This is a genomic window from Mesorhizobium sp. M0904 (assembly GCF_040319475.1).
Lineage (GTDB): Bacteria > Pseudomonadota > Alphaproteobacteria > Rhizobiales > Rhizobiaceae > Mesorhizobium.
Genome location: NZ_JAMYOC010000010.1, coordinates 56,436 through 113,073, shown reverse-complemented (window position 1 = coordinate 113,073; position 56,638 = coordinate 56,436). Strand labels below are relative to the sequence as shown.

Below are 56,638 nucleotides of genomic sequence, written 5' to 3'. Positions count from 1 at the left end.
ATATAGGCCGCCGGCGTCAGGCCAATTGCCTTGTTGAAATCGCGGATGACCTGGAACCGGGTCACGCCAGCCGCGCCGGCAAGCCGCTTGAGGTCGAGCTGCGAGCCAAGCTCGCTTTCGACAAGATCGCGGTAGAGCGAAAATCTTCGCTGCGATCCGGAGCTTTCGATCTCTTCGGCCTGTCCGCTCGAGTCGCCATGCCGAACGATCAGTTGTCTAAGCGCCACGAGCAGGGACGTCTCGGCCGTCATTGTGTCCGGGGATGTCGAGCCGTGGTGCGCTGCCGTCAATGCTGCGGCGAGACTGCTGTCTTCAATCGTCGCGCGCGAAAACACTGGAGCGCCGTCGCGGCCGAGTTCGCGGGTAAGCGCGGTCATCATCGGCACCGACGGATAAAATGTCCGGTAGGCCCAGCCTTCATCCGCCCCGCGTTCGCCGTCATGCCACTCTTCAGGATTGACGACGGCAATGGCGCCTGCCGGAGCGAGAACGCTTTGACGGCCGATGCGAATGCGCTCGCAGCCGGAGGTGATCAGGGCGATCACATAGGTCGGGTGCGTGTGCAGGTCGTAGCGGTGCTGGGTGAAGCGCGCCTCGAACAGGCCAAGGTCGGGGAAGCACGGATGGCGCCAGTATTTCCCGGTCTCTGCCGCTTCGATTGTCTTTGCCATGGTCAATCCGGTTCAAGACGCTTTTCGTCGGGCCTTCTATGGCTGGCGGGATCAAACCGCGCCGCCTTTGCCGGCGTGAAAGGAGGCATCATGCTGCATAATGACCCCATCGCCGCGCTGACACCAGAGGTCATAGGCTGGCGGCACCATATCCATGCCAATCCGGAGCTCGGATTTAATGAATACGAAACGGCGCGTTTCGTTGCAGAGAAGCTACGCTCCTTCGGCGTCGACGAGGTGCATGAAGGGATCGGCGGCACCGGCGTCGTCGGTGTCCTGCGCAGCGGTGGCGGCGCACGCGCCATCGGCCTTCGCGCCGAGCTCGACGCGCTTCCGGTGCTGGAGAAAACCGGCTTGGCCTATGTCTCCGGGAAAGAAGGAGTAATGCACGCCTGCGGCCATGACGGCCACACCGCCATGCTGCTCGGCGCTGCCAAATTGCTTAGCGATCGCCGTGCCTTCGACGGCACCGTCACTTTCATCTTTCAGCCGGCCGAGGAAAACGAGGGCGGCAGCATGCGCATGATCGAGGACCGCCTGTTCAAGCGCTTTCCGGTCGAGGCGGTCTATGCGGTCCACAACTGGCCGGGCGTCAGGCTGGGAACGATCGCCACCCGCGCTGGTGCGCAAATGGCGGCCGTGGATAATTTCGAACTGACCTTCGAGGGTCTTGGCGCGCATGCCGCGATGCCGCAGCTCGGCGATGACCCGATCCTGGCCGCCGGCGCCTTCGTGCAAGCCGTCCAGCGCATCGTCAGCCGCTCGGTCGACCCGCAAAGCGCGCTTGTCGTCAGCCTCACGCAGATCCACGGCGGCAATGTCGGCAACATCGTGCCGGGCAAGGTCTGGCTGCAAGGCACCTGCCGCTTCTTCGAGCCCGGTCTTTCCGACCATTGCGAGAGGCTGATCGGCGAGATCGCACAAGGCATTGCCGCCGCGTATTCGCTCAACGCCAGGCTCGACTACCGGAAGGGCTATCCGCCGCTGATCAACACGGCGGACGCGACGGCCCACGCCGTCGAGGCGGCGGCATCCGTCGTCGGCCGGGAGAATGTGTTGACCGAGTTCAGCCCCAGTCTCGGCTGCGAGGATTTCGCTTTCATGATCCGCGACGCCAGCGGCTGCTATGCGTGGATCGGTGCCGGGGAGGTCGGCCCGGGCGAAGGCCTGCACGGCGACCGCTACGTCTTCAACGACGAGATCGTGCCGACGGTGATGCGCTATTACGTCAAGCTCGTCGAGCAGACGCTTCCGCGGGCCGGTGCTTCTACAGCAGTTTTTCCGGCGTGATCGGCAACTCCCGGATCCGCTTGCCTGTGGCGTCGTAGACGGCATTGGCCACCGCAGCGGCAACGCCTGTGGCGCCGAGCTCGCCGATGCCCTTGCCGCCGATCGGGCTGGCATGCTGGTCCACCTCGTCGACGAAGTGGATTATGATGTCGCCGGGAATGTCGGCATTGACCGGAATGGCGACCCCGGAAAGGTTCTTCGACAGGAACCGCCCAAGCACTGGTTCGTGCCGGCTCTGCTCCATCGCCGCCATGCCCCAGCCCCAGATGATGCCGCCCGTCATCTGGCTGCGTGCGGTGCGGGGATTGACGATGCGGCCGGCGCTGTAGCTGCCGACGGCGCGACGAAGCCTGAGCAGGCCGAGCCCAGGATCGACGCCGACCTCCATGAAAATCGCGCCGAAAGTGCGCATGGCGAGGCCTTTGCCGTGCTGCGCCGGATCGAACGAGCCGGAGCCGATGATCTCGCCGATGTCGGTATGGCTCATAACGTCGGCGATCGTCTGACCGCCGGCAGCGCCTTTGCGGCGAATCTTGCCGTCCTGCATCTCCACCTCGTCCGGCAGCAGATTGGCAAGACGGGCAAGCTGCGAACGCGCATCTTCGGCGGCGGCAAGCACCGCCGCGCCCACCCCCATGGTCGATGACGAGCCATAGGTCGGTCCCGCCTCCGGCAGCTGCGTATCGCCCATTTCCAACTCGATCTTCGCCATCGGCAGGCCCAGCACGTCGGCCGCGATCTGCGGAAAGATGGTGAGTGTTCCGGTCCCTATGTCCTGGGTGCCGGTGCGGATGAGCACCCTGCCGTCCCGGTGCAGCCTGACCTCGGCTGCAGGCGTCGGGTGGCGGAAACAGCCCATGCTGCAGGTTGCCATGCCGTAGCCGATCAGCCAATCGCCATCGCGTTGCGGCTTGCGCGGGCGCTCGCGCCAGCCGAACAGGCGGGCGCCTTCCTCATAAGCCTCGCGCAGCTTCTTCGACGACCAGGGCTGGCCGGTGGCCGGATCCGTGTCCGCATGGTTGATCAGACGCAGGTCGAGCGGATCGATGCCGAGGCGGTGGGCGAGCTCGTCCATCGCACTTTCGAGGGCCCAGGTACCCGGACCCTCGACCGGCGCGCGCAGCGCCGTCGGCATGGCGACGTTCGCGCGCTCGACGCGCTGGCTGAGACGCATGGCCGGCGTGGCGTAGAGACCCTTCGAGGCCTCGGTGGCGAACTCGACGAAATCGTCGCTCACGGTGGTCAGGTTGACCACGTCCTGTTGCACGGCGGTCAGCTTGCCCGACCTGTCCGCCGCCAGCACGATCTTCTGTGCCATGCGCGGCTGGTAGCCGAGGCAGGAATAGGCATTGGCGCGGCTCAGCGCCAGCCTGACCGGGCGCTGCATGATGCGCGCCGCGGCGGCGGCCAGCACCTGATGCGGCCAGATCCAACCCTTGCCGCCGAAGCCGCCGCCGGTATGGCGGGAAATCACGCGGACCTTCCCGGCGGGGACATTCAAACGGGCGGCAAGCACCTGGCGGACACCATAGACGTGCTGCGTGGCGTCGTGCAGCGTCAGCTCTCCGTCGTTCCACTCAGCGAGCGTCGCCGAGGGCTCCATGGCGTTGTGGTGGCGCGACGGCTGCAGGTAGACGGCTTCGACCATGGCGGCTGCGTCGCTAAGCCCGCGGTCGACGTCGCCCTTGGTAAATGTCGGCTCCAGGAACAGGAAGCCGCTCTCCCTCGGCACGACCGCAGCCTTGTCGATGGCGGTCCACTCCGGCGGTGCCGGCAATTCCGGCTCGGCGAACTCGAAACGCAATGCGACGTGGCGGGCACCGGCCTCCGCCGCCTCCAGCGTCTCGCCCAGCACAATGGCAAGCGGCTGACCCTCGTGACGTATCTCGTCGCCCTGCATGGGCATGAAGCTCTGCGCTGCCGGTGGGCCTTCGGCCTGCTGCATCTGCGTATCGGGCTCGGCCCTCGGCGATGCGAACCGGCCGAATTTGGGCATGTCCTCATGCGTGAGCACACGCACGACGCCCTGCTCGGCGAGCGCGTCGTCGACCATGATCGACGTCACGCGGCCGGCCGGAACGGGCGCGGTCACGAGTACCGCATAGAGCAGGTCGGGGGCGAAATAGTCGGCCGCATAGCGGGCGCGGCCGGTGACCTTGACGCCGCCGTCAGGGCGGGCAACAGGCTGGCTGATCATCATGACGGCATCCTCGCTGCTCTTTCGATCGCCCGCAAAGCGGCGGTCTTGGCCAGTTCGATCTTGTAGGCGTTCTGCGACAAGGGACGCGCTTGGGCGAAGGATTGCTCGATAGCGGTGTTCAACGCCTCGCGATCGCCGATTTCGGCACCGGCGAGCTGCTCCTCGGCGGCGCTCAGCCGCCACGGCCGCAGCGCCACGGACCCCAGCGCCAGGGCGGCCCGACGGATAGTTTGGCCGTCCATCTCCAGCACAGCGGCGGCAGAGACGATGGCGTATTCGTAGGATTCGCGCTCGCGCACCTTGAGGTAAGCCGATCGCGGCGCCGGCGCCGGCAGCTCGATTGCCGTGATCAGTTCGCCTTGCTGCAACACATTGTCTGCCTCGGGCCGCGTGTCGGGAAGCAGGTGGAATTCCGCTGCCGGAATGCGCCGGCCGCCGCTGCGGTGCGCGGTGACGATGACCGCATCAAGTGCTGCCAGCGCCACGGCCGGGTCGGATGGCTGGGTGGCGACGCAATCCTCGGTCCAGCCGAATATCGCGTGATTGTCGTTGATGCCATGCAATGCCGAGCAGCCGGAGCCGAGCTGACGCTTGTTGCATGGCAACTGCTCTTCGGCACGGAAATAGGCACAGCGCGTCTTCTGCAGAAGATTGCCGCCTATCGTTGCCAGGTTTCTCAGCTGCGGCGATGCGGCGTTGAGGATCGCCTGGCTCAACACCGGATAGTCGCGCACGACCAACGCATGCTGCGCGACATCGTTGAGATGCGTCAGCGCGCCGATCGTCAAGCCGCCGCCGGGCAGTGTTTCGGCCTGATCCAGCCCGTCGAGGCGGGAGATGTCGATGATCCGGGTCGGCTCGGCAATGCCAAGGCGCAGCCAGTTGAGCAATTCGGTGCCGCCGGCGAGAAAGGCGCTGTCCGGCGCGGCACCGGCTGCGATCGTGTCACCCAGGCTGTCGGCGCGTGCATAGACGAATGGGGTCATTGGCTCGCCCTCCCGGCCGCTGCGCGCACCGCCTCGACGATTTGCGGATAGGCCGAGCAGCGGCACAGATTCCCGCTCATCCATTCGCGGATCTCGGCATCGGAGCCGGTATGTCCCTCCTCGATCAGCGCCGCCGCCGACATCACCTGGCCGGGCGTGCAGAATCCGCACTGAAAACCATCATGATCGATGAACGCCTGCTGCACGGGATGAAGCGCATCGCCGTCTGCCAGCCCTTCGATCGTCGTAACCTCGCGTCCCTCGCAGGACACGGCAAGTATCATGCAGGCATTCACACGCCGTCCGTCGAGATGCACGGTGCAGGCGCCGCACTCGCCGAAATTGCATCCCTTTTTCGTTCCGGTCAGATGAAGCCGCTCGCGCAGCAGGTCGAGCAGCGTGACGCGGGGATCGAGATCGGAAAGGCTGTGATCCTCTCCGTTCACCCGCAACCTCAATAGGTGCCGATCGTGGAAGTTCATGTGGGGTACCTCGAAGCACATGCCGTACTCGCCGCAAGGACTCGTCCAGCAAGCAGCCACCCACCTGTCGAGGCGAAATAGGGCGGTCGATTCCGGGGAAAAGGCGCTGCCGGTCAGGGAAGGCTAAAAAACGCGCATTCGAGATTTGCGGCGGAAAGGCCCTGAATGCCGCCGCAAAAAGTGCACTGTCGCCGTAATTTCGTAATTCGGATGTGAAGTAACGCTGAAAGATTTATGGAGTAACGTATCAGCTTGGTTAGCCAGTTTCCTGGGAGTCATTTGCCGATATAGGCGGCCAGCTCGTCAGGTGTCCCCATGGGAAAGGCGCGTTTCAGATGGTCGAGGAATGCGGAGACGCGCGCGCTCAGCAGCCGCCGAGAGGGATAGAGTGTCCACAGGGCAATGTCGGGTCCCTCGACATCCCCCCAAAGTACCAGCGTTCCGTCCGCCAGATCATGGCTCACTAGCGACACTGGAAGGCGTCCCGCGCCGACGCCCGCTCGCACGGCATCCCGGACCATGATGAGCGACGACAACGCAAGGACGGGCTCGATCGCGATTGTTAACCGGCCAGTGGGCGTCTTCACGTCCCAAGCCCCGCGATCTGTCGAACGCATGACGGCCGGGGTCGCCAGCCCTTCGGCCGGCTGGGCGAGGTCAGGACTTGCCACGACCACCAGCCGATCACGCAGAAAGGCTCGCCCAACGAGGCTCTCATCCGGATCCGGATTGACCCGGATCACCAGGTCAAATCCCTCTTCGATCATGTCGACGACGCGGTCTTCGGTCGTGACCTCGAGCCTGACCCCCGGGTATTTCAGGGCGAAGCCGGCGGCGATCTTCCCCATGGCGGTCTGTGCGAACAGCAATGGGGCGCTGATCCGCAACCGGCCGCGCGGCCTTTCGCCGCCTGAGGCGATCGCCGCCGTCGTCTCTTCGAGCTCGGAAAGCAACCGGCCCGCGCGCTCGAAAAGCGCGCGTCCTTCTTCCGTCAGCTTTAACGCGCGCGCGCCACGCTCAAACAGCCGTAGATCCAGACTCGCCTCCAGCTCCGCCACGCGTCGGGACAAGGTGGCTTTCGGGCGCCCGGCAGCGCGGGCGGCCTTACCGAAGCCCCCGTGGCGGGCGACCAGATTGAAATCAGCAAGGGCAAGTAGATCCATGTGTTCCACCTGTGGGACGGCGTGTTCAGATATAATGCCTACCGACACAAACGTGGATCACTAATTTTGTGGGACGCCATCCGGCTCAACTCAGGAGTAATCCCATGACCATTCTCGTTACCGGCGCGACCGGCAATGTCGGCCGCAACGTAGTCGAACAGCTCGTGAAGCGTGGCGCCGATGTGCGCGCTTTGGTTCGCGATCCCTCGAAGGCCAATTTCCCCACTGGCGTAGATGTCGTGCAGGGCGACCTGCTCGATGTCGATTCCCTGCGCAAGGCGTTCTCCGGCGTCTCCACCCTTTTCCTGCTGAACGCGGTGGTGGCCGACGAATACACCCAGGCGCTGGTAGCGCTGGCCGTTGCTCGCGAGGCCGGCCTCGAGCGGATCGTCTACCTGTCGGTGATCCACAGCGATCTCTACGTCAACGTGCCGCATTTCGCGGGCAAGTTCGGCGTCGAGCGGATGATCGAGCAGATGGAGCTCAACGCCACCATCCTGCGGCCCGCCTACTTCATGGACAACGACATCACGATCAAGGACGTGGTGATCGGCTACGGCATCTATCCGATGCCGATCGGAGCCAAGGGCATCGCCATGATCGACGCGCGGGACATCGGCGAGATCGCCGCGATCGAACTCATCCGCCGCGAGCAGGCCGCGGCGCCGCTGCCGTTCGACCGCATCAACCTGGTCGGCCCCGACACGCTGACTGGCACGGACGTCGCAGCCATCTGGACGGACGTCCTCGGTCGACATATCGCGTATCCCGGCGACGACACCGCCGGCTTCGAGCAGAACCTGCGGCAGTTCATGCCGAGCTGGATGGCGCTCGACATGCGCCTGATGGCCGAGCGCTTCCTCACGGACGGCATGGTCCCCGATGCCGGCGATGTCGATCGGCTGACCGCGCTGCTGGGCCGACCGTTGCGCTCCTATCGCGACTATGCGGCCGCAATTGCCGGCTGAGGCCCATCACCGACGTTCTGTCCAGGAGACATATCACGATTTACTCGACCGCTACCGTTCCGGTGAATCCCCGAGGCGAGACCAAGCTGACCCGTGCGCAGATATGGCAGGGCCTGGAACTCAAGGCGCGCGACGCCCGCCTGTTCCTGCCCGCAGGCCTCTGCACCCGTTGCGACGTCGTGGAGGAGAGCGCGACCCACTTCGTGCGCGAAGCTATGATCGCCGGTACTGATCTGCGCGAAATCATCATGATCGAGCCGGAAAGCAAGGTCACCTTCTTCCAGGCGGCCGGTCCGCGCGAAGGCGCGGAAATCGCCTTCATAGCTAGTGGTCGGGTCATTCACATCAGAAAGTTGCGCCAACGGCAATTGCAACCAGCTGGTGAGCGAGCTGCTTCATAAGCACGGACGAAACGCAAAGCCAGTCCGTCAAAACGCGGGTGTAGATGACGTACTGTTTCACGGCTTTGTCCAGCTCAAGCGTTGTGCCTGACAAGGTGGTGGCCGAAGCATTGTCTAACGTCAACGTTCGTTGTGACTGTCAAGGAGGCGCGGCCAAATCTTCCATGAGGCCGGTCTCCATCGAAGGCCAAATGGGATGGCTAGGAGGCGCGCAGTCCCTCTGGTAGTCTCAACGAAGGGCGTGGGGGATTATCATGGCAAAGACGGCCAAAAACTTCTTTGATGGACTGACTGAGGAGCAGCGTGAGAAATTTGCGTTGAGTTTTGCCGAGCATCTCAAGGCAGGATCGGCAGGGAAGGTTCTTGTGCTGTGTGGCATGTTGGACAAAAAGTTGCTCGACTTGCTGGCAGCGAACATGAGCGGGCTGAACAAAACCAACAAGGACGCATTGTTCAAAGGAACGGGTGGACTTGCGACTTTCAGTTCGCGCATTCATCTTGCGCACGCGCTTGGACTGGTCGAGCCGAGTGCGGCGGCGCAGCTACACAGGCTCAGAAAGATTAGAAACTGTTTTGCGCACAGCGACGTTGTGATCGATTTCGATCACGCTGATGTCGACAAGCTGATGAAGTCCCTAGACAGAAAAGGCGTTCCTTCGAAGGCCAAATCTATGGGCACGATTAATGCGATAGGAAAGATGCTGCTTGGAGCCATCGAAGGTGCGATGCCCGCCAAACCAGCGGCGAAGAGCAAGGCCCAATGACCCAACTCGCCAGCAATTCCGAAACAGCACGTGGCGCCCGGGGGGCACGGGGGGCTTCGCGCGAGCCAGTTATCCAATCCCCCGCTCGGAAATTTCTGCCAAACATTCCCGACCTCTATTAGCTTCCCCTCATGGCTCTTCACTGGTTCAACTCTCCGGTGTACGTCAAGGCGGATCGACCTGGGCTCCGCTATGGGGTTCAGCCACGACGAGGGCGCCGCCGAGCAGCTCCAGTGGACCAAGCTTGGCCCCAAATGGAAACAGGCGGTCGAGACCTGCATGGCCGCCATGGCAGGAGACATGCCCTCTCAGGATGCCCGTAGAGCATTCGAGGCGGCGGCCAGGAGAAGGGGACGTTGCTATCCCCGCTCTAGCCTCGGGGATGCCCCGTAGGTTCAGTTCATGGAGCCAGAATCGGGGATTTGATGTAGATTGTCCTCAATAGAATTTCGCGGGGGACTATGGCGCAATCAAGCGGGTATTTCGGATGCACCGACAAAGACGGAAAGGGCCAAGGGATGTGGCATTTCGATGGAACAGTCGCGACACGGATCGGTATTCCTGAGCCGCTCAATCACGAGTCAGCGCACGTCGTGGTTCCGTCAGGGCGCGACGTCTTCGATGCTGTCGGGACAAAATTGGCGCAACTCATTCCAGAGTCAGCACCCTTCGCCTTTGAGCATACACACCTCAAACCGGGGCAGTACTATCCCCGCATGTCTAGAGTGGTTGATCAGCATGTTGGTAGCCCAAATGCGGTCTACCATTGCCCGGGTTCGAATACCGTAGAGTCCCAGCTTGCGGTCATGCGCGGGCAGCTAGTCTCGCTCACGCACAAGCTAACTGACATTTGCCAAACTGTTCACCCTTCGCCGTCAAACTTCAAAGTGTACGGGCACGAGATAAGAAACCTCCTCATTCTTGCGTGCACTGAAGTGGAAATGCATTGGCGTGGTGTGCTTGAGGCGAATGGGCAGTCAGGTAAATTCACCACGCAGAACTACGTCGCGCTTCAAAATGCGATGCGCCTGGGTGAGTTTGGAATCTTGCTCCCATACTATCCGTGGATGAAGGAGGTGAGACCATTTGAGGGTTGGGACAGCGCCCGTCCAACGGAATCGCTCCCTTGGTATCGGGCGTACAACGCAGTGAAACATGATCGCGAGGGAAGTTTTGAAGAAGGGACGCTATCCCACGCTGTCGATGCTGTCGTTGCCTGCGCCGTCATGCTGATCGCCCAATTTGGACAAATGGAAGCATTTCGTTGGCGTTCAGAGTTTGGCTACTTCTTCCAAGTGGCGTCTAAGCCGAATTGGAAGATCTCGGAATCGTACATCCACCCTTATGATGGTCATTCGGCAGGACTGACGCCGGTGCTGTATCCGTTCTAAGAATAGGAATGGCCGAAATCGGATTTACAACCGAGGCTACGCAAGGGGTAGCAAAATAGGGGGGCGAGAAAGTGGTGATTACACCACCTATTTCAATACTGAAATCATTGTGGTCACGCCGATCAGATGGACGGTGGGGCGTCACTGATCTTAGAGGTCTCGAATTGACGCCTAAGCCGGGTTTCGATTCTGACTATTTCACATTTGAGGGCAACATTGAACTTCTGACCTCCACCCCGAGCCGAAACATACATGAAGCTCTGGCTTCTTTTGGACCCGCAGACTTTCTCATGAAGCAGAGTATCGTTCCTGTCGTTGCCTGGAGGGAGGGCGACGATTTTATTCGGTGTATCGGGACCGGTTCCGTTATTAGTTGCTCTGGCTACGTCATGACCGCAGCCCACATTCTTATGGACCCCTTCGACAGCGGCTACGGTGCGACGCGACAGGGGAACCAAATGGTCTTCGCAGAGGCGCTAAATTTCGGCGTCATCGTCCCCTATAGCCCTGCCTACGGGACGCGTGGATTTAGGTACTTTTCCTTTCAGAAATACTGGCTATGGGGCCGCTGGAAGGAAAGTCCCCTCGTCTATGAGAAGGATAGGTTTGAGTACTCGACGGACATTGCGATCTGCAAAATCGCAGAGATGCCCCACGGCGCTGCGCATCAACCTCTGAGTTTGTCGTTGAACCCATTCATACCGGGCGAAGCAGCGTACTCGCTGGGCTATGCGGAGATGAACGACATTCCCTTAGACTACGGTAAGGGCGGAATGGTCATCAAAGAGTTCGAAATGGACCTTTTCGTCTCTGTAGGTGAAGTGATGCGAGTATTTCCCGAGAACCATTTGCAGAAAGACGTATCCACCCCGGGACCCTGCTTCGATTTCAACGCAAAAATTCCCGGCAAAATGAGCGGAGCGCCTATTTTTGGCGCCCAAGGAGCGGTCATTCGTGGTGCCGTCAGTCGGAGCTTTTCAGGCGAGCGGCATGCGTTTGGCGCGATGCTAGGGCCCGCGATGCATTTACCCCTCGATGAACCTCAAATCACCGGCCGGACACTCCGGACCCTCATGGAGACAGGAAACGAGGGCATGGCTCAAGTGCAGGGGGCGGGTCTGTAGCCTATGGTTCAGATGCCGCGTCTGTTGCGGCCTTGTTCCTACAGCAACGGCACTTCGGCCCCGGCATGGACGGTCCGTGCGGAAAGGTGATCTGCGTGACGGCTTCTAGCGATTCGGCATCGCCCGGGCCCGTGCGCTGCCCGCAGTCCCCGCGGCGGGTTGATAATTGTGGGTTTAGGTCTTTGCCTTTGTGTCTGGCTATCCGTCGATAGGAAGCCCCCAGACCCCGGACTTTCACGGGATTAGTCGCCTTGCTCGGGGTTGTCCCGATGCTGGAGCCGCCCGGTTCCTCCCCGGTCTGGCCTTTGGTTCCGCTGTACGGGGCACAAAGGTCCCCTGCGCCGGGGAGTGTCCCCGGTCCCGTCATGACAACGATGTCGTTTGGTGATGCATAGATGCCAGCGAGATCAGCCTATCGCAAGCAGAAAATACCAGCAAAAACAGCTATTTGGTAGACGCACTGGATCTAACATCCCTTGCGCGCATCAGTGATTTCAGGGACTTGCAGCAATCCATGCCACAGATGTGGGAAAAATCCTGTGACATGTGACACGAAAAAAGTTGCGGGTAGGGCCGATTTGTTGCCACGACGCAACACGTCTGGGTCAGGCAAGTGCCTTCTCAAGCGCCCGTCTGGCGACCTCAAGCCGCGCCTCGTCACCCCCGTAGTCCTCCCCAACGCTGCCCGAGGAGTGACCCAGCACAATGTCTTGGTCCGAGTTGGTGACCCCGGCCAATCTCAATCGGTCCTTCATGAGATGCCGAAGCGAATGGGTTGTGGCCTTCGGATCGGTCACACAAGCCCGAACGTGCTTGCCCAAGGCGGCAGACGCTGAGGACGCGCCTTTGGGACGCCCGTAGGTCGGAAAGAGCATCGTTGCGCTGCCGGCAGCTTTGACGGCTTCCTTTGCAGCGTCCAGCGCGCCACCTATCAGCGGCACATTTCGCCGAGAAACCTTGTTCTTAATGCGTCGGTCGTCGTGCCACTCGACCGTGATGTGCGGAATGGCGTGGTCAAGATGGACGTCCGCAACACGAAGACCTGAGACCTCGGCGAGGCGGCATCCGGTACCATTTAGGATTGCCCAGATGTGTTGAAGGTCTGCCTTCGCATGGTACGCGATGCGGGCGGTTATGGCTGTGACCTCGGCCTGCGTGAAGGGGCGGCGCTTGTCCTTATCGGGCTCGGCCTTGTCCTTCGGCGCAGCTTCCAAATTCATGAATGGGTTGATGACGCCGGCCAGGTCAAACTCCCTGACAGCATGGTTTATCACCGCGCGGACGACGTTCAGATAGCGGTCCACAGAAGACGCCTTGCGACCGTCGAGCATGTGGTCACGGACTTCCTTGGCGTCTTCGCGCTTGAGGCTGGACAGTTTGCGGTCCTTGCCAAGTGCTTCGCCGACCAGCTTGAAGACCCGATCAAGCTCCATTTGCTTCGTTTCGTCGTCCCCGACACGCTCCTTGAGATAAAGGCGCTTGGCGTCTTCGAGAGTTGGATCGGGCCGCTGTTGGCGCTGGCTGAGCAGAAGCGCATGGAGGAGGGCGCGGTCTTCCACTGCAATGCCGACAGGATTGCCATCAGGGTCCACGGGGTACTTCCCTGCAATCTGCTCAGCGATCACCTCACGTGCGAGCGCCTCCGGATCATCCTCATCCTCGGGGCCGCTCCACTCGGGATCTAGATTAAGCGCCCTGAGCTGCGAACGGCTCCGCCTGAATTGCTCAAACGCGGTCGGGGAGGGCACGTTGTCATGGCCACCGCCTTGCGAGACTCGGTGCGGCTGTGACCAAAGGCGCAACTGCTGCTCTGCCCGGGCATGCACCTTGGGGTACGCCTTTAGAGCTTGGTGTTCGGTAGCCCCGAGCGGAACGAGGATTTCCAACTTGCCCGCAGCGGCCTGAAGTTTCTTTGGGATTTTGCGCCGATAGCGCCAGCCGGCAAGGCCACGTTTCTGGATGTGCTTCACGTCGATCTTCATAGCTCAAGGTACCCCGCAGTGTATCTCGCGGTGTATCTCTGGGGAAGCGGAAACCCTTGCAATCCTTGGGTTTCAAGACTTTTCTGGATTAAGTGGCTCCCCGGGCCGGATTCGAACCAGCGACCAACCGGTTAACAGCCGGTTGCTCTACCACTGAGCTACCGGGGAACAGAGGCTCTTGCGTGAGTGGGGCAGCCTATAGCAAACCCGTTTCGGCTTTGCAAAGAAGCATTTCGCATTTTTTCGACGCTTTTTGGCGCGAGGCTTCCTGGCAGTGGCCGGCAAGCGCTCTCATATGAGCTGTCTCTCGCCTGTCACGGAACGGAAAAGGCCGTTGCGGCTTTCTCCGGGTGATGGTGCTACTGAAGCAAACGGATCGATATTTCACATGACGGCAATGAGCGACGACCAGCCACCGGCCCGGAAAATCTCGGTCTTCGGCCGCCAGTTCACCATGCCGCGCTCGCGCGGCCTCCGGATTGCGATCGGCGTCGTGCTGATCATCGGCGGCATTCTCGGCTTCCTGCCGATCCTGGGTTTCTGGATGGTGCCGATCGGATTGCTGGTGCTCTCCTACGAATTCGCGTTGGTGCGCCGTCACCGGCGCCGCTTCGTCGTCTGGTGGGAGCGACGCCGCCGGCCGGATTGAGGTTGCCCTGCTGACAGGCGGGAAACAGGGCAATTGTTTGAGAGCGGCGTGGTCATCACCGAGGCTGGTCGAAACAGCTTTCCAGGCGTTCGCAGAGCTCCTTGAGAACGGCGGTAGCCGATGCCAGCCGCGCCCGGTCGCGCGGCGGCAGGCTGTTTGCGCCTTCTATGCTGAGGCGATCGATGGCATAGCGCACAAGCTCTGCAGACTGCGACAATCCGCGCGGTGTGCCGTCTTTCGTAGCTGCTCGACCCATGGCGGAACCCTCCTTTCTGCCCAACGTGGCCGCCGGTTTCGGGTTCCTGTCGCCGAGGATCATCCTTAACGATAAGCTAATATGTTATTGCTAGCATGGCATTGCATTTATAAGCAGTGCCTCGATGTAGGAAGAACCGTTGGGAATGCATGGTGGCCGCTTGACGGCATTTTCGCCGCAACCTATTGGAGCCGGGTGGAACGCCGGGAGCAATGAGGCCTCGTGGCGGAGTGGTTACGCAGAGGACTGCAAATCCTTGCACCCCGGTTCGATTCCGGGCGAGGCCTCCAATGCCCGAGCTCCCGCGCGTCAGCGCCAGGGGGCTTCAGTTCCGGTCGAAACAGCCGCGGCCTTTGCGCGGCAAGCGGATGGTTGGAACATGAGCGCTGATTTTGCCGAACGCCGGGTGAAGATGGTCGACGGCCAGATCCGCACCACCGACGTGACCAGCGCACCGCTGCTCGAGGCTATGCTTGTCGTGCCGCGCGAGGCCTTTGTTGCCCCCGGCCAGCGTGACCTTGCCTATATCGACGAGGACATCCGCATTGCCTATACGGCCGATGGTCCGCGCTATCTGATGGAACCGTCGCCATTGGCCAAGCTGATGCAGCTGGCCGATATCGGCCCAAGCGATTCGGCACTCGATGTCGGCTGCGGCACCGGCTATGCGGCGGCGATCCTGTCGCGGCTGGCAAGGTCCGTCGTCGCGCTGGAAAGCGATCCGGCGCTGGCCGAGACCGCCACTTCGACGCTTGCTGCGCTGGGTTCCGGCAATGTCACCGTGGTCCAGGGACCGTTGCCGCAAGGCCATGCCGCCAATGGGCCTTACGACGTCATCTTGATCGGTGGCAGCGTCGGCGAGGTGCCGGCGGCGCTGTTCGACCAGCTTGCCGAAGGCGGCCGACTCGTCGCCGTTGAAGGGCAGGGCAATTCGGGCGTAGCCCGGCTTTTTTTTAAGACTGGGGGGGTTGTAACGGGAAGACGCGCATTTAATGCGGCAATTAAGCCACTACCGGGATTCGAACGCATTCCCGCCTTCGAATTCTGAGTGATTTTGCCTTGCAGCGAAGGCGTTGTCATGATCGCTTGCGTTTGAACAATCGTTGCTGATCTGCATAACCGGGCGTTTCTGGGGCTTTCAGCGGGGGAACGATAAAAAACGCGGCGCCGGCTGATCAGAAGGAGAAGCCAGCGTGGCGCAGTTCCCGTGCAAAACGAATGAGGGAATATAACGTGCCGTCTGTACGCAAGTTGCTTTTTACCGCCGTCCTCGTTTCGGCGACCGCGCTTTCTCCATTGGCCGCCTCGGCCGAAACCATTCTCGGGGCGCTGTCAAAAGCCTACCAGAACAATTCCTCGCTTAATTCTTCGCGCGCCGGCGCCCGCGTCACCGACGAGGGCGTTGCTATTGCCAAGTCCGGCTACCGCCCGACCATCACCGGTTCCGGAAGTATTGATTATACCGCCAGCCACAGCAACCGGTTGCACCGAAACATCTCGATAACCACCGGCAACTTCGGCGTCGAGATCGATCAGACGCTGTTTGACGGTTTTCAGACCAGGAACAATGTGGCGGCCGCCGAATCGCGGGTCCGCGCTTCGTTCGAAAGCCTGCGCAACGCCGAAGAAAACACTCTCTTCAACGCGGCAAGTGCCTATATGGACGTTATCCGCGACCGTCAGGTCGCCGTGCTGACCGAACAGAACCTGCAATTCCTGACCGAGCAGGCGCGTGCGGCGCGTTCGCGCTTCGAGGTCGGCGAAGGTACGCGCACCGACGTCGCGCAAGCCGACGCCCAGCGCGCCTCCGCGGTGGCGCAGTTGAGTGCCGCCCGCGCCACGGCGCTGGCAAGTGCTGCGACCTATCGCCAGGTCGTCGGCGACGAGCCGGGCAAGCTCAGGCCGGCTGCGCCGGTGTCGAAGCTGTTGCCGTCGAGCCTCGATGCGGCGATCGCGATCGCATCGGCCGAGCATCCGGCCATCCTCGCCACCGCGCATCTGGTCGACGCGGCGGCGTTTTCGGTGAAGTCTGCCGAAGGCGCGCTGCTGCCGCAGCTCTCGGCGTCGGCGGGTGTTTCGAGTGCCATTCGCGGCACCGCGCCGGGCTCGCTCTCCTCGACACAGGATGGCGTAACCAATTCGGCGAACATCGGCGCGACACTGACGATACCGATATATTCCGGCGGCCGCACTTCGGCACTGGTTCGCCAATCAAAGGAATCACTTAGCCAGGCCCGTATCGAGGTCGATGTCAGCCGCGACACCGTGCGCCAGGCTGTGACCTCCGCATGGTCGCAATACACCGCCGCGCAGCAAAGCGTCACGGCCAATCGGCAGGTGGTCGCAGCCGCACAGCTTGCCCTGAACGGCGTCATCGAGGAGCGCAATGTCGGCCAGCGCACCACGCTCGACGTGCTCAACGCGCAGGCGACCCTCATCACCGCCAAGATCAATCTTGTCAGCGCCGAACGCGATGTGGTGGTGGCAAGCTATGCCATCCTCTCGGCGGTTGGCCATTTGTCGGCAGACCGCCTTGCTCTCAACGTGACGAAGTACAGGCCGGAAGAGCATTACGACGCCGTCAAGGACAAGTGGATCGGCCTGCGCACGCCGGACGGCCGCTGATCGCCAGGCCGTGCTTTCAGCCCGCGCTCGAACGACGCGCGGGCTCCAACTCCCGACCCTAATCTGTTGAAATCCGAGATGTCGCCAGATTGGGGATTCTCGCAAGGCGTTCCGTCGGTTACGCTGTTGCCATGATTCGAATCCGGCATTGCCGGACAGGAAATCTGAGAACGAGTCACAAGGGCGGCGGATGTGACGATGGCGACGGCGAGCAGCGTACAGCGCGAACCTTCCATGGAAGAGATACTGGCTTCCATCAGAAGGATCATCGAGGACAGCGATACCGGCCGCAAGCAGCCGGGCGAAGCGGACGAGCTGCGCCAGGATCTGCAACCGGCACCGGCAGCCGGACGCACAGCAGAGGCGGATGCGTTCCGCTCCGAACTGCGCGGCGGACTGGAGATCGCCAAGCCGGCCACGCGGGCCGAGGTGCAGCCAACGGCCGCACCGGTTATTGAGCGCCTGGAAACGCCGCTCCGCCCCGGCCCGGTAAAAGCACCGGTGACGCTGGCTGAGGTGAACGCCGCTCCCGTACCGCCCGCAAAGCCGGAACGGCCTGCAATGGCCAAGGCTGCCGAGACGACCGACACCATCATTGCCGATTGGCGGCGCGAGATCGCCGCGGTCGGCGACGCGATGGCCAAGCCGGTGCGCGCCGAGCCACCCACGCCGGACGCCGAGCCGAAAGCCGAGGTTTTCGAGAACGAGGCGACTGCTGGACCTGCGCCGGAGCCTTCGGAAATTGGGCCGGAGCTTTCGGAAAGCGGCCCGGAACCTTCGAAACTTGGCCCGGAATCTTCGACAATCGGATTGGCGCGTCGGGCGGCCAGCGAGCCGCCGCCCGCACGTCCGGCGATCCTTTCGGAGCATACGGGCCGGCAGGTTGCCGCCGCCTTCGGCGAGCTTTCCGACGCGTTTGCCAGCCGCAGCAAGAAGACCTTCGACGAGATGGCTGAAGAGATGCTGCGGCCCATGTTGCAGGACTGGCTGGACAACAACCTGCCGACGCTGGTCGAGCGGCTGGTGCGCGAGGAAATCGAGCGCGTCGCGCGCGGCGCACAATAGCAGTTCGGAGGAAACGCCGCCGATAGGCGGCTCGACCGGCGAATTGTCGAAGTCGGCGCCGCCTCTCATCCGCCTGCCAGCACCTTCTCCCCGTATAGTGACGGGGAGAAGGGGTTGACCGCAATTTAGCCGCCTTTTCCGCAACGTTCGTGACTGGCGAAAGCTTCAGTACAGGCGTTTTTCTCCCCGTCACTATACGGGGAGAAATGCCCGGCAGGGCAATGAGGGGCAGCGCAAACCTGAAGCGATTGCCTTGCAACATTCAGTCCCGCGAGTTGCACCGAACCATCCCGGCGCTATCTATTGGCCATGCCGCCCTTGCGGTTGACTTGGCAACAACCTTCCGATTTACACCGCACCACAAATTCCGGACAGCGCGGACCGTTTTCCCATGCTCGAAAAGACCTACGACGCCAAAGCCGTCGAGCCGAAGATTGCCAGGATCTGGGAAGAGGCCGACGCGTTTCGGGCCGGTGCCGGGGCCGAGGAGGGGGCTGAAGCCTTCACCATCGTCATCCCGCCGCCGAATGTCACCGGCTCGCTGCATATGGGTCATGCGCTCAACAACACGCTGCAGGACATTCTGGTGCGCTTCGAGCGCATGCGCGGCAAGAACGTTCTTTGGCAACCTGGCATGGACCATGCCGGCATCGCCACGCAGATGGTGGTCGAGCGCCAGCTTATGGAAAAGCAGATCCACCGCCGCGACCTGACGCGCGATGAGTTCATCGACAAGGTGTGGGAGTGGAAGGCCGAGTCCGGAGGCGCCATCCTCAACCAGTTGAAGCGGCTCGGGGCCTCGGCCGACTGGAGCCGGGAGCGCTTCACCATGGACGAGGGCCTGTCGAAGGCCGTGCTCGAAGTGTTCGTGACGCTCTACAAGGAAGGGCTGATCTACAAGGACAAGCGCCTTGTGAACTGGGACCCGAAGCTGTTGACCGCCATCTCGGATCTCGAGGTCGAGCAGCAGGAAGTCAACGGCAACCTCTGGCACTTCCGCTATCCGGTTGAAGGCATGACCTTCGATCCGGAAAATCCGAAGACCTTCATCACCGTTGCGACGACCCGGCCGGAGACGATGCTGGGCGATACGGCTGTCGCAGTCCACCCCGACGACGAGCGTTTCCGGCATCTTGTCGGCAAGAAACTCATCCTGCCGATCGTCGGCCGCAGGATCCCGGTGGTCGCGGACGAGTATTCCGATCCCGAAAAAGGCAGCGGTGCGGTCAAGATCACGCCGGCGCATGACTTCAACGATTTCGAGGTCGGCAAGCGCCACCGGCTGCCGGCGGTCAACGTCCTCACCGTCAATGCGGCGGTGAGCCTCAAGGACAATGAGGACTTTCTCGCCGGGCTGGAAGTAACGCCGGAGCGCCAGGCCGTATGGGACAGCCTCGACGGCCTGGACCGTTTCGACGCGCGCAAGAAGATCGTCGAGTTGATGGAGGCGGGCGGCTTTCTCGAGAAGGTCGAGCCGCATCGCCACACGGTGCCGCACGGCGACCGCGGCGGCGTGCCGATCGAGCCGTTTCTGACCGACCAATGGTATGTCAATGCGGCGGAACTGGCCAAGCCGGCGATCGCCTCGGTGCGCGAGAGCCGTACCAATTTCGTGCCCAAAAACTGGGAAAAGACCTATTTCGACTGGATGGAAAACATCCAGCCCTGGTGCATTTCGCGCCAGCTCTGGTGGGGCCACCAGATCCCGGCCTGGTACGGGCCGGACGGGCATGTCTTTGTCGAAAAGACCGAGGAAGAGGCGCTCGGTGCCGCCGTCGAATACTATCTGGCGCTGGAAGGGCCGTGGAAGGCCTGGGTCGAGGACAAGCTTGAGAATTTCCAGCCTGGCGAGATCCTGACCCGCGACGAGGACGTGCTCGATACATGGTTCTCGTCGGCGCTGTGGCCGTTCTCGACGCTTGGCTGGCCGGACCAGACGCCGGAGCTGAAGACCTATTACCCGACCGACGTGCTGGTGACCGGTTTCGACATCATCTTCTTCTGGGTCGCCCGCATGATGATGATGGGCCTGCATTTCATGGACCAGGAGCCGTTCCATACGGTCTATGTCCACGCGCTGGTTCGTGACAAGAACGGGCAGAAGATGTCGAAGTCGAAAGGCAACGTCATCGATCCGCTCGAGCTCATCGACGAATACGGCGCCGATGCGCTGCGCTTCACCTTGACTGTGATGGCAGCGCAAGGGCGCGACGTTAAGCTCGATCCGGCGCGCATTGCCGGTTATCGCAATTTCGGCACCAAGCTGTGGAACGCGACGCGCTTCGCCGAGATGAACGAAGTGGCGCGCGACGACGATTTCTGGCTGCAGGACGCCAAGCTGGCGGTCAACCGCTGGATCCTGACGGAGCTGACGCGAGCCGCGCGCGACATAACGGACGGCATCACCTCATACCGCTTCAACGAGGCGGCGGGTGCCGCCTACCGCTTCGTCTGGAACCAGTTCTGCGACTGGTACCTGGAACTGCTGAAGCCGGTGTTCATGGGCACCGACGAGGCCGCCAAGGCCGAGAGCAGGGCCTGCGTCGCCTTCGTACTCGACGAGATCTACAAGCTGCTGCATCCGATGATGCCGTTCATGACCGAGGAACTGTGGGCCGAAACCGCCGGCGAGGGCAGGCAACGACAATCGCTGCTTTGTCATGCGGCATGGCCGTCGCCCGACTTCGAGGACGAGGCGGCGGCCGCCGATATCAACTGGCTGGTCGACCTTGTCTCCGGCATCCGCTCGGTGCGTTCGGAGATGAACGTGCCGCCGGCGGCTATCGCACCGCTCGTGGTGATCGGCGCCAACGAAATGACACGCGAAAGGCTCGAGCGTCAGGACTCGGCCATCAAGCGTCTGGCGCGGGTCGGCGACATCTCGCTCGCCGAGGCGCCACCGAGGGGATCCGCCCAGATCGTCGTCAACGAGGCGACGATCTGCCTGCCTCTCGGCAGCCTGATCGACCTTGCCGCCGAGGCAGCGCGCCTGCACAAGGAGCTTGCGAAGGTGACCGAGGAAATAGCGCGGCTCTACAAGAAGCTGTCCAACGAGAAATTCGTCGCCAACGCGCCGGAAGAGGTGGTGGAGGCCGAGCGTGAAAAACTCGCCGAATATCGCGAGGCGCAAGAGAAGCTTTCGGTGGCATTGGCGCGGGTGCGCGATGCCGGCTGATCAAACAAATTGGGCCTGCTGGCCGCAATAGATTCGCCGGTCACGAATCTGCCTTCCAGACAGGCCGCCTGCCACGAAAACGGGCATTCCGCAGCGTAAATCTTGAGGCAAACTGAATGTTTTTGCCCCATTGTTGCCATAATGTAACAATGGCTGACTGGGCACGCAAAAATGCCCTGTTCTGCAGTGATTTAGGGGTTTTTCCCGAGTTTTCTCGTCGATCTGTATTGTGGCGGCCATTTTCCCACCTCGGTAAGAAGGCGACACCTTGTCGGAAATGCGTTCAGCCAAGCTGTACATGTACGCACGGCGAATTCGTTGTTGCGCCGTTAACCTGAATTGGTTCTAGCTTGATGCAAGGATATTTCGGGGAGGAGATTCATGTGTTATTCGCGTCTGAAAGTGCTGCTGGGCGCGGGAGCTTTTTCGCTGGCTTTGGCTGGGACGGTGCAAGCCGGGGGCTTTGACCGGGGCGGCGTTAATATCGACCAGCTGTTCGACGCGGCGCCATATTCGTTCGACGCAGGCGTCACCTATGTTTCGCCACAGCGCAAACTCAAGAATGTGCAGCGCCTCGATGGCTCGGGTTTGTCGACATCAGCGGTGGACGTTGGTGGCGACTATGCGGTGCCGCATGTCGGCATCAAGGCCAACATCTTTGAGCCCGTAGACTGTCTTGCCACCTATACGAGACCGTATGGTGCGGACGCGAATTTCGGCATGAACAACGCCTATTCGCCGACAGCGGTCAAATACGCCGTCGACACAGACGATTTCGGTCTCACCTGCTCCTACAAGGTGAACGTCGGCAAGGGCGCCATACGATTCATCGGCGGTGTCTCCTACCAGCAGGTCGACGCGTTTCTGTCCCGCCAGACACTGCTCGCCTTCGGCAATACCGGCCTCGGCGTATTCAAGCTATCCGACGAGGCATGGGGTTGGCGTGCGGGCGCCGCCTATGAGATCCCCGAGATCGCCCTGCGCGCCAGCCTGATGTACTCTTCAAGCTACAAATATGACGGGCTGTCGGGAACCGTCGACACGACCGGCTTCAGGGGCGCCTTTCCAGCGGATCTGATTCCTGGCTCTACCGGCGTATACCCAGTCTCGGCGTCGGCTGAGATACCTCAGGCTCTGGAATTCAAGCTGCAGAGCGGTATAGCTCCTGGCTGGCTGGCCTTTGGTTCCATCCGCTGGCAGGAGTGGAGCAAGCTTGGCGTCATTGCCATCAATGGCGTGCGCAGTCCGGTAACCGGTTTGCCCTCGCCCGTTTCATTCGACCTGCTTTATCGCGACGGCTGGACGGTCACGGGCGGTATCGGGCACAAGTTCACCGATCAATTGTCGGGCGTGGTTTCGCTGACCTGGGATCGCGGCACCTCAACGACCTCCGGCTATCAGTCGGATACCTGGGCCGTTGCCAGCGGCGTCTCCTATTCGCCGAACGACCAGGTCGAGGTCAGGCTCGGCGGCTCGATCGGTGTACTGACGAGCGGGTCATCGACTTTCAGCGGTGTCGGCGACGTGGCAAATGCCGTTACCTATACCTACGGCAACGACCTGCTTCTCGCCGGTTCGGCTTCCGTCAAGATCAAGTTCTAACTATTAAATTTCAAACGACAAAACGGCCGGGCACTGCCCGGCCGTTGGTTGGATGCGTGGCGTCCGGCATTCGTCCGGCGCAACAATTGTCCCCATGATGTTCGCTTCTGTAATTGTGACGTTTTGGCAACAGTTTCTGAACAACCCTCGCGCCACCCGGCCGCCCGGGAACATTGCCCATTTCCCGCCATAAACCCGGCGCACCTCGAACCTGTCTCGGGACATGCGCCAAAAGGCTAGGCGAAGAGGCAGGCCGCACCGCCCGCGGCAAGGACGAGTATGGACGCCAGAGGGATATCCAAGGCCAAGCTGCCGAGCCGCCACGTGACCGTTGGTCCCGAGCGGGCGCCGCATCGCTCCTACCTTTATGCTATGGGGCTGTCGGCGGCCGAGATCGCGCAGCCTCTGGTCGGTGTCGCCAGCTGCTGGAACGAGGCCGCGCCCTGCAACATCTCACTGATGCGCCAGGCGCAAGTGGTCAAGAAGGGCGTGGCGGCCGCCAACGGCACGCCACGCGAATTCTGCACCATCACCGTCACCGACGGCATCGCCATGGGTCATCAGGGCATGAAGTCGTCGCTGGTGTCGCGCGAGGTCATCGCCGACTCGGTCGAGCTCACCATGCGCGGCCATTGCTACGATGCGCTGGTTGGATTGGCCGGTTGCGACAAGTCGCTGCCCGGCATGATGATGGCCATGGTGCGCCTCAACGTACCGTCGATTTTCATCTATGGCGGCTCGATACTGCCCGGCAGCTATCGTGGCCGGCAGATCACCGTGCAGGACGTGTTCGAGGCGGTCGGCCAGCATTCGGTCGGCACGATCGGCGACGCCGAGCTGCTCGAGATCGAGCAAGCCGCCTGTCCGTCGGCCGGCTCCTGCGGCGCCCAGTTCACCGCCAACACCATGGCCACCGTCGCTGAGGCGATCGGCCTCGCGCTGCCCTATTCCTGCGGCGCGCCGGCACCCTACGAGATGCGCGACCGCTTCAATTTCGCTTCCGGCGAAAAGATCATGGAGCTGATCGCAAGGAACATCCGCCCGCGCGACATCGTTACTATAAAAGCGTTGGAAAATGCCGCGACCGTGGTCTCGGCCACCGGCGGCTCGACCAACGCGGCGCTGCATCTGCCGGCGATCGCGCACGAGGCCGGGATAAAGTTCGATCTTTTCGACGTGGCCAAGATATTCGAGAAAACACCCTATATCGCCGACCTCAAGCCGGGCGGCAAATACGTCGCCAAGGACATGTTCGAGGCCGGCGGCATTCCGCTCTTGATGAAGACGCTGCTCGACCATGGCTATCTTCATGGCGATTGCCTGACGGTGACCGGCCGCACTTTGGCCGAAAATATGGAACATGTTTCCTGGAATGACAGCCAGGATGTGGTCCGTCCCGCCAACAGGCCGATTACCCAGACCGGCGGGGTCGTGGGCTTGAAGGGTAACCTTGCCCCCGAAGGCGCGATCGTGAAGGTCGCAGGTATGGCGGAGCTCAAATTCTCGGGTCCGGCACGCTGCTTCGATTCGGAAGAGGAATGTTTCGAGGCCGTTACGCACCGCAACTATAGGGAAGGCGAGGTTCTCGTCATCCGTTACGAGGGTCCGCGCGGCGGCCCGGGCATGCGCGAAATGCTGTCGACGACGGCGGCTCTCTACGGCCAGGGCATGGGCGGCAAGGTGGCGCTCATCACCGACGGGCGTTTTTCGGGCGCAACGCGCGGTTTCTGCATCGGCCATGTCGGGCCGGAAGCGGCAGTGGGCGGCCCGATCGGGCTGCTTAGGGATGGCGACTTGATCTCGATCGATGCGGTGAACGGCACGATCGAGGTTGCATTGTCCAAAGCCGAACTGGCGGCGAGGGCAAAAGCATGGAAGGCGCGCACGACCGACTATCAGTCGGGCGCGATCTGGAAATACGCACAGACGGTCGGACCTGCCCGCGACGGCGCGGTCACCCATCCCGGCGGTGCCAAAGAAACACACTGCTATGCGGACATCTGAGTTGTTGAGGTCGTCTGTCCTTTCGGCACTGGTTGCGCTCGCCACGTTTGGCGCGACCTTGGGCGCCGTCGGCCAGGCCATGGCCTTCGACGACAAGGTGTTCGACGACAAGACCGGCGTGAAGCCGCAGTCGAGCCCGTGGGCGGTGTTCCAGTTCGGCTTTTCCGCCTACAAGAACGGCCATAAGGAGCAGGCCGCGGAAGCCTATAAATATGCCGCCGAGAACGGCCAGATCGGCGCCACCTGGAAGCTTGCGCGCATGTATGCCGAAGGCGATGGCGTGGCGCGAGACGACTACGCGGCGTTCAAGTTCTTCAGCGAGATCGTCGACCAGGATGTCGAGCCCGGTTCGCCCGAGGAAAGCTATGTTTCGGACGCGCTGGTGGCGCTCGGCGACTATCTGAGGAAGGGCATTCCCGGCAGCCCCGTCGAGGAGAACGAGGTGGCGGCCCAGGAATATTACATGCGTGCCGCCGCCAACTACCGCAACCCGAACGCCCAGTTCGAGATGGGCCAGATGTTCCTCAAGGGTGAGGGCGGCGTCAAGGCCAGCGTCAAGCAGGCCGGACGCTGGTTCCAGCTGGCGGCCGAAAAGGGCCATGCGGGCGCGCAGGCGACGCTCGGCAACCTGCTTTTCCAAAGCGGCAAGATCGTGCGGGGGCTGGCGATGATGACCGCGGCGCTCGAACGGGCCTCACCCGCCGACCAGCCATGGATCCGCGGCATGCAGGAAGAAGCGTTTGCAGCCGCCGGCGAAGCCGACCGCCGCACCGCGATCTCGCTGGCCGACGACATCCTCACCAAGGGTGGCGGCGACCAATAGGTCGGCAGAATTTCCGTTTTTAGATCAATTGTCGGTCGGTTCCGCCGGCATGCCGCTGGGCGCCGGTGTTGAGATCGGCGTGCCCTGCAGATGTGGGGCCAGCGTGTTCTCCGGGCAGCCATCCCGCTGCTTTGTCCGGGACGTGTTGTTGAGCTCCATCTCGCAACGGGCGAGGTAGCTTTGGCCGGCAAGCGTCAGGCAGGCGACCCGGCCGATCTGGAATGATTTGCCGTTAGCCAGGCACTCTGCATCGGCAAAAGCCGGCGTCGCCACCGCCATCGCAAGCGCGCAGCCGATCGGGCAGAGTGCAAATCGAGTAGTCATGGGAACCCCAGCCACCATGATGATTTCTCATCAAGCGCGCGATTTGTGGCGATAAGAGGTCAACTTATCAATGTGCCGCCGGACAGCAGCTCCGGTCAGGCCGGCTGCAGCGCCAGATCGATCGCCACCGGCACGTGGTCGGAGGGTTTTTCCCAGGCGCGCACCTGTTTTTCGATCGAAGCCGAGGAAAACCAGTTGGCGGCTTCGGGCGACAGAAGCAGGTGGTCGATGCGGATGCCGTTGTTCTTCTGCCAGGCGCCGGCCTGATAGTCCCAGAACGTAAAAATGTCCGGGGCGTCGGTGACGGCACGCACGGCTTCGGTGAAGCCGAGATTCTTCAGCCGCCGGAACGCTTGCCGCGTCGCGGGCTGGAACAGTGCATCGCTTAGCCAGTTTTCCGGATACTTCGCGTCGATCGGCTCGGGAATGACATTGTAGTCGCCGGCCAGGACCAGCGGCTCTTCCAGAGCAAGCCGCTCCTCGGCCCAGCGCTCAAGTCGCGCCATCCAGGAAAGCTTGTAGGAGAACTTTTTCTCGTCGTCGATCGGGTTGCCGTTCGGCAGATAGATCGAGGCAACGCGCAAGGCGCCCTTGTCGGTCGAGAACACGCCCTCGATGAAACGCGCCTGCTCGTCGGCATCGTCGCCCGGCAAGCCGCGATTGACCTCGTCGAAACGCAGCTTCGACAGGATGGCGACGCCGTTGAAGCCTTTTTGGCCGTAAGTCTCGACATTGTAGCCGAGCGCCTCGATCTCGGCGCGGGGAAACTGCTCGTCGACCGTCTTGATCTCCTGCAGGCAGGCGATGTCGGGCGCGCTTTCCGTCAGCCAATGGGTCAAGTTGCCGATGCGGGCGCGAACGCCGTTGATGTTCCAGGTGACGATTTTCATGACGGCCTCGATAGGCTGGTGGTCCGGAGACTAGCGATCCGGTGGATGACGTTCGACAAGGCCGATCGTATTGCCTGCCGGGTCCTTTAGGAAGGCCATCCATTCGCTTTCCCCCGCCTGGCCGAACAGGCCTTCGGTGTCGCAATGGACGAGCGCCGGCGGCGCGGTGAAGGGAACACCGGCGGCCCTTGCCGAAGCGTGGAACTCGTCGAGGCCCGATATGTCGAGATAGACGGTGCCGGCAGGCAGGCCGTCGGTGAAAAGCAGGCGCACGTCACCGGCCATGATAAAGGCGATGCCCGGCGGATCGAAACGCGCATGCAGGTTCATGCCGAGCACCTCGCGCCAGAACGCCAGCGTCGCATCGAGGTCGCGCCCGGCGGAAAGCGCGACCTGACGGACCGCGCCGATGTCGGGCATTTCTAGATCGAGAAGCTGGTGCCGCAGCCGCAGGAGGCGACCGCATTGGGGTTTCTGATCTGGAACGACTGGCCCATCAGATCGTCGACGAAATCGATCACCGAGCCGCCCATATAGACCAGCGACAGGTCGTCGATAAGTACGGTGGCGCCGTCCTTTTCGATGGCGACGTCGTCGTCATTGCGCCTGTCGACCAGATCGAACTTGTAGGAAAAGCCGGAACAGCCGCCGCCCTCGACCGAAACGCGCAGCGCCGTCTTACCGGCTTCGCTCGCCACGATCTTGGCGATCCGCCTGGCGGCGGCGTCGGTCATCTCGACTTTCATGGCGGTCTTGGCATCAGCGCCCATGGGCGTCACCTTGCTTTCGGTTTTGTATGATAGGTATGAAGCGCGACGGGGCAAGTCAACTGCGGCATACGCTATGACCAACGAGTTGGGCGACATCGGATTCGGCTATCGGCCGCGCGCGGCCTATGCCAGCGACCCGGCAAAGTCGCGCGGGCGGCTGTACGATGAGGTGGAAAGCCCGACGCGCACGCCGTTCCAGCGCGACCGCGACCGCATCATCCATTCGACGGCGTTCCGCCGGCTGAAGCACAAGACGCAAGTGTTCGTCGCGCACGAAGGCGACCATTACCGCACGAGGCTGACGCATTCGATCGAGGTCGCGCAAATCGCACGCGCTCTGGCGCGGGCACTGCGCGGCGACGAGGACCTGGCCGAGGCGGTGGCCCTGGTGCACGACTTCGGCCACACGCCCTTCGGCCATACCGGCGAGGACGCGCTGAATGAGAAGATGGCCGCCTGGGGCGGCTTCGACCACAATGCGCAGTCGCTGCGCGTGGTGACGCGGCTGGAGCGGCGCTATGCCGAGTTCGATGGGCTGAACCTCACCTGGGAAACGCTGGAGGGGCTGGTCAAGCACAATGGCCCACTGACCGATGCCAAGGGCAAAGGGCTGAAGGGGCCGGTGCCGCAGGCAATCCGCGACTATTCCGAACTGCACGACCTCGAGCTCGACCGCTTCGCCGGTATCGAGGCGCAGTGCGCGGCGATTGCCGACGACATCGCCTACAACACCCACGACATCGATGACGGCTTGAGGGCAGGGCTGTTGACGCTGGACATGCTGGAGGGCGTTTCGCTGCCGGGGTCGATCCTCAAGGGCGTGCGTCAGCGCTATCCGGCGCTCGATGACGTACGCACCGGCCACGAGCTGATGCGCCGGCAGATCACCATCATGGTCGAGGACGTGATCGTCTCGACGACGGCCAATCTGGCGCGCATCAAGCCTGACAGCGCCGAAGCGGTAAGGGCGGCCGGCGAGACGATGGTGAGCTTCTCCGCCGAGACGGCCGTATCGGAAAAGGAGCTGAAGGCCTTTCTTTACAAGCATCTCTACCGGCACGCGGACGTCATGCGGGTGCGCGCCGAGGCCGACCAGATCGTCCGAGACCTGTTCGACGTCTATTTCGCCGATCCGCGCGCCATGCCGGATGGCTGGCGCGAAGGGCTCGACCGGGCAGAGGACCGCGTCAAGGCGCGCAGTGTTGCCGATTTCCTGGCCGGCATGACGGACACTTATGCGCTCAAGGAACACAGGCGTTTGTTTGACCATACGCCGGATTTGAGCTAGGGCGGGCTCGATTTTGCCGGCCAGCGAGCCGGACCCCTGCAAAACCGTCAGAGCCACAGCAATGAACATCTTCGCCGATTTCAACGCGCGAATCATAAAGGCCGTCGAAGCGCTTGATTTGAAAGACAAGGATGGCGCGTCGCCGGACCTGTCGCGCATCGCTGTCGAGCCGCCGCGCGATGCCAGCCATGGCGACCTCGCGACCAACGCTGCCATGGTGTTGGCCAAGCCGACCGGCCAGAATCCGCGCGCGCTGGCAGAAAGGCTGGCTGAGGCGCTGCGCGCCGACGAGGATATCGCGGCCGCCGAGATCGCCGGCCCGGGCTTCGTCAATCTCAGGCTCAAGGACGGCTTCTGGCAGGCGCATCTGACGGCGCTGCTCGGCGAAGGCCGCAATTACGGCCGCTCGACGATCGGCGGCGGCAAGAAAACCAATGTCGAATATGTCTCGGCCAACCCGACCGGGCCGATGCATGTCGGCCATTGCCGGGGTGCCGTGGTCGGCGACGCGCTCGCCAATCTGATGGCCTTCGCCGGTTACGACGTGACCAAAGAATATGTCATCAACGATGCCGGTTCGCAGATCGACGTGCTCGGACGCTCGGTCATGCTGCGCTACCGCGAGGCGCTTGGCGATGAGATCGGCGACATTCCGGCCGGGCTTTATCCAGGCGACTATCTGATCCCCGTTGGTCAAGCGCTGGCCAGCGAATTCGGCCGCTCCCTGCTGCAGATGCCGGACGAGGAGGCGCTTGCCATCGTCAAGGACAGGACGATCGATGCGATGATGACGATGATCCGCGAGGATCTGGCGCTGCTCAACGTGCATCACGACGTCTTCTTCTCCGAGCGGACGCTGCATGCCAACAATGCGAAGAAGATCCGCTCGGCGATCAACGACCTGACTCTGAAGGGGCACATCTACAAGGGCAAGCTGCCGCCGCCCAAAGGCGAGAAGCCGGACGACTGGGAGGACCGCGAGCAGACGCTGTTCCGCTCGACCGCAGTCGGAGACGACATGGATCGGGCGCTGGTCAAGTCGGACGGCACCTTCACCTATTTCGCCGCCGATGTCGCCTACCTCAAGGACAAGGTCGATCGCGGCTTCGTCGATCTGATCTATGTGCTTGGTGCCGACCATGGCGGCTATGTGAAACGGCTGGAAGCGCTTGCCCGGGCAATTGCCGGCGACGAGGTCAAGCTTACCGTGCTGCTTTGCCAGCTGGTGAGGCTGTTTCGCGCCGGCGAGCCGGTTCGCATGTCGAAGCGGTCGGGCGAGTTCGTGACCTTGCGCGAAGTGGTCGAGGAGGTCGGCCGCGACCCGATCCGCTTCATGATGCTCTATCGCAAGAACGACGCGCCGCTCGACTTCGACTTCGCCAAGGTGACCGAGCAGTCGAAGGATAATCCCGTATTCTACGTGCAGTATGCCTCGGCGCGCTGCCATTCGGTGTTCCGGCAGGCGAGCGAGCAGTTGGGCGAGGCCATGTTCGACCGCAACCAGCTGGCCGCCGAAGTGGCTTTGCTGACCGACGAGGGTGAGATCGGCCTGATCAGGAAGCTCGCCGAATATCCTCGGCTAATCGAAGCCGCGGCCCTCGCGCTCGAGCCCCATCGGCTGGCATTTTACCTCTACGAACTCGCTTCCAGCTTCCACGGACACTGGAACCGGGGCACCGACAATCCCGACTTACGTTTTGTTAAGGTTAACGACCGACAATTGACGTATGCCAGACTAGGGCTGGTGCAGGCTGTCTCGGACGTTTTGACGTCCGGCCTGACGCTGATCGGAGCCAATGCGCCCACCGAAATGCGTTAGGTTTGAGTAAAAAACCTGTCACCTTTTGCCCACATTGCGCTGGTAAGGGCCAACCCTACGCGACGTCCATGGCGTCCGAATGAGTGCGAGTTCGGGAACAATAATGGCAGACAGAACCCAGCTGAGAGCAGCCGACCACAACGACATCGCCAACGATGATCCGTTCGCGGAACTGACCAGGATCATGGGGTTCGACCCGCGCCAGCCGGTCAAACCGCAAACGCCGGCCCAGCCGAAAACCGCTGCCGCCGAACCGTCGGTGGACGAGGGCGATTTCGAGATCGATCTCGAGAAGGAGTTGATGGGCGAATTCGGCGCCGACGCCAATGATAATGCTTCCCCTGCCAAGCTTCGCGAGCCGACACCCGAACCGACCGCCGCCGACGAAATGGAGGACGCGCTTGCTGCCTCATTCGAACAGGATTTCGCGTTCGACGACAGTGCGGTGGATGATGTTGCTCCTGTTGCGGCCGCTCCTGTTGCCGCCGACGAAATTGCCTCCGGCCCCGAAAGGGCGTTCGCTCCCGCTGTCGAGCCGGAGTTCGATGAAGAGTTCGATAACGCCGTCGCCGGCTCGCTCGAAGACGTGTCGCCGTTCGAGGACGACCTTTCGAGTGACGACGAACTTGCCGCCTCGCTCGACCAGGAATTTCGGCTCGACGACGGCGTGACCGGCGAGGACGAACCTAGGGCCGCAGCCGAGGCGATCGAGCCGGTCGACCAGCCCGCCTTCGACCCCGCCTTGGACGACGAGTTCGACGACGCCGTGGCAAGCTCGCTCGAAGACGAACTGATGCTCGAAGAGCATGAGCCGATGGAGCAGGGGGTCGCCGCTGAAACGGCGGTGCAAGCCGCCGCGCCTGCATTCGATGACGAGTTCGACGACGCGGTTGCAAGCTCGCTTGAAGACGAGCGGATGTTTGACGAGCAGGAGCCGGCCGATAACGCCGCCCCGGTATCGCCGGTTGAGGCGGCCGATGAGAATTTTGCCGACCATGCCGATGATGCCATGGCTGATGTCGACATGGACTTCGACGTTCGTGCGAACGAGCCTGCCGAAATCGAAGAACCAGAGTTTATCGAAGAGCTGTCGATCGACGAGCCAGAGGCCGCCCGGCTTTCCGGCACGGCCGCTGAAGCGGCGCTCGACGACGATTTCGATCTGAGCTTCGACGATGCGCCTGCCGAGCACGCCGAACAGCCCGTAGCGCAGGTCGTTGCAGCCGAACCAGCGGCCCAGGCCGCCGCCGTCGTCCCAACGGCCCCAGTGGCCGAGGAACGCAGCCTGGAGGACGAACTGAACGCGCTGTTGGGTGCGATGAGCACACGGCCGGCACAAGCGGTCAACGAACCTCAGACAAGCCAGCAGCCTGCCCAGCAGACTGCCCAGAAGCCCGTGATGGCTGTTCAGCAGCCCATCGCGCCGGTAATTCAGAAGCCAGCAGTGGCTGCTGAACAGCCAATGGCGGCGGTCAAAGACGTCGCCAACGACCCGGTGCATGCTGTCGACGAGCTGGATTGGGAACTCGACGAGCACGAGCCCGCTGAGCCGCAGCAGTCCAGTGCCGCCGATGACGCCGATCTTGGCAGTGTCCTCCTCGATGAGCTTGAAGGCGAGGATTTCGGTGTTGAAGCCGCTGCCGGACCTGCGGGTGACTTAGACAACGATGCGCTCGACGCCGACTTCGCCAGGAACATCGGCCTGGATCATGACTCGGCCGACAAGAGTGCGGCAGCTGTCGCCGAAGAAGACCCGCTCGATGCGCTGAACTGGCTGACGACACGCGCCACGCCGCCCGAGCCGGCCCGCTCGTGGAGCCGCGTGACGCCGGTCGCACAGCCTCAACCCGCCTTTGCAAGCCAGCCGGTGGCTTCGGCGCGTCCGGCACCACCACCGCAACCGGCTGCAACGCCATCCTATCGGGCCGCACCGGTCGAAGAGAGGCCGTCCTATGAAGGCCAGGCATCCCGTGAAGATAGGTCATCCTATGAAGATCGGCCCACCTACATGGAAGCTGCGCCAACCTCGCATCAACAGCCTTCCGCCTATGACGAGATGCCCGATGTCGAGACGGTCGACGTGCCCGAGCGCGTCGTGGCGCTGGCGGACGATCTCGACATTCCGGAGCTCAACTTCGACGATGACGAGCCGGTGGCGCCCGCCTACGACGATCTCGATGCCGATTTTGCCAGCCTTCTCACCGAAATGAATGCCACGGATATAGCGCCGGCCCCGGTGCGCAGTGCTGGCTATGACGATGAATACGATGCCGGCTTCGCGTCTGGCTACAAGCAAGATCGCGGCGAGACGCGCGCCTATGGCACCAAGCCTGCGGAAGCCCCTGTCAGCCCGGCAACCGCTTCCTATGCGGATGCAGCGGACGGTTTCGATCTGGGCTCATTACCCGGCGGCCAGCCGGTTTCGCAAGCCGACGATTTCACCTTCGATGAACTCGACTACGATCCCGAACTGGACGAGGAGATGTCGGTTCCCGGCCTCGCCGAACGCGAGGCCGAAAGGCAGCCGCGCAGGCGCGGGCTGCTGATAGGTGCGGTGGTCGGCGCCGTTGCGATCGCCGGAGGCCTTGGCGCCTTTGCGTTGACCCTCGGCGGCAAGAGCGGCGGCGATGCGCCGGTCATCGTCAAAGCCGACAACAGGCCGATCAAGATCAAGCCGGAAAATCCAGGCGGCACTGTCGTGCCGAACCAGGACAACAAGGTTTATGACGCTGTGGCCAAGGGCGCCAAGCCCGCCGAGCCGGTTCAGCAGAAGCTGGTCACCAATACCGAAGAGCCTGTGGACCTGAAGGCCAACGAACCGGAGAGCCGCGTCGTCGATCTTTCGCCCAATGACCCCGATGCCGCAGACGATATCGACGCACCCGGCACCGAGGCGTCCGATAGCAATGCGTCTGGCACCAACGCGCCTGACACCAGCGCGCCTGACACCAATGCGCTTGGCGCCAGTGCGGCTGGCGCTACCGACACCGCCGCCGCACCAGCGCCCAAGTCCGAGGATCGCATCGCGCAGGTTCTGCAGGAGGTCGACAAGGGTGCCGAGACCGTCGCCGTTGCGCCGCGCAAGGTACGGACCATGGTCGTGAAACCTGACGGCTCGCTGGTGGCGCGCGAGGATCCGGCGCCAGCCGCCCCGCAGATGGCCGCTGCCGAGCCGGCCGATCCGGCGCCGCAGCACGTGGCTCCGGCCGCCCAGGCCGACGCCGCCGCGCAGACCGGCACCGTGCCCCTGATCGACCAAATGACAAGCGACCCGAAGATTGGCGACCCGAAGATTGGCGACCAGCCGAGTGGCGATCAGGCGAGCGGCGATCAGGCCGAAACCTCCAAGCTGCAGCCGGCGCCCAAGCCCGACACAAAGGCTGAAGCCAAGGCCCAGGCGTCAGCCAGCAAGCAGTCGGCCACCACCCCGGCCACGGTTCCGGTGGCGCCGCAGCGCCCGTCCGACCAGCCGGTCGACGTGGTCGGCGAGGTCAAGCCCGATCAGGTTGCTTCCATCGATCCGGCCGCTGCCGGCGCTGGTTCGTGGTCGATACAGATCGCTTCGCAGCCGACAGTCGAAAGCGCCCAGGCGACTTACCAGGATCTGCAGCGCCGCTACGGCAGCGTGCTTTCCGGCCGCACCGCCAACATCGTCAAGGCCGAGATTGCCGGCAAGGGCACCTTCTACCGCGTCCGCGTTCCGGCGCAGTCTCGCAACGAGGCGATCAAACTGTGCACCAGCTACAAGGCCGCCGGCGGCAATTGCTTCGTGTCCCACTAGCGGCACCAAAGCCCCTCGAAAAGCCGGCGCCCGCGCCGGCTTTTTTGCGTGAACGGAAACCTTTGGAGGCAATTGCGGGCGATTCCCTTTGTCGTCGCGAAGCTCTAAACTGTTCCGCATGACCGAATCAAAATCCATGATCCTCGGCTGCGCCGGGAAATCACTGAGCCGCGACGAGATCCGATTCTACCGCAACGAATGCCCGTGGGGCTTCATCCTGTTTGCGCGCAATATCGGCGAGACCGAGCAGATCCGCGATCTGGTCGCCGCCATGCGCGACTGCGTCGGGCGTGCGGACGCGCCGGTATTCATCGACCAGGAGGGCGGCCGCGTGCAGCGCCTGCGGCCGCCGCTGGCGCCAAACTATCCGGCTGCCGGTGCACTCGGCGCCTTGTGGCGCGACGACCATGACGCCGGCACCCGTGCCGCATGGCTAATGGCGCGGCTGCATGCCTTCGACCTGCTGCGCTACGGCATCACGGCGGATTGCCTGCCGGTGCTCGATGTGCCGATCGAGGGCGCCAGCGACGTCATCGGCGCGCGCGCCTATGGCAAGGAGCCGCGCGCCGTCATCGAATTGGGTCGCGCCGCGGCGGAAGGCCTGATGGCAGGCGGCGTGCTGCCGGTGATGAAGCATATTCCCGGTCATGGAAGGGCCTTCGCCGATACGCATTTCGAACTGCCCACCGTCGATGCCTCGATCGGCGACCTGCAGCGGCATGATTTTGCGCCATTCAGGGAGCTCAACCATTTACCGATGGCGATGACGGCGCATGTCGTCTATAGCGCGATCGACCCGAAGAACCCGGCCACCACATCCGGCAAGGTCATCGAAAAGATCATCCGCGGCGAAATCGGCTTCGACGGTCTGTTGATGAGCGACGACACTTCGATGAAGGCACTTTCTGGGGATTTCCCGTCAAAGGCGGCCGCTATCCTTGCGGCGGGCTGCGATCTGGTCCTTCACTGCAACGGCGTGTTCGAGGAGATGGCCGGCATTGCATCGCGAACGACCGGCCTTGAAGGCAAGTCGTTTGAGCGCGCGGAGCGGGCGCTGACCTATATCAGGAACCGTGACGTTGCGGACGAGACCGAGATTCGGGCCGAATTTGCCAGTTATTTCGACGCGGTAGCCTAGCATCAAAGGAAGCTAAGTGGCGGAAGCATTGGACCTGAAGGCCGGCAAGGCCGCACCGATGGACCGCTTGTGGGCCGAGAACGACGATTCCCGGCTGACCGGCGATCCGGCGTTGGTCGTCGATGTGGCCGGTTTCGAAGGTCCGCTCGATCTTCTGCTGCATCTTGCCCGCAATCAGAAGGTCGACCTGTCGCGCATCTCGATCCTGGCGCTGGCCGAACAGTATCTGGCATTCGTCGAGAAGGTGAGGGCGCTCAGGCTGGAGCTTGCCGCCGACTATCTGGTGATGGCAGCGTGGCTGGCGTTTCTCAAGTCGAAGCTCCTGATCCCCAAGCAGCCCGGCGACGAAGGCGAAAGCGGCGAGGAACTGGCGGCGGTGCTGCAGTTCCGGCTGAAGCGGCTGGAGGCGATGCGCGACGCGGCGGCACGGCTGGTCAACCGCAACCGGCTCGGACGCGACGTGTTTGCACGCGGCATGCCGGAGATGGTGATCGTCGAGAGGCGCAATGCCTATTCGGCCTCGCTCTATGACCTGTTGACCGCCTATGCCCAGCAGCGCCAGAAGCAGGCGATCACCAATGTGACGATTGCCAGGCGCGGCGTGTGGTCGCTCAAGGATGCGCGCGACGTGCTGACCAGGCTGATCGGGTCGCTGCGCGACTGGACGGCGCTCGACAGTTTCCTGGTCGAATATCTGGCCGGCCCGGAAGACCGGCGCACCGCGGTTGCCAGCTCGTTTGCCGCGACACTGGAACTGGTGCGCGAAGGCAAGATGGAAATGCGGCAGGACCAGGTGTTCGCGCCGCTTTATCTGCGCGGCCGCGCCCAGGCCATCAAGATAGTCGAGGTGACATCATGAGCGAACGCGCCAACGCTTCGATCATTCCGTTCAAGGTCGAGGACGACGCCGAGCAAGGCGCGGTCGCCGAGAATCCGGCACAAAATCAGGGGCAAAATTTGTCGCGGAATCCTGGCGAGCGGCTGCATATAGCGGAGGCCGTACGGATGGCCGAGGCGATCGTATTCGCCAGCGCCGAGCCGGTCAGCGAAAAACAGCTCACTTCGCGACTGCCCGACGGCATCAACATTGCCGCGGCAATGGCCGAACTGCAGCAGATCTATGCGCGGCGCGGCGTCAATCTGGTGCGCGTCGGCGATGCGTGGGCGTTTCGCACCGCCGGCGACCTCGCCTTCCTGATGAGCCGTGACACGGTGCAGCAGCGCAAACTGTCCCGCGCTGCCCTCGAAGTGCTGGCGATCATCGCCTACCACCAGCCGGTAACGCGCGCCGAGATCGAGGACATCCGCGGCGTCGAGACGTCAAAGGGGACGCTCGACACGCTGATGGAGACCGAATGGGTGAGGATGCGCGGCCGGCGCCGCACGCCCGGCCGTCCCGTCACCTATGGCACGACCGATATTTTCCTCGACCATTTCGCACTGGAGGAGATACGCGATCTCCCCGGCATGGAGGAATTGAAGGGTGCGGGGCTGCTGTCCGGCCGTATGCCGTCGAATTTCTCGGTGCCGCTGCCGCCGGCCGACCCCGATGCGCTCACCGACGACGAGGATCCGCTGACCGATATCGACCTCGAGGAACTCGGCCTTTTGACGCCGCGCGTCACGGAAGATTGAGCCAAGCGCCATCTTAAAGCCACAGGCAGGATGGAACTGCGCCGATTGGTAGCGGGCCGCTGTGCCGAAAGTGCGTGACTTCGGCCACTCATTCATGAACTCTGTCGCAGTTCTGTTTGAATCCGAACCCGAAAGCGCATAGATCAGCGTCTGGGAAACCGTTCGAGAGAGATTTGCTATGGGTTCATTTTCGATTTGGCACTGGATGATCGTTCTGGTGATCGTGCTGCTGGTCTTCGGCCGCGGCAAGATCCCCGAGCTGATGGGCGACATGGCCAAGGGCATCAAGAGCTTCAAGAAGGGCATGGCGGACGACGACGCTGCCGACGACAAGCGTACCGTCGAACACCGTGCCGACGAAACCGTTTCGGTACCGAAGGAAAAGGCCAGCAAAGGCTGAGCCCAAACTTTAGTCGGAACGTATAGCCATGTTCGAAGTCGGCTGGACCGAGATGCTGGTGATCGCGATCGTCATGATCGTGGTCGTCGGGCCCAAGGATTTGCCCAACATGCTGCGCACCTTCGGTCGCACGACGGCGAAGCTGCGCGCCATGGCGTCCGATTTCCAGCGGCAGTTCAACGACGCGTTGAAGGAAGCCGAACTCGACGACGTCAAGAAGTCGGTCGATTCGCTGAGAAGTCTCAATCCGGCAGCCGAGATCAGGAAGCAGCTCAATCCATTCGAACAGGCCGCCGCCGACGTCCGTTCCGGCGTCGACGCCGTGATGAAACCCAAGCCGGCCGTCGATGCCGCCGCTTCGACGGAGCAGGCAGCCGAGCCGCTGAACAACGGCGCAACGACGATGCCGGGCGTCAGCCCGCCGGAGCCGACGCCGGCCACGCCGATCTTTCCGGCGATGACGGACGAGTCCGTCGTGGCGCCGGCCGTGCAGGCGCAAACGGCTGCGGCGGCAGTGCCGCAAAAAGCATCTACGGCAAGGAAGAAGCCGGCGCCCGCGAAAGCCGCGGCCGCCGCGCCGGCCAAGCCGGCAAAGACCGCTGCGCCAAAGGCCGCCGCAAAAGCTGAGCCGAAACCGCAGTCGCCAGCAGCGAAGAAGCCGGCGTCAGCAGCGAAGAAGCCGGCCGCCAGGAAAACGGCGGGAGCCGCCAAGTGAGCGTTTCGGACAAGGAAAAGGACGAGATCGAAAAATCGTCGGCTCCGCTGATGGAGCACCTGATCGAGCTGCGCCGGCGCCTGATCTGGTCGATCGGCGGTTTTTTTGTTGCCTTCCTGGTCTGCTTCTTTTTCGCCAAGCGGCTGTTCAACCTTCTGGTCATTCCGTTCAAATGGGCCACGCAATGGGCTGGGCTCGACCCGCACAAGGTCGAGCTGATCTATACGGCGCCACAGGAATTCTTCTTTACCCAGGTCAAGCTCGCCATGTTCGGCGGCATGGTCATAGCCTTTCCGCTGATCGCCACGCAGATCTACAAATTCATCGCGCCCGGCCTCTACAAGAACGAACGCAATGCCTTCCTGCCGTTCCTGATCGCCTCGCCGATCCTGTTCCTGATGGGCGCGTCGCTGGTCTATTTCTTCTTCACGCCGATGGTGATGTGGTTCTTCCTCGCAATGCAGCAGACCGGCACCAATGACCAGGTGCAGATTTCGCTGCTGCCGAAAGTGTCCGAATATCTCAGTCTGATCATGACGCTGATCTTCTCCTTCGGCCTGGTGTTCCAGTTGCCGGTAGTGACAAGCCTGATGACGCGGGTCGGCATGCTGTCGTCCACGGCCCTTGCCGAGAAGCGCAAATGGGCCATCGTCATCGCCTTCGTCGTGGCGGCGGTGCTGACGCCGCCCGACCCGATGAGCCAGATCGGCCTCGCCATTCCGACGATCCTGCTCTACGAGGTCTCGATCTGGTCGGCCCGGCTGATCGAACGCAGCAAGGAGCGCGACCGTGTGGCTCGCGAAAAACAGGACGCCACGGAAGAGGTGGCCGACAAGCCGGCGGACGCGTCTTCGACGTAGGTTCGGTTGAAGCGGACAGCATCTTTCTTCCGGCCGCTGCAACTTTGTTCTTGCTTTGTGCCGGCAGCTATGCTACTAATTTGGCTATGGTGCCAATTGGCTCCAAAAACCCGCCCACTCAGGGCGGGTTTTTTTGTTTCTTCCTTTTGAAGTTCCGGTGTTGCCGCCTGAGGTCGGCGGGACAGCGCCCCCCTCTGTCCTGCCGGACATCTCCCCCACTTGGGGGGAGATTGGCAACTTCGCCGATGGCTTGCTTTTTCAGCGCCGGAGATTGGCGAAAGCCGCAGTGACGGCCGATCTCCCCACCCGTGGGGGAGATGTCCGGCAGGACAGAGGGGGGCGCGAAGGAACTCTGCCTTGACGCCTTGCATCGATGCGGTTTACCCCCTCTGGCCTACTCAAGGACGAACAGACCATGCTTGACATCAAATGGATTCGCGACAACCCGAAGGCCCTTGTCGAAGCGCTCCAGAAGCGCTCGTGGTCGGCTGAGGATGCGCGGTCCACGGTCGACGACTTGATCGCGGCGGATGAGGCGCGGCGCGAGCATCTGACCGAGCTGCAGGCCAGACAAGAACGCCGCAACGCCGCCTCGAAGGAGATCGGCAATGCCATGCGCTCGGGCGACGCCGCTCTTGCCGAAAGGCTGAAGGCCGAGGTCGGCGAGATCAAGGCCTTCATCCAGAATGGCGAGGCGCGCGAGCGCGAGCTCGACAAGGCGCTGAACGATGTGTTGGCTGTGCTGCCAAACGTGCCGTTCGACGACGTGCCGGTCGGCAAGGACGAGCACGACAACGTCGTCAAGCGCGTCGTCGGCGAGGTGCCGACGCGGCCGAACTGGGTGAAGGAGCATTTCGAGATCGGCGAAGCGCTCGGCATGATGGATTTCGAGCGGGCAGCACGGCTTTCCGGCTCGCGCTTCACCGTACTCAAAAGCGGCCTGGCGCGGATGGAACGCGCGCTCGGCCAGTTCATGCTGGATCTGCACACCACCGAGCACGGCTATGTAGAGATCCAGCCGCCGTTGATGGTGCGCGACGAGGTGCTTTTCGGAACCGGGCAACTGCCGAAATTCGAGGAGGATTTATTCTTCGTTCGGCACGGGGACGGCAGGCTTGGCCTGATCCCAACCGCCGAAGTGCCGCTCACCAATCTCGTTCGCGACGAGATCACGCCGCACGAAAAACTGCCGCTGCGCTATACGGCGCTGACGCCGTGCTTCCGCTCCGAGGCGGGCTCGGCCGGGCGCGACACGCGCGGCATGCTGCGCCAGCACCAGTTCTACAAGGTCGAACTGGTGTCGATCACCGACCAGGAGACTTCGGTTGCCGAGCATGAGCGCATGACCGAATGCGCCGAGGAGGTGCTGAAGCGGCTCGGCCTGCCGTTCCGCACCGTGACGCTGTGCACCGGCGACATGGGCTTTGGTGCGCGCAAGACCTACGACATCGAGGTCTGGCTGCCCGGCCAGAATGCCTATCGCGAGATATCGTCGTGCTCGGTATGCGGCGATTTCCAGGCGCGGCGCATGGACGCCCGCTACAAGGACAAGGACGGCAAGGGCAACCGCTTCGTCCACACGCTGAACGGTTCGGGCACCGCCGTCGGCCGCGCTCTCATTGCCGTCATCGAAAATTACCAGAACGAGGACGGCAGCGTAACCATTCCTGAAGCGCTTCGGCCTTACATGGGCGGTCTGGAAAAGATCGAATCGACATAATGCGCATCCTTCTGACCAACGACGACGGCATCCATGCCGAGGGCCTTGCATCACTCGAACGCATCGCGCACACGCTGTCGGACGACGTCTGGGTGGTGGCACCGGAACAGGATCAGTCCGGCTATGCGCATTCGCTGTCGATCTCGGAGCCGCTGCGGCTCAGGAAAATCGGCGAAAAGCACTTTGCGGTGCGCGGCACGCCGACCGACTGCGTCATCATGGGCGTGAAGAAGATCCTGCCCGAAGCGCCTGACCTGATCCTGTCCGGCGTCAATTCCGGGGCCAACATCGCCGACGACGTCACCTATTCGGGCACGGTCGCCGGCGCCATGGAAGGCGCGCTGCTCGGCGTGCGCTCGATCGCCATCAGCCAGGCCTATTCCTATGTCGGCGAGGACCGCGTCGTTCCCTACGAGACCGCCGAAGCGCTGGCGCCGGCGCTGCTCGAAAAGCTCGTCGCCATGCCGTTGCCGGACGGCGTGCTGCTCAACGTCAATTTTCCGAATTGTACGCCGGAAGAGATCGCCGGAACTGTGGTTACTTCGCAGGGCAAGCTGGTCCACAGCCTGTGGGTCGACGAGCGGCGCGACGGGCGCGGCTTGCCTTACTACTGGCTGCGCTTCGGCCGCGAGCCGGTCGAGGGCAAGCAAGGCACCGACCTCCATGCCTTGCGCAATCGGCTGGTGTCGGTGACGCCGCTGCAGCTCGATCTCACCGCGCATGAAATCCGCGATCAACTGGCCAAGGCGCTCGCATGAACTCAAACCACGCTGCAACGGTCGACGAGCGCGAAGGTTTCGCTGCCTTCCTGCTTCGCCTGCGCGGCAGGGGCACGGTGCCGAAGGCGCTGATCGCCGCCTTTGAGGCGACGCCGCGGCGCGGCTTTCTGTCTCCGCATTTTCACTCCATAGCCTGGTCGGACCGTATGCTGCCGATCGAATGCGGCGAGGCCATCGAAGGCGCCGACCTGCAGGCGGCGGTGATCGCGGCACTTGCGATCGAGCCGGGCAACCGCGTGCTCGAGATCGGCACCGGGTCGGGCTACACGGCGGCGGTGATGTCGCGGCTTGCCGCGCGGATCGTCACCATCGACCGTTACAAGACGCTGGCCGAACAGGCCCGGCAGCGCCTTGAGGCACTCGCGATCGGCAATGTCATCGTGCGTCAGGCGGACGGTTCCAACGGACTGGCCAACGAAGCGCCGTTCGACCGCATCGTTGCCTGGGCGGCCTTCGACAGCCTGCCGCGCTTTCTCCTCGATCAATTGTCGAGCGGCGGCATCGTCATCGCGCCGATCGGACCCGACGAGGGCGAGCAGGTGCTGGCCAAGCTTACCAAGGTCGGCAGCCGCTTCGAACGCGAGGATATCGGCCTGGTGCGCCTGCAGCCGATCCTGCACGGTGTCGCCGCAGTGATCTAGGCTGTGTCGATATTCAGGTGAGGTCGGCCTGCAAATGGCGGTTTCCTCCGCTTCCGGTGCTCATGTACCCAAAAGTACGCTCCGCTCCGGTTCTCGGAACCTACCATTTTCGGCTCGGCCTGACCTGAATCTCGGCACACCCGGCGCCCGGATCCTGGAATATTTTAAGAAAATTTGCGCCTGATTCTACAGGTTTAACCGACCGGTAACATTAACGCGCTTTAATCACACTCAGTTGTACCGGGTCTGTGCGGGTTAGTGCGATGCAATTCAGTGTTTTGAAGGCAAACGGACGCAATCTGGCGCGTGGCTGCGCCGTCCTCATGATCGCAGGCGCTGCGACGGGGTGTAGTTCCCAGGTGGCGCGGTTCAACAGCGTCGACGACGTGTTCACCGCCTCGACCAACAACCAGCGCGCCATCATCGACAAGCAGGATGCTGCCCAGCCCTATCCGGGCGATGTTGCGGCCGCGCCGATCGACGGCAGCCACACCCAGTCGGTCAGCCGCTCAAGCCTCGAACCGGTCACGGCGCAGCAATTGCCACCGCCGGCTCCCGCCCTGGCACCTGCCGCCCGGCCGGTGCGTACCGCTGCCGCGCCGGCCCTGGCGCCTGCCGCTCCTCGTGTCGACAGGACGGCAACCGGCACCGTCGCTCCGGCGGCAAGGCCGTTCAAGAACGCCGAGCCCGACGCGCCGCGCATGGCGACGGCCGCCGGCGCGCCGCATGCAACCGAGATCGTCGTCAAGGACGGCGAGACCATTTCCGGCCTGTCACGGCGCTACGGCGTGCCGGCCGATGCCATCATGAAAGTCAACGGGCTGAGCGCGACCAAGGGGCTGAAGACCGGCCAGAAGCTCGTCATCCCGGCCTATGCGTATTCGAGCAACGGCGCCGCGCCGAAAGTCGCCGACGCCAAGCCCGCGAACGGCACCAGGCACGACCAGCCGGCCGAGGCGCCGGCGAAGGTGGCCGTGCTGCCGCAGCAACCGAAGCTCAGGGAAGGCAAGTCTGCCGCGCAGGTGGACGCCTCGGCTGCCGCGAGCCAGCCGAAGGATGGAAAGACTGCGGCGAAGGTGGCTTCGGCGACGGCCAAACCGGCCGGTGCCGGCGGCACTTACACGGTTCAGCAAGGCGATACGCTGTCCGCCATTGCCAGAAAGACCGGCGTCGGCGTCGTTGCGCTGAAGCAGGCGAACGGCATGCAGGATGGACTGCTCAAGATCGGCCAGACCCTGAAAGTGCCGGCAGGCGGAACCGCTGTCGTCGCCGGCGTGAAGCCGGCAAAGGTCGATCCGGTGACGACGGCCACCACCCAGCCGCCGGCCAAGGCCACGCCGACGCAGACGCTCGCCTCCTACACGCCGCCGAAGAAGGATGCGAAAGTCATCCAGCAGGCCGAGGACGACGATGCGGTGGCGCCGGACGCGACCGGCATCGGCAAGATGCGCTGGCCGGTGCGCGGCCGCGTGATCTCAAGCTTCGGCGGCGGCAAGGACGGCGTCGACATTGCCGTGCCCGAGGGGACGCCGGTCAAGGCGGCTGAAAACGGTGTCGTCATCTATGCCGGTGACGGCCTCAAGGAATTCGGCAACACGGTGCTGGTGCGGCACGAAAACGGTCTGGTCACCGTCTACGGCCACGCCAGCTCGATCGAGGTGCAGCGCGGCCAGAAGGTCAAGCGCGGCCAGGAAATCGCCCTGTCCGGCATGAGCGGCACCACCGACTCGCCGAAACTGCATTTCGAAGTGCGCAAGAACTCGGCGCCGGTCGATCCTTCGACCTATCTCGAATAGACGACGAAAAGCGATTTGCGGGCCACCTGACCTTCAGCCCGCCGAGGAAGTCCGCTCCGCAAGGTGCGGGCTTCTTCTGCTGTTAGCCCTTGAGCGGCTAATCCTTCAGCGGCTTGCCGAGCCTGCCGGCCAGATCCTGGGTGAACTGCCAGGCGACGCGGCCCGAACGGCTGCCGCGCGTCGTCGCCCATTCCAGCGCCTCGGCGCGCAGCGTCTCGGGATCGATGGCGAGATCGTGATGGCGGACATAGCCGTCGATCATGTCGAGATATTCGTCCTGCGAACATTTGTGGAAGCCAAGCCACAGGCCGAAGCGGTCCGACAGCGAAACCTTCTCCTCGACCGCTTCGGACGGATTGATCGCCGTCGAGCGCTCATTGTCGATCATGTCGCGCGGCAACAAATGCCGCCGGTTCGAGGTGGCGTAGAAGATCACGTTGGCCGGGCGGCCCTCGACGCCGCCTTCAAGCGCTGCCTTCAGCGATTTATAGGACGTGTCGTCATGGTCGAATGACAGGTCGTCGCAAAACAGGATAAAGCGTAAGGGCGCTGCCTTCAGCAGGCTCATCAGCTTCGGAAGCGTGTCGATGTCTTCGCGATGGATCTCGATGAGCTTGAGCGGCAGGTCGAGCTTGGTCGAAGCGTTGACCGCGGCGTGCACGGCCTTGACCAGCGACGATTTGCCCATGCCGCGCGCGCCCCACAACAGCACGTTGTTGGCGGCATAGCCGGAGGCGAAGCGCTCGGTGTTGTCGACCAATATGTCGCGGACGCGGTCGACCCCGCGGATCAGGCCGATGTCGACGCGGTTGACCTTGAGCACCGGCTCCAGATAGCCGGGATCGGCCTGCCAGACGAAGCAATCGGCGTCGCCGAGGTCGGTTTGCGGCACCGGCGGCGGCGCGAGGCGGGCGATCGCCTCGATCAGACGGTCGAGCTTCTGGCTCAGGATATCGATGGTGCTGTCGGTCATCTCTTGTCTTTTTGTTCGCATTCGGGACGGTGCGGCAGGCCAACCTACCTGATTTCAGCGGTTTCGAAACTCGTCCCAAGCATTTGTTCGGGCATCATCTTTTGCGAAAACCGAGCGTCGCTTTTCGGGATCACCCTCTAACACGGCTCACCAGGCCGGAAAAGCAGCCGATTTGCCCGGCCGCGCAGTTGCATTGGCAACGTTACCGACTATATTCCGGCCAAATTTGGCGGGGCCGTCAAATTCCCAGAACGGTTTGCGGCTGTTTTTAAAATTCAGGAGTACCTCGATGTTCGTGACACCGGCATACGCCCAAGGCATCGGCGGGGACTCGTCCGCAATGTTTATCCAGATCGTGCCGTTTGCTCTGATTTTCGTGATCATGTATTTTCTGATCATCCGGCCGCAGCGCACGCAGCTGAAGAAGCGCGGCGAGATGCTGGCGGCGGTTCGCCGCGGCGACACCGTTGTCACCGGTGGCGGCTTGGTCGGCAAGGTAACCAAGGTGATCGACGACAACGAGCTCGAGATCGACCTTGGCGGCGGTACCAAGGTGACGGCGCTGCGCTCGACGATCGCCGACGTGCGCGTCAAGGGCGAGCCGGTGGCGAACCAGAACGCCAAGAAATAACCGAATTGTCGGCGGAACGATCCGCGGGCAGGGCTCTGACGAACGACGGCATATGTTCCACCTTTGGCGCCTGAAGATGATCCTGAAGTGGCTTGCCTTGGCCGGCACGGTTGTCTTCCACGCGACTAATATCTTCGCCGCCGGTTTGCATACCACGCGACCCGAATGGCTTGCCGAAAGCCAGTCAATAGTTGAAGCAAGCCAGCAGGATGGTCCACACATCCTGCTCAGGTTGGATGTGACCGACGTGATCGAGGGCCGGCTGAAAGCGACACGCGACGAGGTCCGGTCGCTGCTACGCGAAGCAAGGATCGGCTATACCGGCCTTGCCAGTTCGGCTCGGACCGTTCAGGTGCACATAACAGATCCGGCTCAGCTTGACCTCGCCAAGGCGGCAATCAAAACGGTGACCGATCCTGTCGCGGACAGCGGCGTCCAGGAAATGACCCTGGACGACAGTGAGCCCGGCCTGCTCAAATTCACCGTAACGGATGCAGGTTTGAAGTATCGAACTTCGGCCGCGCTTGCACAGTCGGTTGAAGTCATCAAAGATCGTATCCGCGACCTGGGCGCCACCCACCCGGTGGTTCGGTCAACGAATGAAGACGGCATATTGGTCCGCACGTCGGGCGTTGCCGATCCGCAAAGGCTAGGACAAATTCTCACCCGGCCCGGTCACCTGAGCTTCCAACTCGTTGATCTGTCGATGCCAGTCGACGAGGCAATCAGCGGCCGCCCGCCCGTCGGCTCGGCGGTTTTTTATTCGATGGACGATCCTCCGGTTCCCTACTTGATCGAAAATCGGGTTATCCTTTCAGGTAAAAATGTGCTGGATGCGCAAGCAACCCGCAATTTGGCGACCGATGAACGCGTCGTCTCATTCCGACTTGATTCCCGGGGTACGGCGCGTTTCAAATGGGCTACGACGCAATATATCGGCAAGCCGTTTGCGGTTATATTAGACGATAAGGTTATTTCGGCGCCTGTTATCCGAGAGCCCATTGAAGGCGGCACCGGTCAGATATCGGGAAATTTCACCGCTGAAAGCGCCAATGACCTCGCCCTGCTGCTGCGCACCGGCCCCTTGCCAGCAAGATTGACAATCGCCGAGGAAGCACGATAGGGCCGGCCGTGGTCAGAATTAGAAATATGCCCGCAAACCGACCGATGGCGGAATGCTGCCGCTTGTACGCCTGAACGGATAAGAACTGATGCTTTATTTTTCGCGCTTCAAGATGATCCTGATCTGGCTGGCCGTGGCCGCCACAGTGGTCCTCGCTGCGCCCAACCTCTTTTCCGCCAGCACGCTGGCCAAGCTGCCCGACTGGGTGCCGAAGCGACAGATGACGCTCGGCCTCGACCTGCAGGGCGGCTCGCACATCCTGCTCAGGATGGATCCGAACGATCTGATCAAGGATCGGCTGGAGACGACGCGCGACGAAATCAGGACGCTGCTGCGTGACGCCAAGATCGGCTATACCGGCCTTTCCGGAACGGGCCGCACGGTGCAGGTCCGCATCACCGATCCCGCACAGATCGACGCTGCCAAGACAGCCTTGAAACCATTGACCAATCCGGTGGCCGCAGGCCTGTTCAGCGGCGGCTCCATCCAGGAGATGACGCTGGATGATTCCGAGCCCGGCCTGCTCAAATTCTCCGTCACCGATGCGGGAATCAAATATCGCACCTCGACGGCGCTGACGCAGGCGATCCAGGTTGTCGAGCGTCGTGTCAACGAACTCGGCACCACCGAGCCGATCGTGCAGCGCCAAGGCGACGACCGTATCCTGGTGCAGGTGCCTGGTCTGCAGGATCCGCAACGGCTGAAGGAAATTCTTGGCCAGACTGCCAAGCTGACCTTCCAGATGGTCGACCAGTCGATGCCGGTGCAGGATGCGCTGAACGGCCGGCCGCCGCCGGGATCCTCGGTGCTGTATTCGCAGGACGATCCGCCGGTTCCGTACCTGATCGAGAACCGCGTCATCGTTTCGGGTGAAAACCTCGTCGATGCCCAGGCGACGTTCAATTCCCAGACCAACGAGCCGGTTGTTTCGTTCCGGTTCGATTCGAAAGGGGCGCAGCGGTTCGGCCAGGCGACGGCACAGAATGTCGGCAAGCTGTTTGCCATCATCCTCGACAATCAGGTGATTTCGGCGCCGCAGATCCGTGAACCGATCCCCGGCGGTACCGGCCAGATATCGGGAAATTTCACCGCCGAGAGCGCCAACGACCTCGCCGTGCTGCTGCGCGCCGGCGCCTTGCCAGCGACGCTGACGGTAATCGAAGAGCGGACGGTGGGGCCGGGACTTGGCCAGGACTCCATCCATGCCGGCAAGGTCGCCGGCATCATCGGGTCGATCCTGGTGGTGGCATTCATGTTCGTCGCCTACGGTTTCCTCGGCTTCCTCGCCAACATCGCGCTGGCGGTGCATGTGGCGATGATCGTCGGGCTGCTGTCGCTGCTTGGAGCGACACTGACCCTCCCCGGTATCGCCGGTATCGTGCTGACCATCGGCATGGCGGTCGATTCGAACGTTCTCATCTATGAACGCATCCGCGAGGAGCGACGTGCCGGCCGCTCGGTCATTCAGGCAATCGATACCGGTTTCAGCAAGGCGCTGGCGACCATCGTCGATTCCAACGTGACCTCACTGATCGCGACCGTGGTGCTGTTCTGGCTCGGAACCGGGCCGGTGAAGGGCTTTGCCGTCACCTATGCCATCGGCATCCTGACCACGGTCTTCACCGCCTTCACCTTCACACGCCTGCTCGTGTCGATCTGGCTTCGCCGCGCCCGTCCGAAGGAGTTGCCGCGGGCGCCTGTGACGTTCATTCCACCAGGCACGAAAATTCCGTTCATGGGTATCCGCCGCTGGACGTTCACACTGTCCAGCGTGCTTTCGGTGCTGTCGGTCATCGGCTTCATGACCATCGACATAAATTACGGCATCGATTTCAAGGGCGGCTCACTGATCGAGGTGCAGTCCAAGGTCGGCAATGCCGATCTGGCCGACATCCGCGGCAGGCTGACGGAACTTAATATCGGCGAGGTGCAGGTTCAGCAGTTCGGCGAACCGAACGACGTGCTGATCCGCGTCGGCACGCAGGCGGGCGGCGAGAACGCTGAGCAGACCGTCATCGACAAGGTGCGCGGCGAGCTGCAGGACCAGTATGATTTCCGCCGCGTCGAAGTGGTGGGGCCGACGGTCTCGGGCGAGCTTGCAAAGCAAGGCACCATCGCCATGCTTATCGCGCTGCTCGGCATCCTGATCTATGTCTGGTTCCGCTTCGAATGGCAGTTCGCGGTCGGCGCCATCGTTGCGACCGTGCACGACGTGGTCATGACGATCGGCTTCTTCGTCATCACCGGCCTGGAATTCAACCAGTCGTCGCTGGCGGCGATCCTCACCATCATCGGTTATTCGCTCAACGATACGATCGTCGTCTATGACCGCGTTCGCGAGGATCTGCGAAAATACAAGCGAATGCCGCTGCCGCAATTGCTGAACAACGCCATCAACGAGACGCTGTCGAGGACGACGCTGACCTCGGTGACGACGATCCTGGCGCTGCTGGCGCTGGTACTGTTCGGCGGCGAGGTGATCCGCTCGTTCACAATGGCGATGCTGTTCGGCGTCGTGTTCGGCACTTATTCGTCGATCTTTATCGCCGCGCCACTGCTTATCCTGTTCAAGCTGCGGCCGCAGGCCACAGCGTCCGATGAGGAAAAGCCGGTGGGCGGCGGCAAAGCCATAGCTACCTGACGGCTTGCCTCAAAAGTGGCCAAGGGCATCGTCATCCGCGAGGCGCATTTCCCAGGCCGCGCACCGATCGAGGCTTACGGCAATGGCGGTTTCCGCTTTGCCGACATGTCGCATCGCGGCTCGCTGCTGTGCCTGCCTTCTGGCATCTATGGCTGGGAGCCGGCCGATCCGTTGGCGCTGACGGCAGCGGATTTCGTCAAGCTGTTCAACGAGGCCGCCAAGGTTGAGATCCTGCTGATCGGCAGCGGCAAGGATCTGAGGCCATTGCCTGCAGCGCTGCGGGCCGCGCTGAAAGAAGCGGGCATTTCCGCTGATCCGATGTCGACGGGGGCGGCGGTGCGGACCTATAATGTGCTGCTGGCGGAAGATCGCGCCGTGGCCGCAGCGCTCATCGCCGTCGACTGACGTGGCCGAAAACACCAAACTCGTCATGGACACGGTGCGTGCCGCCGACCATGACCGCTATCTCAGCGTGCTCTACGCGCCCGACAACAAGCGCGACGCGCTGTTTTCGCTCTATGCCTTCAACGCCGAAGTCGCCGGCATACGCGATCGCATCCACGAGGCGCTGCCGGGCGAGGTGCGGCTGCAATGGTGGCGAGACGTGATCGCCGCCGAAGAGGATCGGGCAAAGGTCGGCCATCCCGTGGCGGACGCGCTGAGGACGGCGATTTCCGCCCACCGCCTGCCTAAGGCCGCCTTCGAGAACATGCTCGAAGCGCGCATCTTCGATCTCTATGACGATCCGATGCCGTCGCGCACCGATCTCGAAGGCTATTGCGGCGAGACTGCCGCAGCACTCATCCAGCTTGCGGCGATGGTGCTCGATCCGGTCCAAGCACCACGCTTTGCCGAACTTGCCGGCAGGGCAGGTTGTGCGCAGGCGATGACCGGTCTCCTGCTTCTGCTGCCGCTGCATCGCAAGAGGGGACAGTGCTTTGTCCCGGCCGATATTTTGGCGGCGGCGGGATCGTCGCCGCAAGAGTTCGTTACAGGTGACGGCGGGCCGGGCGCGGAACGCGCCGTTGCCGCGATGATCGCGCTGGCACGCGAGCATCTTTCCGCTTTCGAGCAGGGGGCGTTCGCTCTGCCGGTTTCACTGCGCCCGGCCTTTCTGCCGCTGGCTCTGACGGGCGCCTATCTCGACAAGATGGACGGCTCCCGCCATTCACCGCTTGATGGCGCGGTGCGGCTTTCGGCCTTGCGCCGGCATTGGCTCTTGTTCCGGCGTGCGACGCAAGGCTGGCCGGCTGTGTGAAGGCTGATTGCTAATGAGGAAATCCGGCCTGCGGCGAGCATCGGCCCGGCTGAGTAGTTTCCATCATGATGGATCACTCGATCCGCCATCGCGCATCAGCGTTTCATAATCGCGACCGCCATAGAAGATGTTGACGATGCGGACGACATCATCGTCGACAACATAGGCGATGATAGCCGAGTGCTCGAACGGCACCGTTCGCAATCCTGGCGCAATGTCGCCGCGCGGCTGGCCGCCACGCGGTGCATTGCCGATGTTTTGACATCGATCTTCGATGCGCAGGACGATTTCAATGCAACGTCAGGATTTCCACCAGTCTCAACAATATGCCGGAAAATATCGGCCAAATTATTTTGGGCGTCTTCGCGATATTCGACCTCAAGGCGCCGAATCATCGGCGCGGCTCGAATACTGCGCGACGAATTCCCTAAGACGGGCACGAACTTCTTCGCCTGAAAGGTTTGGCCTTGTGTCCTCGATCGAGGCCTTCACGCGCGCCCGGATCGAGGCCATGCGCTCGGCATGTTCTTCCTCTTCGCGCTGGAAGGCGCGAAGAGCCGCGCGGACGACCTCGCTCGCCGATCCGTAGGAGCCGTCCTCGACCTTTTCGCGGATCATTCGCGCCATGGCGGGTGTTACGGTGACGGACAGTTTCTCAGCGGATTCCATGGGATTTGGCTCGCGATACAAAGTAGGATATTATCCTACTTCTCCGCCGCGAAATCCGCAAAAACCGAGATCTATTCCGCAGCTTGCGCTGTTGCAGGCAGCCCCAGCCATTCGCGGCAGTCGGCGAGCGCGCGCGATGTCACCGCGTGCCGCTTGGCGACCGTCTTGTCCTTGCCGCGCAGCCGCTTGCCTTCGATCTTTGGCGCCTCCACGGGCGGGAACAGGCCGAAATTGACATTCATTGGCTGGAAAGAGCGCTTTCCCGGCTCGTCGTCAGAGACAATATGGCCACCAGTGATGTGGTTGAGCAGCGCGCCGAAAGCGGTGGTCAAGGGCGGCAGGGACGGCGCATGGCCAAGCCTTTCGGCGGCGGCGAAACGCCCGGCGAGCAGGCCGATGGCGGCACTCTCGACATAGCCCTCACAGCCGGTGATCTGGCCGGCAAAACGCAAGCCGGGCCGCGACTTCAACTGCAGCGAAGCGTCGAGCAGCGTCGGCGAATTGATGTAGGTGTTGCGGTGCAGGCCACCGAGGCGGGCGAATTCGGCGTGTTCCAGCCCGGGAATGGTGCGGAATATGCGCACCTGCTCGGCGTGCTTCAGCTTGGTCTGGAAGCCGACCATGTTATAGAGCGTGCCCAGCGCATTGTCCTGGCGAAGCTGAACGACGGCATACGCCTTTACAGACGGATTATGCGCATCGGTCAGTCCCATCGGCTTCATCGGCCCGTAGCGCAACGTCTCGACGCCGCGCTCGGCCATCACCTCGATCGGCAGGCAGCCGTCGAAATAGGGCGTGCCTTCCCACTGCTTGAATTCGGTTTTCTGGCCGTCGACCAGCGCCTGTACGAAGGCAAGGTACGGCTCCTTGTCCATCGGGCAGTTGATGTAATCCTTGCCGGTGCCGCCGGGGCCGACCTTGTCGTAGCGCGACTGGAACCAGCAGATGTCCATGTCGATGGTGTCGAAATGGACGATCGGCGCGATGGCGTCGAAAAAGGCGAGCGCGTCGGCGCCGGTCGCTTCCGCGATCGACTGGGCGAGCGACGGCGCGGTCAGTGGACCGGTGGCAACGATCGCCTGGTCCCACTCCGCCGGCGGCAGGCCGGGCACTTCCTCACGCTGGATGGTGATGAGCGGGTGGGCTTCGAGCGTTCTGGTCACCGCGTCAGAAAACCCGTCGCGGTCAACGGCAAGCGCACCGCCGGCCGGCACCTGGTGAGCATCGCCGGCGCTCATGATCAGTGAACCGGCGAGCCGCATTTCGGCGTGCAGCAGGCCGACGGCATTGGTTTGCGCATCGTCGGAGCGGAAGGAATTGGAACAGACGAGCTCGGCCAGCCCGTCGGTCTTGTGCGCGTCGGTGCCGCGGACGGGACGCATTTCATGCAGGACAACAGGAACGCCGGCCTCGGCCGCCTGCCAAGCGGCTTCGGAGCCGGCAAGTCCGCCGCCGATGACGTGAATGGGGTTCTTGTCCATGAGCGCCGAAATAGTCGCTTGGCGCAAGGATTGCAATTACCACGCGGGAGAATGGCTGACGGGGGAAGCCGCCCCAAAACAACAACACCCGCCGGGGGAGGAGGTCCGGCGGGTGTCGTTTTGTTGGTCGATCCTCGGGAGGAGGTGAAGATCGACCGTATTCGTCATTGCCGGGGAGGAGGTCGGCTTTGACGAAATTCTTTTCGCCATTTGAAGGGCGCGAAACCCTTTTAGAAACAACCTGGAAACAGCGCCCGCCGGGGGAGGAGGTCCGGCGGGCGCCGTTTTTGTGGTCAACCCTCGGGAGGAGGTGAAGGCTGACCGTATCCGTCAGGGTCGGGGAGGAGGTCGACCCTGGCGAAATTCTTGTGGTTAGATCGCCCTGCGGGCGACCATCTTGATCTCGTCGCGGACGATGCCGAGATCGTTGAGCTGGCGGTTCGACAGGCGACCCAGCTCGGTAACCGTCTCGCGGTAGACGCGCCAGTTACGATAGTTGCGGATCAGGTTCATTGTCGTTCTCTTTTCAAAACTGGTTCGGACCATTTGCGGCCCGAAGGATTAGACCGACTTGCGGGCGACGTAGTGAATGTCGCTGCGGCTGATGCCGAGATCGGTCAGTTCACGGGTGCTCAGGCGGCTCAGCTCGGACACGGTGTCCCTATAGCGGCGCCAGTTGCGATAGTTGCGGATCAGGTTCATGGTAGTCTCGTTTCGTCTTTCTTTCGGATCATTCCGTCTTCGTGTGCACCGTGAAAATAGGTGGGGTCATATCGATTTAAAAGCGCTATTGGTGCATGGCAGCAATGCAAATTGTGCAATGCAGCATTAACGCGCGTCCGGTTTTCCGCCTAGATCGGAAAAATGCCGTTAGCTCAAACGCTTGGCCGGACAAGCTAAAAGGACCAAGCAAAGGGGGAGGGGCATGGCGAGCTATTCGTCACGGGTGAGGTCGGATATCGCACGATGGCAACAGGCCGGCCTGATCGACGCGCCGACAGCTGATGCGCTGACGCGCGACGTCGAGGCAAACGAACGCAAATCGCTGAGTTTCGGCTCGATCCTGGCGATGATGGCGGCGCTGCTGTTCGGCGCCGCTATCCTGATCTTCATCGCCGCCAACTGGGAAGTCATCCCGCGGTTGGTGCGGGTCGCGGCACTTTTTGCCGTTATCCTTGCCGGCTATGTCGGCGGGGCGGTGCTGAAGATGCGCGACCATGCGGCGATCGGCGAGGCGCTGTGGATCGTCGCGGCAGCAGCGTTCGGCGGATCGATCGCGCTGATCGGCCAGATGTATCATTTGTCGGGCGACGAGGCCTCGGCCTTGATCACCTGGGGCGCCGGTACGGCGCTGGCGGCGGTGGCGCTGCGCTCAAACCCGCTGACCGTCGCTGCCGTCGGCATCGCCGATGCCTGGCTGTTCCTGAGAGGGTTCGACTACTTCCGGCGCACGGAATTTCCGCATCTCTTCGTGGTCATGGCGCTAATTCTGTTCGCCGTTTCGTTCTGGACGCGCAGCCAGGCGGCGCGCCACCTGATCATCCTGTCGGTCCTTTTCTACCTCGTGCTGTTGGCCATGGAATACGACACGCTGCAAGTCGCCATCCCGCTCGTTGCCGCGTCGGTGCTGCTTTTTACCGCTGCGATCTTTGCTGCCGGGCCGGTCGAGAGGGTTTTGCAACTCGGCGGCAGGTTGCCCTTGCACGCGCTGATCGGCTTTCTCACCGGCCTGGCGATGATCCAATTCGAACTGGCGGATGAAAGCAGCTACAATGGCGGCTTCGCCATTGCCTCGGCTGTTGCGCTGGCCGGCATCGTCGCGGCGATCGTGCTGGGCGGCCGCGAGAGCCGCGGACTGCGCTGGGTTGCTTATGCGGGCTTCGCCTTCGAACTCGCCATCATCTATGTGGTGATGCTGCAATCAATGCTCGACACGGCAGGCTTCTTCCTTGCGGCGGCGGTGCTTCTCGCCGTTCTTGCTTTCATTATCATCCGCATAGAAAAGCGCATGAACGCCTCGAACCTGACAGGAGCGGCGGCATGATGACCGGCAAAAGACTGATCATCTCGGCGCTGGTCCTGGCGCTCGTCCAGATCGGCTTTCTGAGCTGGATCATCGCCGGACGCGCGGCGATCCTGCGCGATGGAAAGCAGGTCCTGCTCAGGGTCGAGCCGATCGATCCGCGCGATCTCTTGCGCGGTGACTACATTCTGCTCGGCTACGACATATCGCGCATACCGGTGAAACTGATCGGCAACATTCCGGCCGGCAAGCTTTCCAGCGAGGAAACGTCGATCGTGGTCAGGCTGAAGCAGGGCGCTGATGGCTACTGGGGGCCGACCGCGGCTTGGTTCGGGCAAGCGCCGGCGCCGGCAGCATCCGGCGAAGCCGATATCGTCGGACACGTCTCCGAGGGCTGGGATATCAGCCAGGGAGCAACGACGATCGCGCCGGAGTACGGCATCGAGCGCTTCTATCTGCCTGAAGGCGAGGGGATAGCGATCCAGAACGACATGCGGGTGCGGCCGTTCGGCATCCGCGTGGCGATCGCGGCCAACGGCACGGCGCAGATCAAGGCGCTGGTCGACGGCGACAAGACACTATTCGAGGAGCCGCTTTATTAGATCGCGCTACTGCCTTGACAATGATCCTCCTTCGCCAAGGCCTCGGAGGAGCTTCGAGTGGCCTGCCACCCGAAGCTCGAAGAGCGAAGGATGTGCGGATGAGGGACTCGAACCCCCACGCCTTTCGGTACTGGAACCTAAGTCTGTTCTGCTAAGGGAGCTGGTGCGGGTAGAGGGACTCGAACCCCCATGTTTCTCAACGCTTGGACCTAAACCAAGTGCGTCTACCAGTTCCGCCATACCCGCGAAAGTTTGTCATTTCGTCACCGTTTGTCACGGGCATTGTCACAAGTCAACGCGGCGGTTTTGGTAGCGAGGTCGGGGTCATTCACCCGATTCCTGGGGCGTAAGCGATGTGCTCCTCACACATTGGTCGTATAGTTCCTCTGTACGGGTATCAATGCCAATAAGCTCTTGGCACTGAGCGCCGGGCTGCAAGCCGTCTTTCCAGAGGTGGTGATTGGCGCTAGAAGACGGGCGACGCGGAGGAGCGACGGATGGATTTGCTCGGGGATCGCATACTTGGAAAGGCCATACGACAGCTAAACCATTCACCCGACGATTTTTCCGTCGTTTTTGAAGATGGCGCTATTACTGCTTGGACCCCAGTGGATGTCGCTATCAGTTTCGGTATTGATCCGGTCGTCGTGGAGGAGCTGCAATGGTCGGGCGAACGGCTCACGATTGTCACGAGTGGCGGTAATATTCGCATTGGACGCGCTCCGATTACCTCAAATCCAGAAACCTTCGCTTATGGTGCCGCTGATGATCCTTCCATCATCATCGTGGATCGGGGAGAGGAATAGTGGATCTTGGCCGCAGTCGGCCCGACTAGGGCTTGTGCCACCACCATTTCAAGAAGCGCGCAATCGCGATCAGTCCGGCCACGACGCCGAACACGCTTGCGGTCAGGGTGAGCACCTGCCCGAGGTCGAGAGTGATTATCATGGGAGCGTTCCTTTCAAGACAGATCCCGCCATTGAGAAAAGTTCTAAAAAGGAACTGCTAATATAAGCGGTGAGCCGTGGCGCGATGTCAATGGCTTAAGTGCAGTCGTCCC

Annotated in this window: 52 protein-coding genes, 3 tRNA genes and 1 pseudogene (1 of these 56 running past the window's edge); 37 read left to right on the top strand and 19 right to left on the bottom strand. The window is 62.4% G+C overall.

What is annotated here, in order from left to right; genetic code table 11:
- On the bottom strand, positions 1-671 hold the 5' portion of the coding sequence (locus NKH80_RS12795) for a helix-turn-helix transcriptional regulator (RefSeq protein ID WP_352991820.1). 160 nt of this gene lie to the left of the window's left edge; the window shows 671 of its 831 coding nt (coding positions 1-671); the start codon lies at positions 669-671; the stop codon falls past the left edge of the window.
- 90 nt (positions 672-761) lie between these two features.
- On the opposite strand from NKH80_RS12795, the gene NKH80_RS12790 reads away from it, so the two are divergent.
- The gene (locus NKH80_RS12790; RefSeq protein WP_352991818.1) at positions 762-1,961 is read left to right on the top strand and encodes an amidohydrolase; all 1,200 of its coding nucleotides are present in this window, start codon (positions 762-764) and stop codon (positions 1,959-1,961) included.
- Here the strand turns inward: NKH80_RS12790 and NKH80_RS12785 are convergent.
- From NKH80_RS12785 to NKH80_RS12770, 4 genes are all read right to left on the bottom strand, one after another.
- Positions 1,939-4,161: a xanthine dehydrogenase family protein molybdopterin-binding subunit gene (locus NKH80_RS12785; RefSeq protein WP_352991816.1), complete on the bottom strand. Its 2,223-nt coding sequence runs from the start codon at positions 4,159-4,161 to the stop codon at positions 1,939-1,941. The two genes, NKH80_RS12790 and NKH80_RS12785, sit on opposite strands and share 23 nt — an antisense overlap.
- A complete protein-coding gene (locus NKH80_RS12780; RefSeq protein ID WP_352991814.1) occupies positions 4,158-5,147 on the bottom strand; it encodes an FAD binding domain-containing protein in 990 nt (329 codons plus the stop codon). Before NKH80_RS12780 ends, NKH80_RS12785 begins: the two co-directional genes overlap by 4 nt.
- Entirely contained in the window at positions 5,144-5,629 is a 486-nt protein-coding gene (locus NKH80_RS12775; RefSeq protein WP_254818266.1) for a (2Fe-2S)-binding protein, read from the bottom strand. Before NKH80_RS12775 ends, NKH80_RS12780 begins: the two co-directional genes overlap by 4 nt.
- A gap of 275 nt (positions 5,630-5,904) precedes the next feature.
- Positions 5,905-6,792 carry a LysR family transcriptional regulator gene (locus tag NKH80_RS12770; RefSeq protein WP_352821339.1) on the bottom strand — a complete coding sequence of 296 codons (888 nt, stop codon included), beginning with the start codon at positions 6,790-6,792 and terminating at the stop codon, positions 5,905-5,907.
- A 104-nt stretch (positions 6,793-6,896) separates the two neighbouring features.
- On the opposite strand from NKH80_RS12770, the gene NKH80_RS12765 reads away from it, so the two are divergent.
- The 6 genes and pseudogenes from NKH80_RS12765 to NKH80_RS12740 all read left to right on the top strand — a co-directional run bounded on the left by NKH80_RS12765 (position 6,897) and on the right by NKH80_RS12740 (position 11,440).
- Positions 6,897-7,760, top strand: a complete 864-nt coding sequence (locus NKH80_RS12765; RefSeq protein ID WP_352505824.1) for an SDR family oxidoreductase — start codon at positions 6,897-6,899, stop codon at positions 7,758-7,760.
- A 32-nt stretch (positions 7,761-7,792) separates the two neighbouring features.
- Positions 7,793-8,074, top strand: a pseudogene (locus NKH80_RS12760) (AtaL-like protein); the annotation flags it as partial.
- Between the two features lie 341 nt (positions 8,075-8,415).
- Positions 8,416-8,925, top strand: a complete 510-nt coding sequence (locus NKH80_RS12755; RefSeq protein WP_352505825.1) for a hypothetical protein — start codon at positions 8,416-8,418, stop codon at positions 8,923-8,925.
- Positions 8,926-9,117: 192 nt separating this feature from the next.
- Entirely contained in the window at positions 9,118-9,318 is a 201-nt protein-coding gene (locus NKH80_RS12750) for a DUF982 domain-containing protein (protein ID WP_352505826.1), read from the top strand.
- A 125-nt stretch (positions 9,319-9,443) separates the two neighbouring features.
- On the top strand, positions 9,444-10,316 hold the full coding sequence (locus NKH80_RS12745; RefSeq protein WP_352821334.1) for a hypothetical protein: 873 nt from the start codon (positions 9,444-9,446) through the stop codon (positions 10,314-10,316).
- Positions 10,317-10,606: 290 nt separating this feature from the next.
- Entirely contained in the window at positions 10,607-11,440 is an 834-nt protein-coding gene (locus NKH80_RS12740) for a trypsin-like peptidase domain-containing protein (protein ID WP_352505829.1), read from the top strand.
- A gap of 605 nt (positions 11,441-12,045) precedes the next feature.
- Here NKH80_RS12740 and NKH80_RS12735 read toward each other — a convergent pair.
- Complete coding sequence (locus NKH80_RS12735; RefSeq protein ID WP_352505830.1) at positions 12,046-13,422, bottom strand: tyrosine-type recombinase/integrase; 1,377 nt, start codon at positions 13,420-13,422, stop codon at positions 12,046-12,048.
- A gap of 93 nt (positions 13,423-13,515) precedes the next feature.
- Positions 13,516-13,590 (bottom strand) — tRNA-Asn (locus NKH80_RS12730).
- A gap of 220 nt (positions 13,591-13,810) precedes the next feature.
- Between NKH80_RS12730 and NKH80_RS12725 the strand changes: the two genes are divergently transcribed.
- The 9 genes from NKH80_RS12725 (at position 13,811) to NKH80_RS12685 (ending at position 25,621) form a co-directional block, all read left to right on the top strand.
- Positions 13,811-14,071, top strand: coding sequence for a hypothetical protein (locus tag NKH80_RS12725; protein ID WP_254818304.1), 261 nt, complete (start codon positions 13,811-13,813; stop codon positions 14,069-14,071).
- Positions 14,072-14,543: 472 nt separating this feature from the next.
- Positions 14,544-14,617 (top strand) — tRNA-Cys (locus tag NKH80_RS12720).
- Between the two features lie 89 nt (positions 14,618-14,706).
- Positions 14,707-15,375 (top strand): protein-L-isoaspartate O-methyltransferase family protein, encoded by a 669-nt coding sequence (locus NKH80_RS12715; RefSeq protein ID WP_352505832.1) that lies wholly within the window; start codon positions 14,707-14,709, stop codon positions 15,373-15,375.
- A 185-nt stretch (positions 15,376-15,560) separates the two neighbouring features.
- Positions 15,561-16,952, top strand: coding sequence for a TolC family outer membrane protein (locus tag NKH80_RS12710; protein WP_352505833.1), 1,392 nt, complete (start codon positions 15,561-15,563; stop codon positions 16,950-16,952).
- Between the two features lie 198 nt (positions 16,953-17,150).
- Entirely contained in the window at positions 17,151-18,017 is an 867-nt protein-coding gene (locus tag NKH80_RS12705) for a DUF2497 domain-containing protein (protein WP_352991808.1), read from the top strand.
- A gap of 391 nt (positions 18,018-18,408) precedes the next feature.
- Positions 18,409-21,192: a valine--tRNA ligase gene (locus tag NKH80_RS12700; RefSeq protein WP_352991806.1), complete on the top strand. Its 2,784-nt coding sequence runs from the start codon at positions 18,409-18,411 to the stop codon at positions 21,190-21,192.
- 381 nt (positions 21,193-21,573) lie between these two features.
- Positions 21,574-22,794, top strand: coding sequence for an OmpP1/FadL family transporter (locus NKH80_RS12695; protein ID WP_352470410.1), 1,221 nt, complete (start codon positions 21,574-21,576; stop codon positions 22,792-22,794).
- Between the two features lie 279 nt (positions 22,795-23,073).
- Positions 23,074-24,798, top strand: coding sequence for a dihydroxy-acid dehydratase (gene ilvD / locus NKH80_RS12690; protein ID WP_352991804.1), 1,725 nt, complete (start codon positions 23,074-23,076; stop codon positions 24,796-24,798).
- Positions 24,785-25,621, top strand: a complete 837-nt coding sequence (locus NKH80_RS12685; protein ID WP_023678939.1) for a tetratricopeptide repeat protein — start codon at positions 24,785-24,787, stop codon at positions 25,619-25,621. Before ilvD ends, NKH80_RS12685 begins: the two co-directional genes overlap by 14 nt.
- Positions 25,622-25,645: 24 nt before the next feature.
- Here the strand turns inward: NKH80_RS12685 and NKH80_RS12680 are convergent, their stop codons facing one another.
- The 4 genes from NKH80_RS12680 to erpA all read right to left on the bottom strand — a co-directional run bounded on the left by NKH80_RS12680 (position 25,646) and on the right by erpA (position 27,605).
- Positions 25,646-25,963: a hypothetical protein gene (locus NKH80_RS12680; protein WP_352991802.1), complete on the bottom strand. Its 318-nt coding sequence runs from the start codon at positions 25,961-25,963 to the stop codon at positions 25,646-25,648.
- Between the two features lie 77 nt (positions 25,964-26,040).
- Entirely contained in the window at positions 26,041-26,835 is a 795-nt protein-coding gene (gene xth, locus NKH80_RS12675) for an exodeoxyribonuclease III (RefSeq protein ID WP_023678937.1), read from the bottom strand.
- 30 nt (positions 26,836-26,865) lie between these two features.
- Positions 26,866-27,255, bottom strand: a complete 390-nt coding sequence (locus NKH80_RS12670; RefSeq protein ID WP_352815681.1) for a VOC family protein — start codon at positions 27,253-27,255, stop codon at positions 26,866-26,868.
- Between the two features lie 2 nt (positions 27,256-27,257).
- Positions 27,258-27,605: an iron-sulfur cluster insertion protein ErpA gene (erpA, locus tag NKH80_RS12665; protein WP_254818314.1), complete on the bottom strand. Its 348-nt coding sequence runs from the start codon at positions 27,603-27,605 to the stop codon at positions 27,258-27,260.
- A gap of 73 nt (positions 27,606-27,678) precedes the next feature.
- Between erpA and NKH80_RS12660 the strand changes: the two genes are divergently transcribed.
- The 13 genes from NKH80_RS12660 to NKH80_RS12600 all read left to right on the top strand — a co-directional run bounded on the left by NKH80_RS12660 (position 27,679) and on the right by NKH80_RS12600 (position 44,177).
- Positions 27,679-28,893, top strand: coding sequence for a deoxyguanosinetriphosphate triphosphohydrolase (locus NKH80_RS12660; RefSeq protein WP_352991800.1), 1,215 nt, complete (start codon positions 27,679-27,681; stop codon positions 28,891-28,893).
- 61 nt (positions 28,894-28,954) lie between these two features.
- Positions 28,955-30,712 carry an arginine--tRNA ligase gene (gene argS / locus NKH80_RS12655; RefSeq protein ID WP_254818316.1) on the top strand — a complete coding sequence of 586 codons (1,758 nt, stop codon included), beginning with the start codon at positions 28,955-28,957 and terminating at the stop codon, positions 30,710-30,712.
- 103 nt (positions 30,713-30,815) lie between these two features.
- Positions 30,816-34,493, top strand: coding sequence for an SPOR domain-containing protein (locus tag NKH80_RS12650; RefSeq protein ID WP_352689946.1), 3,678 nt, complete (start codon positions 30,816-30,818; stop codon positions 34,491-34,493).
- Between the two features lie 118 nt (positions 34,494-34,611).
- Positions 34,612-35,631: a beta-N-acetylhexosaminidase gene (gene nagZ, locus NKH80_RS12645; RefSeq protein ID WP_352505845.1), complete on the top strand. Its 1,020-nt coding sequence runs from the start codon at positions 34,612-34,614 to the stop codon at positions 35,629-35,631.
- A gap of 58 nt (positions 35,632-35,689) precedes the next feature.
- A complete protein-coding gene (locus tag NKH80_RS12640) occupies positions 35,690-36,490 on the top strand; it encodes a segregation and condensation protein A (protein WP_352689972.1) in 801 nt (266 codons plus the stop codon).
- Positions 36,487-37,266 (top strand): SMC-Scp complex subunit ScpB, encoded by a 780-nt coding sequence (gene scpB / locus NKH80_RS12635; RefSeq protein ID WP_352689947.1) that lies wholly within the window; start codon positions 36,487-36,489, stop codon positions 37,264-37,266. The genes NKH80_RS12640 and scpB overlap by 4 nt, the downstream gene beginning before the upstream one ends.
- 178 nt (positions 37,267-37,444) lie before the next feature.
- Positions 37,445-37,666 (top strand): twin-arginine translocase TatA/TatE family subunit, encoded by a 222-nt coding sequence (locus NKH80_RS12630; protein WP_352505846.1) that lies wholly within the window; start codon positions 37,445-37,447, stop codon positions 37,664-37,666.
- Positions 37,667-37,694: 28 nt separating this feature from the next.
- Positions 37,695-38,381, top strand: a complete 687-nt coding sequence (gene tatB, locus NKH80_RS12625; protein WP_352505848.1) for a Sec-independent protein translocase protein TatB — start codon at positions 37,695-37,697, stop codon at positions 38,379-38,381.
- The gene (gene tatC, locus NKH80_RS12620; RefSeq protein ID WP_254818322.1) at positions 38,378-39,241 is read left to right on the top strand and encodes a twin-arginine translocase subunit TatC; all 864 of its coding nucleotides are present in this window, start codon (positions 38,378-38,380) and stop codon (positions 39,239-39,241) included. The genes tatB and tatC overlap by 4 nt, the downstream gene beginning before the upstream one ends.
- A 415-nt stretch (positions 39,242-39,656) precedes the next feature.
- On the top strand, positions 39,657-40,961 hold the full coding sequence (gene serS / locus NKH80_RS12615; RefSeq protein ID WP_352505849.1) for a serine--tRNA ligase: 1,305 nt from the start codon (positions 39,657-39,659) through the stop codon (positions 40,959-40,961).
- Positions 40,961-41,719 carry a 5'/3'-nucleotidase SurE gene (gene surE, locus NKH80_RS12610; protein WP_352505850.1) on the top strand — a complete coding sequence of 253 codons (759 nt, stop codon included), beginning with the start codon at positions 40,961-40,963 and terminating at the stop codon, positions 41,717-41,719. Before serS ends, surE begins: the two co-directional genes overlap by 1 nt.
- Positions 41,716-42,381 carry a protein-L-isoaspartate(D-aspartate) O-methyltransferase gene (locus NKH80_RS12605; protein ID WP_352479785.1) on the top strand — a complete coding sequence of 222 codons (666 nt, stop codon included), beginning with the start codon at positions 41,716-41,718 and terminating at the stop codon, positions 42,379-42,381. Before surE ends, NKH80_RS12605 begins: the two co-directional genes overlap by 4 nt.
- Positions 42,382-42,644: 263 nt before the next feature.
- Positions 42,645-44,177, top strand: a complete 1,533-nt coding sequence (locus tag NKH80_RS12600; protein WP_352704536.1) for a peptidoglycan DD-metalloendopeptidase family protein — start codon at positions 42,645-42,647, stop codon at positions 44,175-44,177.
- Between the two features lie 97 nt (positions 44,178-44,274).
- Here the strand turns inward: NKH80_RS12600 and NKH80_RS12595 are convergent, their stop codons facing one another.
- Both NKH80_RS12595 and NKH80_RS12590 read right to left on the bottom strand, forming a co-directional pair.
- On the bottom strand, positions 44,275-45,150 hold the full coding sequence (locus NKH80_RS12595; protein WP_352704534.1) for an ATP-binding protein: 876 nt from the start codon (positions 45,148-45,150) through the stop codon (positions 44,275-44,277).
- A 147-nt stretch (positions 45,151-45,297) separates the two neighbouring features.
- Positions 45,298-45,534, bottom strand: coding sequence for a hypothetical protein (locus NKH80_RS12590; RefSeq protein ID WP_254818400.1), 237 nt, complete (start codon positions 45,532-45,534; stop codon positions 45,298-45,300).
- On the opposite strand from NKH80_RS12590, the gene yajC reads away from it, so the two are divergent.
- The 5 genes from yajC to NKH80_RS12565 all read left to right on the top strand — a co-directional run bounded on the left by yajC (position 45,440) and on the right by NKH80_RS12565 (position 50,803).
- Entirely contained in the window at positions 45,440-45,781 is a 342-nt protein-coding gene (gene yajC, locus NKH80_RS12585; RefSeq protein WP_352451381.1) for a preprotein translocase subunit YajC, read from the top strand. The two genes, NKH80_RS12590 and yajC, sit on opposite strands and share 95 nt — an antisense overlap.
- A gap of 76 nt (positions 45,782-45,857) precedes the next feature.
- Positions 45,858-46,904 (top strand): SecDF P1 head subdomain-containing protein, encoded by a 1,047-nt coding sequence (locus NKH80_RS12580; RefSeq protein ID WP_254818329.1) that lies wholly within the window; start codon positions 45,858-45,860, stop codon positions 46,902-46,904.
- An 88-nt stretch (positions 46,905-46,992) separates the two neighbouring features.
- Positions 46,993-49,545, top strand: a complete 2,553-nt coding sequence (secDF, locus tag NKH80_RS12575; protein WP_352505853.1) for a protein translocase subunit SecDF — start codon at positions 46,993-46,995, stop codon at positions 49,543-49,545.
- A gap of 15 nt (positions 49,546-49,560) precedes the next feature.
- Positions 49,561-49,950, top strand: a complete 390-nt coding sequence (locus NKH80_RS12570) for an Mth938-like domain-containing protein (RefSeq protein WP_352991796.1) — start codon at positions 49,561-49,563, stop codon at positions 49,948-49,950.
- 25 nt (positions 49,951-49,975) lie between these two features.
- Entirely contained in the window at positions 49,976-50,803 is an 828-nt protein-coding gene (locus NKH80_RS12565; RefSeq protein ID WP_502900942.1) for a phytoene/squalene synthase family protein, read from the top strand.
- A gap of 63 nt (positions 50,804-50,866) precedes the next feature.
- On the opposite strand, the gene NKH80_RS12560 is transcribed toward NKH80_RS12565, so the two are convergent.
- From NKH80_RS12560 to NKH80_RS12540, 5 genes are all read right to left on the bottom strand, one after another.
- Entirely contained in the window at positions 50,867-51,058 is a 192-nt protein-coding gene (locus NKH80_RS12560) for a hypothetical protein (protein WP_352991898.1), read from the bottom strand.
- 123 nt (positions 51,059-51,181) lie between these two features.
- Complete coding sequence (locus NKH80_RS12555) at positions 51,182-51,472, bottom strand: type II toxin-antitoxin system ParD family antitoxin (RefSeq protein WP_352505857.1); 291 nt, start codon at positions 51,470-51,472, stop codon at positions 51,182-51,184.
- Between the two features lie 71 nt (positions 51,473-51,543).
- Positions 51,544-52,953, bottom strand: a complete 1,410-nt coding sequence (gene trmFO, locus NKH80_RS12550; protein WP_352991792.1) for a methylenetetrahydrofolate--tRNA-(uracil(54)-C(5))-methyltransferase (FADH(2)-oxidizing) TrmFO — start codon at positions 52,951-52,953, stop codon at positions 51,544-51,546.
- A 372-nt stretch (positions 52,954-53,325) separates the two neighbouring features.
- On the bottom strand, positions 53,326-53,466 hold the full coding sequence (locus NKH80_RS12545) for a DUF1127 domain-containing protein (RefSeq protein WP_023678914.1): 141 nt from the start codon (positions 53,464-53,466) through the stop codon (positions 53,326-53,328).
- A 48-nt stretch (positions 53,467-53,514) separates the two neighbouring features.
- Positions 53,515-53,655, bottom strand: a complete 141-nt coding sequence (locus tag NKH80_RS12540) for a DUF1127 domain-containing protein (protein ID WP_254818335.1) — start codon at positions 53,653-53,655, stop codon at positions 53,515-53,517.
- Positions 53,656-53,878: 223 nt separating this feature from the next.
- On the opposite strand from NKH80_RS12540, the gene NKH80_RS12535 reads away from it, so the two are divergent.
- Together NKH80_RS12535 and NKH80_RS12530 are read left to right on the top strand one after the other, a co-directional pair.
- The gene (locus NKH80_RS12535) at positions 53,879-54,997 is read left to right on the top strand and encodes a DUF2157 domain-containing protein (protein ID WP_352991790.1); all 1,119 of its coding nucleotides are present in this window, start codon (positions 53,879-53,881) and stop codon (positions 54,995-54,997) included.
- Positions 54,994-55,578, top strand: a complete 585-nt coding sequence (locus NKH80_RS12530; RefSeq protein ID WP_352646697.1) for a GDYXXLXY domain-containing protein — start codon at positions 54,994-54,996, stop codon at positions 55,576-55,578. The genes NKH80_RS12535 and NKH80_RS12530 overlap by 4 nt, the downstream gene beginning before the upstream one ends.
- Before the next feature lie 161 nt (positions 55,579-55,739).
- Here NKH80_RS12530 and NKH80_RS12525 read toward each other — a convergent pair.
- Positions 55,740-55,824 (bottom strand) — tRNA-Leu (locus NKH80_RS12525).
- A gap of 251 nt (positions 55,825-56,075) precedes the next feature.
- Between NKH80_RS12525 and NKH80_RS12520 the strand changes: the two genes are divergently transcribed.
- Positions 56,076-56,384 (top strand): hypothetical protein, encoded by a 309-nt coding sequence (locus NKH80_RS12520; RefSeq protein ID WP_352991788.1) that lies wholly within the window; start codon positions 56,076-56,078, stop codon positions 56,382-56,384.
- Positions 56,385-56,638: the final 254 nt, after the last annotated feature.

What these genes read in the sequence shown, in the direction of transcription:
- NKH80_RS12605 (WP_352479785.1), top strand. Translation starts at nt 41,716, where the DNA reads ATGAACTCAAACCACGCTGCAACGGTCGACGAGCGCGAAGGTTTCGCT.
- NKH80_RS12600 (WP_352704536.1), top strand. Translation starts at nt 42,645, where the DNA reads ATGCAATTCAGTGTTTTGAAGGCAAACGGACGCAATCTGGCGCGTGGC.
- NKH80_RS12680 (WP_352991802.1), bottom strand. Translation starts at nt 25,963, where the DNA reads ATGGTGGCTGGGGTTCCCATGACTACTCGATTTGCACTCTGCCCGATC.
- NKH80_RS12545 (WP_023678914.1), bottom strand. Translation starts at nt 53,466, where the DNA reads ATGAACCTGATCCGCAACTATCGTAACTGGCGCGTCTACCGCGAGACG.
- NKH80_RS12705 (WP_352991808.1), top strand. Translation starts at nt 17,151, where the DNA reads ATGGCGACGGCGAGCAGCGTACAGCGCGAACCTTCCATGGAAGAGATA.
- nagZ (WP_352505845.1), top strand. Translation starts at nt 34,612, where the DNA reads ATGACCGAATCAAAATCCATGATCCTCGGCTGCGCCGGGAAATCACTG.
- NKH80_RS12775 (WP_254818266.1), bottom strand. Translation starts at nt 5,629, where the DNA reads ATGAACTTCCACGATCGGCACCTATTGAGGTTGCGGGTGAACGGAGAG.
- NKH80_RS12520 (WP_352991788.1), top strand. Translation starts at nt 56,076, where the DNA reads ATGGATTTGCTCGGGGATCGCATACTTGGAAAGGCCATACGACAGCTA.
- NKH80_RS12715 (WP_352505832.1), top strand. Translation starts at nt 14,707, where the DNA reads ATGAGCGCTGATTTTGCCGAACGCCGGGTGAAGATGGTCGACGGCCAG.
- NKH80_RS12750 (WP_352505826.1), top strand. Translation starts at nt 9,118, where the DNA reads ATGGGGTTCAGCCACGACGAGGGCGCCGCCGAGCAGCTCCAGTGGACC.
- secDF (WP_352505853.1), top strand. Translation starts at nt 46,993, where the DNA reads ATGCTTTATTTTTCGCGCTTCAAGATGATCCTGATCTGGCTGGCCGTG.
- NKH80_RS12755 (WP_352505825.1), top strand. Translation starts at nt 8,416, where the DNA reads ATGGCAAAGACGGCCAAAAACTTCTTTGATGGACTGACTGAGGAGCAG.
- xth (WP_023678937.1), bottom strand. Translation starts at nt 26,835, where the DNA reads ATGAAAATCGTCACCTGGAACATCAACGGCGTTCGCGCCCGCATCGGC.
- NKH80_RS12650 (WP_352689946.1), top strand. Translation starts at nt 30,816, where the DNA reads ATGGCAGACAGAACCCAGCTGAGAGCAGCCGACCACAACGACATCGCC.
- NKH80_RS12770 (WP_352821339.1), bottom strand. Translation starts at nt 6,792, where the DNA reads ATGGATCTACTTGCCCTTGCTGATTTCAATCTGGTCGCCCGCCACGGG.
- NKH80_RS12580 (WP_254818329.1), top strand. Translation starts at nt 45,858, where the DNA reads ATGATCCTGAAGTGGCTTGCCTTGGCCGGCACGGTTGTCTTCCACGCG.
- NKH80_RS12670 (WP_352815681.1), bottom strand. Translation starts at nt 27,255, where the DNA reads ATGCCCGACATCGGCGCGGTCCGTCAGGTCGCGCTTTCCGCCGGGCGC.
- trmFO (WP_352991792.1), bottom strand. Translation starts at nt 52,953, where the DNA reads ATGGACAAGAACCCCATTCACGTCATCGGCGGCGGACTTGCCGGCTCC.
- NKH80_RS12530 (WP_352646697.1), top strand. Translation starts at nt 54,994, where the DNA reads ATGATGACCGGCAAAAGACTGATCATCTCGGCGCTGGTCCTGGCGCTC.
- ilvD (WP_352991804.1), top strand. Translation starts at nt 23,074, where the DNA reads ATGGACGCCAGAGGGATATCCAAGGCCAAGCTGCCGAGCCGCCACGTG.
- serS (WP_352505849.1), top strand. Translation starts at nt 39,657, where the DNA reads ATGCTTGACATCAAATGGATTCGCGACAACCCGAAGGCCCTTGTCGAA.
- scpB (WP_352689947.1), top strand. Translation starts at nt 36,487, where the DNA reads ATGAGCGAACGCGCCAACGCTTCGATCATTCCGTTCAAGGTCGAGGAC.
- NKH80_RS12685 (WP_023678939.1), top strand. Translation starts at nt 24,785, where the DNA reads ATGCGGACATCTGAGTTGTTGAGGTCGTCTGTCCTTTCGGCACTGGTT.
- NKH80_RS12540 (WP_254818335.1), bottom strand. Translation starts at nt 53,655, where the DNA reads ATGAACCTGATCCGCAACTATCGCAACTGGCGCCGCTATAGGGACACC.
- NKH80_RS12790 (WP_352991818.1), top strand. Translation starts at nt 762, where the DNA reads ATGCTGCATAATGACCCCATCGCCGCGCTGACACCAGAGGTCATAGGC.
- NKH80_RS12780 (WP_352991814.1), bottom strand. Translation starts at nt 5,147, where the DNA reads ATGACCCCATTCGTCTATGCACGCGCCGACAGCCTGGGTGACACGATC.
- NKH80_RS12695 (WP_352470410.1), top strand. Translation starts at nt 21,574, where the DNA reads ATGTGTTATTCGCGTCTGAAAGTGCTGCTGGGCGCGGGAGCTTTTTCG.
- NKH80_RS12660 (WP_352991800.1), top strand. Translation starts at nt 27,679, where the DNA reads ATGACCAACGAGTTGGGCGACATCGGATTCGGCTATCGGCCGCGCGCG.
- NKH80_RS12740 (WP_352505829.1), top strand. Translation starts at nt 10,607, where the DNA reads ATGAAGCAGAGTATCGTTCCTGTCGTTGCCTGGAGGGAGGGCGACGAT.
- argS (WP_254818316.1), top strand. Translation starts at nt 28,955, where the DNA reads ATGAACATCTTCGCCGATTTCAACGCGCGAATCATAAAGGCCGTCGAA.
- NKH80_RS12735 (WP_352505830.1), bottom strand. Translation starts at nt 13,422, where the DNA reads ATGAAGATCGACGTGAAGCACATCCAGAAACGTGGCCTTGCCGGCTGG.
- NKH80_RS12630 (WP_352505846.1), top strand. Translation starts at nt 37,445, where the DNA reads ATGGGTTCATTTTCGATTTGGCACTGGATGATCGTTCTGGTGATCGTG.
- tatB (WP_352505848.1), top strand. Translation starts at nt 37,695, where the DNA reads ATGTTCGAAGTCGGCTGGACCGAGATGCTGGTGATCGCGATCGTCATG.
- NKH80_RS12640 (WP_352689972.1), top strand. Translation starts at nt 35,690, where the DNA reads ATGGACCGCTTGTGGGCCGAGAACGACGATTCCCGGCTGACCGGCGAT.
- yajC (WP_352451381.1), top strand. Translation starts at nt 45,440, where the DNA reads ATGTTCGTGACACCGGCATACGCCCAAGGCATCGGCGGGGACTCGTCC.
- NKH80_RS12590 (WP_254818400.1), bottom strand. Translation starts at nt 45,534, where the DNA reads ATGATCACGAAAATCAGAGCAAACGGCACGATCTGGATAAACATTGCG.
- NKH80_RS12785 (WP_352991816.1), bottom strand. Translation starts at nt 4,161, where the DNA reads ATGATGATCAGCCAGCCTGTTGCCCGCCCTGACGGCGGCGTCAAGGTC.
- NKH80_RS12595 (WP_352704534.1), bottom strand. Translation starts at nt 45,150, where the DNA reads ATGACCGACAGCACCATCGATATCCTGAGCCAGAAGCTCGACCGTCTG.
- NKH80_RS12745 (WP_352821334.1), top strand. Translation starts at nt 9,444, where the DNA reads ATGTGGCATTTCGATGGAACAGTCGCGACACGGATCGGTATTCCTGAG.
- NKH80_RS12765 (WP_352505824.1), top strand. Translation starts at nt 6,897, where the DNA reads ATGACCATTCTCGTTACCGGCGCGACCGGCAATGTCGGCCGCAACGTA.
- surE (WP_352505850.1), top strand. Translation starts at nt 40,961, where the DNA reads ATGCGCATCCTTCTGACCAACGACGACGGCATCCATGCCGAGGGCCTT.
- NKH80_RS12555 (WP_352505857.1), bottom strand. Translation starts at nt 51,472, where the DNA reads ATGGAATCCGCTGAGAAACTGTCCGTCACCGTAACACCCGCCATGGCG.
- NKH80_RS12565 (WP_502900942.1), top strand. Translation starts at nt 49,976, where the DNA reads ATGGACACGGTGCGTGCCGCCGACCATGACCGCTATCTCAGCGTGCTC.
- NKH80_RS12700 (WP_352991806.1), top strand. Translation starts at nt 18,409, where the DNA reads ATGCTCGAAAAGACCTACGACGCCAAAGCCGTCGAGCCGAAGATTGCC.
- NKH80_RS12535 (WP_352991790.1), top strand. Translation starts at nt 53,879, where the DNA reads ATGGCGAGCTATTCGTCACGGGTGAGGTCGGATATCGCACGATGGCAA.
- erpA (WP_254818314.1), bottom strand. Translation starts at nt 27,605, where the DNA reads ATGGGCGCTGATGCCAAGACCGCCATGAAAGTCGAGATGACCGACGCC.
- NKH80_RS12725 (WP_254818304.1), top strand. Translation starts at nt 13,811, where the DNA reads ATGACGGCAATGAGCGACGACCAGCCACCGGCCCGGAAAATCTCGGTC.